54 protein-coding genes (1 of these 54 only partly in view) are annotated in these 56,960 nt (G+C 72.7%); 35 read left to right on the top strand and 19 right to left on the bottom strand.

All coding sequences use genetic code 11. From position 1 onward, the window contains the following. Window positions 1-56: 56 nt before the first annotated feature. The gene (locus CHB94_RS13275; protein ID WP_254920624.1) at window positions 57-1,265 is read left to right on the top strand and encodes an ATP-binding protein; all 1,209 of its coding nucleotides are present in this window, start codon (window positions 57-59) and stop codon (window positions 1,263-1,265) included. A 2-nt stretch (window positions 1,266-1,267) separates the two neighbouring features. After that, window positions 1,268-1,933, top strand: a complete 666-nt coding sequence (locus tag CHB94_RS13270; protein WP_089337036.1) for a response regulator — start codon at window positions 1,268-1,270, stop codon at window positions 1,931-1,933. Window positions 1,934-2,011: 78 nt separating this feature from the next. Here CHB94_RS13270 and CHB94_RS13265 read toward each other — a convergent pair whose 3' ends face one another. Both CHB94_RS13265 and CHB94_RS13260 read right to left on the bottom strand, forming a co-directional pair. After that, window positions 2,012-2,746 carry a PIG-L deacetylase family protein gene (locus CHB94_RS13265; protein WP_089337035.1) on the bottom strand — a complete coding sequence of 245 codons (735 nt, stop codon included), beginning with the start codon at window positions 2,744-2,746 and terminating at the stop codon, window positions 2,012-2,014. Next, window positions 2,743-2,928, bottom strand: coding sequence for a hypothetical protein (locus tag CHB94_RS13260; RefSeq protein ID WP_141137492.1), 186 nt, complete (start codon window positions 2,926-2,928; stop codon window positions 2,743-2,745). Before CHB94_RS13260 ends, CHB94_RS13265 begins: the two co-directional genes overlap by 4 nt. A gap of 127 nt (window positions 2,929-3,055) precedes the next feature. Between CHB94_RS13260 and CHB94_RS13255 the strand changes: the two genes are divergently transcribed. Beyond that, complete coding sequence (locus tag CHB94_RS13255) at window positions 3,056-3,349, top strand: hypothetical protein (RefSeq protein ID WP_089337033.1); 294 nt, start codon at window positions 3,056-3,058, stop codon at window positions 3,347-3,349. Window positions 3,350-3,409: 60 nt separating this feature from the next. Here CHB94_RS13255 and CHB94_RS13250 read toward each other — a convergent pair whose 3' ends face one another. Both CHB94_RS13250 and CHB94_RS13245 read right to left on the bottom strand, forming a co-directional pair. Further along, window positions 3,410-3,694 (bottom strand): chorismate mutase, encoded by a 285-nt coding sequence (locus CHB94_RS13250; protein WP_089337032.1) that lies wholly within the window; start codon window positions 3,692-3,694, stop codon window positions 3,410-3,412. Between the two features lie 208 nt (window positions 3,695-3,902). Further along, window positions 3,903-5,129, bottom strand: a complete 1,227-nt coding sequence (locus tag CHB94_RS13245; RefSeq protein WP_176445548.1) for an acyltransferase family protein — start codon at window positions 5,127-5,129, stop codon at window positions 3,903-3,905. 268 nt (window positions 5,130-5,397) lie between these two features. Here CHB94_RS13245 and pcrA point away from each other — a divergent pair, with 268 nt between their 5' ends. Beyond that, window positions 5,398-7,707, top strand: a complete 2,310-nt coding sequence (gene pcrA, locus CHB94_RS13240) for a DNA helicase PcrA (RefSeq protein WP_089337030.1) — start codon at window positions 5,398-5,400, stop codon at window positions 7,705-7,707. A 220-nt stretch (window positions 7,708-7,927) separates the two neighbouring features. On the opposite strand, the gene CHB94_RS13235 is transcribed toward pcrA, so the two are convergent. Both CHB94_RS13235 and CHB94_RS13230 read right to left on the bottom strand, forming a co-directional pair. After that, window positions 7,928-8,701: a M23 family metallopeptidase gene (locus CHB94_RS13235; RefSeq protein ID WP_089337029.1), complete on the bottom strand. Its 774-nt coding sequence runs from the start codon at window positions 8,699-8,701 to the stop codon at window positions 7,928-7,930. A 268-nt stretch (window positions 8,702-8,969) separates the two neighbouring features. Next, window positions 8,970-9,869 carry an esterase/lipase family protein gene (locus CHB94_RS13230; protein ID WP_089337028.1) on the bottom strand — a complete coding sequence of 300 codons (900 nt, stop codon included), beginning with the start codon at window positions 9,867-9,869 and terminating at the stop codon, window positions 8,970-8,972. Between the two features lie 410 nt (window positions 9,870-10,279). Between CHB94_RS13230 and CHB94_RS13225 the strand changes: the two genes are divergently transcribed. Further along, window positions 10,280-11,152 (top strand): hypothetical protein, encoded by an 873-nt coding sequence (locus tag CHB94_RS13225; protein ID WP_254920623.1) that lies wholly within the window; start codon window positions 10,280-10,282, stop codon window positions 11,150-11,152. A 55-nt stretch (window positions 11,153-11,207) separates the two neighbouring features. Then, entirely contained in the window at window positions 11,208-11,615 is a 408-nt protein-coding gene (gene icmB, locus CHB94_RS13220) for a coenzyme B12-dependent isobutyryl CoA mutase small subunit (protein WP_089337026.1), read from the top strand. Window positions 11,616-11,678: 63 nt separating this feature from the next. On the opposite strand, the gene CHB94_RS13215 is transcribed toward icmB, so the two are convergent. Beyond that, window positions 11,679-13,532: a CocE/NonD family hydrolase gene (locus CHB94_RS13215; protein ID WP_089337025.1), complete on the bottom strand. Its 1,854-nt coding sequence runs from the start codon at window positions 13,530-13,532 to the stop codon at window positions 11,679-11,681. A gap of 179 nt (window positions 13,533-13,711) precedes the next feature. Between CHB94_RS13215 and sucC the strand changes: the two genes are divergently transcribed. From sucC to CHB94_RS13180, 7 genes are all read left to right on the top strand, one after another. Next, window positions 13,712-14,875 carry an ADP-forming succinate--CoA ligase subunit beta gene (gene sucC, locus CHB94_RS13210; protein ID WP_089337024.1) on the top strand — a complete coding sequence of 388 codons (1,164 nt, stop codon included), beginning with the start codon at window positions 13,712-13,714 and terminating at the stop codon, window positions 14,873-14,875. Window positions 14,876-14,963: 88 nt separating this feature from the next. Next, window positions 14,964-15,842, top strand: a complete 879-nt coding sequence (gene sucD, locus CHB94_RS13205) for a succinate--CoA ligase subunit alpha (RefSeq protein ID WP_089337023.1) — start codon at window positions 14,964-14,966, stop codon at window positions 15,840-15,842. A 277-nt stretch (window positions 15,843-16,119) separates the two neighbouring features. Further along, complete coding sequence (locus CHB94_RS25740) at window positions 16,120-17,277, top strand: hypothetical protein (RefSeq protein ID WP_217899296.1); 1,158 nt, start codon at window positions 16,120-16,122, stop codon at window positions 17,275-17,277. A gap of 85 nt (window positions 17,278-17,362) precedes the next feature. Then, window positions 17,363-18,538 carry a cell division protein PerM gene (locus CHB94_RS13195; RefSeq protein ID WP_089337022.1) on the top strand — a complete coding sequence of 392 codons (1,176 nt, stop codon included), beginning with the start codon at window positions 17,363-17,365 and terminating at the stop codon, window positions 18,536-18,538. Window positions 18,539-18,641: 103 nt separating this feature from the next. Further along, the gene (purN, locus tag CHB94_RS13190; protein ID WP_089337021.1) at window positions 18,642-19,265 is read left to right on the top strand and encodes a phosphoribosylglycinamide formyltransferase; all 624 of its coding nucleotides are present in this window, start codon (window positions 18,642-18,644) and stop codon (window positions 19,263-19,265) included. Then, on the top strand, window positions 19,265-20,815 hold the full coding sequence (gene purH, locus CHB94_RS13185; RefSeq protein ID WP_089337020.1) for a bifunctional phosphoribosylaminoimidazolecarboxamide formyltransferase/IMP cyclohydrolase: 1,551 nt from the start codon (window positions 19,265-19,267) through the stop codon (window positions 20,813-20,815). The genes purN and purH overlap by 1 nt, the downstream gene beginning before the upstream one ends. Then, window positions 20,812-21,468 (top strand): pentapeptide repeat-containing protein, encoded by a 657-nt coding sequence (locus tag CHB94_RS13180; RefSeq protein ID WP_089337019.1) that lies wholly within the window; start codon window positions 20,812-20,814, stop codon window positions 21,466-21,468. Before purH ends, CHB94_RS13180 begins: the two co-directional genes overlap by 4 nt. Here CHB94_RS13180 and CHB94_RS13175 read toward each other — a convergent pair. Beyond that, complete coding sequence (locus CHB94_RS13175; RefSeq protein WP_254920622.1) at window positions 21,465-22,025, bottom strand: hypothetical protein; 561 nt, start codon at window positions 22,023-22,025, stop codon at window positions 21,465-21,467. The genes CHB94_RS13180 and CHB94_RS13175 overlap by 4 nt on opposite strands. Window positions 22,026-22,139: 114 nt before the next feature. On the opposite strand from CHB94_RS13175, the gene CHB94_RS13170 reads away from it, so the two are divergent. The 4 genes from CHB94_RS13170 to CHB94_RS13155 are packed head-to-tail and all read left to right on the top strand — an operon-like array spanning window position 22,140 to window position 25,558. Then, window positions 22,140-23,009, top strand: a complete 870-nt coding sequence (locus tag CHB94_RS13170) for a bifunctional methylenetetrahydrofolate dehydrogenase/methenyltetrahydrofolate cyclohydrolase (protein ID WP_089337018.1) — start codon at window positions 22,140-22,142, stop codon at window positions 23,007-23,009. Further along, a complete protein-coding gene (locus CHB94_RS13165; protein ID WP_254920621.1) occupies window positions 23,006-23,311 on the top strand; it encodes a DUF3017 domain-containing protein in 306 nt (101 codons plus the stop codon). The genes CHB94_RS13170 and CHB94_RS13165 overlap by 4 nt, the downstream gene beginning before the upstream one ends. Window positions 23,312-23,354: 43 nt before the next feature. Next, window positions 23,355-24,308, top strand: a complete 954-nt coding sequence (gene mdh, locus CHB94_RS13160) for a malate dehydrogenase (RefSeq protein WP_089337017.1) — start codon at window positions 23,355-23,357, stop codon at window positions 24,306-24,308. A 35-nt stretch (window positions 24,309-24,343) separates the two neighbouring features. Next, on the top strand, window positions 24,344-25,558 hold the full coding sequence (locus CHB94_RS13155) for an NADP-dependent isocitrate dehydrogenase (RefSeq protein WP_089337016.1): 1,215 nt from the start codon (window positions 24,344-24,346) through the stop codon (window positions 25,556-25,558). Window positions 25,559-25,871: 313 nt separating this feature from the next. Here the strand turns inward: CHB94_RS13155 and CHB94_RS26580 are convergent, their stop codons facing one another. Then, complete coding sequence (locus tag CHB94_RS26580; RefSeq protein WP_303395986.1) at window positions 25,872-26,942, bottom strand: CAP domain-containing protein; 1,071 nt, start codon at window positions 26,940-26,942, stop codon at window positions 25,872-25,874. 243 nt (window positions 26,943-27,185) lie between these two features. On the opposite strand from CHB94_RS26580, the gene CHB94_RS13145 reads away from it, so the two are divergent. Further along, window positions 27,186-28,511 (top strand): hemolysin family protein, encoded by a 1,326-nt coding sequence (locus CHB94_RS13145; RefSeq protein WP_089337015.1) that lies wholly within the window; start codon window positions 27,186-27,188, stop codon window positions 28,509-28,511. A gap of 58 nt (window positions 28,512-28,569) precedes the next feature. Here the strand turns inward: CHB94_RS13145 and galE are convergent, their stop codons facing one another. Further along, window positions 28,570-29,517, bottom strand: coding sequence for a UDP-glucose 4-epimerase GalE (gene galE, locus CHB94_RS13140; protein WP_089337014.1), 948 nt, complete (start codon window positions 29,515-29,517; stop codon window positions 28,570-28,572). Between the two features lie 45 nt (window positions 29,518-29,562). On the opposite strand from galE, the gene hisC reads away from it, so the two are divergent. The 4 genes from hisC to CHB94_RS13120 all read left to right on the top strand — a co-directional run bounded on the left by hisC (window position 29,563) and on the right by CHB94_RS13120 (window position 33,412). Next, window positions 29,563-30,672 carry a histidinol-phosphate transaminase gene (hisC, locus tag CHB94_RS13135; protein WP_254920620.1) on the top strand — a complete coding sequence of 370 codons (1,110 nt, stop codon included), beginning with the start codon at window positions 29,563-29,565 and terminating at the stop codon, window positions 30,670-30,672. Window positions 30,673-30,721: 49 nt separating this feature from the next. Continuing rightward, a complete protein-coding gene (gene trpS, locus CHB94_RS13130) occupies window positions 30,722-31,747 on the top strand; it encodes a tryptophan--tRNA ligase (RefSeq protein WP_089337012.1) in 1,026 nt (341 codons plus the stop codon). Next, complete coding sequence (locus tag CHB94_RS13125; RefSeq protein ID WP_089337011.1) at window positions 31,744-32,301, top strand: 2'-5' RNA ligase family protein; 558 nt, start codon at window positions 31,744-31,746, stop codon at window positions 32,299-32,301. Before trpS ends, CHB94_RS13125 begins: the two co-directional genes overlap by 4 nt. 139 nt (window positions 32,302-32,440) lie before the next feature. Continuing rightward, window positions 32,441-33,412, top strand: a complete 972-nt coding sequence (locus tag CHB94_RS13120; RefSeq protein WP_254920619.1) for a YihY/virulence factor BrkB family protein — start codon at window positions 32,441-32,443, stop codon at window positions 33,410-33,412. Here CHB94_RS13120 and CHB94_RS13115 read toward each other — a convergent pair. Next, window positions 33,333-34,670 carry a D-alanyl-D-alanine carboxypeptidase family protein gene (locus CHB94_RS13115; RefSeq protein WP_089337010.1) on the bottom strand — a complete coding sequence of 446 codons (1,338 nt, stop codon included), beginning with the start codon at window positions 34,668-34,670 and terminating at the stop codon, window positions 33,333-33,335. The two genes, CHB94_RS13120 and CHB94_RS13115, sit on opposite strands and share 80 nt — an antisense overlap. 243 nt (window positions 34,671-34,913) lie before the next feature. On the opposite strand from CHB94_RS13115, the gene CHB94_RS13110 reads away from it, so the two are divergent. The 10 genes from CHB94_RS13110 (at window position 34,914) to CHB94_RS13065 (ending at window position 46,748) form a co-directional block, all read left to right on the top strand. After that, the gene (locus CHB94_RS13110) at window positions 34,914-35,972 is read left to right on the top strand and encodes a BMP family lipoprotein (RefSeq protein ID WP_254920618.1); all 1,059 of its coding nucleotides are present in this window, start codon (window positions 34,914-34,916) and stop codon (window positions 35,970-35,972) included. 250 nt (window positions 35,973-36,222) lie between these two features. After that, complete coding sequence (locus CHB94_RS13105; protein ID WP_089337008.1) at window positions 36,223-37,815, top strand: ABC transporter ATP-binding protein; 1,593 nt, start codon at window positions 36,223-36,225, stop codon at window positions 37,813-37,815. After that, a complete protein-coding gene (locus CHB94_RS13100) occupies window positions 37,812-39,029 on the top strand; it encodes an ABC transporter permease (protein ID WP_089337007.1) in 1,218 nt (405 codons plus the stop codon). Before CHB94_RS13105 ends, CHB94_RS13100 begins: the two co-directional genes overlap by 4 nt. After that, window positions 39,026-40,303 (top strand): ABC transporter permease, encoded by a 1,278-nt coding sequence (locus tag CHB94_RS13095; protein ID WP_089337006.1) that lies wholly within the window; start codon window positions 39,026-39,028, stop codon window positions 40,301-40,303. Before CHB94_RS13100 ends, CHB94_RS13095 begins: the two co-directional genes overlap by 4 nt. Beyond that, on the top strand, window positions 40,303-40,713 hold the full coding sequence (locus CHB94_RS13090; protein WP_089337005.1) for a cytidine deaminase: 411 nt from the start codon (window positions 40,303-40,305) through the stop codon (window positions 40,711-40,713). Before CHB94_RS13095 ends, CHB94_RS13090 begins: the two co-directional genes overlap by 1 nt. After that, window positions 40,713-41,984 carry a thymidine phosphorylase gene (locus CHB94_RS13085; RefSeq protein WP_089337004.1) on the top strand — a complete coding sequence of 424 codons (1,272 nt, stop codon included), beginning with the start codon at window positions 40,713-40,715 and terminating at the stop codon, window positions 41,982-41,984. The genes CHB94_RS13090 and CHB94_RS13085 overlap by 1 nt, the downstream gene beginning before the upstream one ends. 64 nt (window positions 41,985-42,048) lie before the next feature. Further along, window positions 42,049-42,960, top strand: coding sequence for an ABC transporter ATP-binding protein (locus CHB94_RS13080; protein WP_217899295.1), 912 nt, complete (start codon window positions 42,049-42,051; stop codon window positions 42,958-42,960). Next, window positions 42,957-43,778 carry an ABC transporter permease gene (locus CHB94_RS13075; protein ID WP_089337002.1) on the top strand — a complete coding sequence of 274 codons (822 nt, stop codon included), beginning with the start codon at window positions 42,957-42,959 and terminating at the stop codon, window positions 43,776-43,778. Before CHB94_RS13080 ends, CHB94_RS13075 begins: the two co-directional genes overlap by 4 nt. Before the next feature lie 124 nt (window positions 43,779-43,902). Further along, the gene (locus tag CHB94_RS13070; protein ID WP_089337001.1) at window positions 43,903-44,979 is read left to right on the top strand and encodes an adenosine deaminase; all 1,077 of its coding nucleotides are present in this window, start codon (window positions 43,903-43,905) and stop codon (window positions 44,977-44,979) included. A gap of 242 nt (window positions 44,980-45,221) precedes the next feature. Then, the gene (locus CHB94_RS13065; protein WP_089337000.1) at window positions 45,222-46,748 is read left to right on the top strand and encodes a DEAD/DEAH box helicase; all 1,527 of its coding nucleotides are present in this window, start codon (window positions 45,222-45,224) and stop codon (window positions 46,746-46,748) included. Between the two features lie 107 nt (window positions 46,749-46,855). Here CHB94_RS13065 and CHB94_RS13060 read toward each other — a convergent pair whose 3' ends face one another. From CHB94_RS13060 to deoC, 4 genes are all read right to left on the bottom strand, one after another. Then, window positions 46,856-48,223 carry a SatS C-terminal domain-containing protein gene (locus CHB94_RS13060; RefSeq protein WP_089337060.1) on the bottom strand — a complete coding sequence of 456 codons (1,368 nt, stop codon included), beginning with the start codon at window positions 48,221-48,223 and terminating at the stop codon, window positions 46,856-46,858. A gap of 276 nt (window positions 48,224-48,499) precedes the next feature. Further along, entirely contained in the window at window positions 48,500-49,366 is an 867-nt protein-coding gene (locus tag CHB94_RS13055; RefSeq protein ID WP_089336999.1) for an aldehyde dehydrogenase family protein, read from the bottom strand. Window positions 49,367-49,439: 73 nt separating this feature from the next. After that, the gene (locus tag CHB94_RS13050) at window positions 49,440-50,888 is read right to left on the bottom strand and encodes an aldehyde dehydrogenase family protein (RefSeq protein WP_217899294.1); all 1,449 of its coding nucleotides are present in this window, start codon (window positions 50,886-50,888) and stop codon (window positions 49,440-49,442) included. A 7-nt stretch (window positions 50,889-50,895) separates the two neighbouring features. Further along, window positions 50,896-51,909 (bottom strand): deoxyribose-phosphate aldolase, encoded by a 1,014-nt coding sequence (gene deoC / locus CHB94_RS13045; RefSeq protein WP_217899293.1) that lies wholly within the window; start codon window positions 51,907-51,909, stop codon window positions 50,896-50,898. 241 nt (window positions 51,910-52,150) lie between these two features. Here deoC and upp point away from each other — a divergent pair, with 241 nt between their 5' ends. Together upp and CHB94_RS13035 are read left to right on the top strand one after the other, a co-directional pair. Further along, window positions 52,151-52,774 carry a uracil phosphoribosyltransferase gene (gene upp, locus CHB94_RS13040; RefSeq protein WP_089337057.1) on the top strand — a complete coding sequence of 208 codons (624 nt, stop codon included), beginning with the start codon at window positions 52,151-52,153 and terminating at the stop codon, window positions 52,772-52,774. 2 nt (window positions 52,775-52,776) lie between these two features. Beyond that, window positions 52,777-53,667, top strand: coding sequence for a Gfo/Idh/MocA family protein (locus CHB94_RS13035; RefSeq protein ID WP_089336998.1), 891 nt, complete (start codon window positions 52,777-52,779; stop codon window positions 53,665-53,667). A gap of 26 nt (window positions 53,668-53,693) precedes the next feature. Here the strand turns inward: CHB94_RS13035 and CHB94_RS13030 are convergent, their stop codons facing one another. From CHB94_RS13030 to CHB94_RS13020, 3 genes are all read right to left on the bottom strand, one after another. Continuing rightward, window positions 53,694-54,107 (bottom strand): GtrA family protein, encoded by a 414-nt coding sequence (locus tag CHB94_RS13030; protein ID WP_089336997.1) that lies wholly within the window; start codon window positions 54,105-54,107, stop codon window positions 53,694-53,696. Between the two features lie 99 nt (window positions 54,108-54,206). After that, the gene (locus tag CHB94_RS26745) at window positions 54,207-54,401 is read right to left on the bottom strand and encodes a hypothetical protein (RefSeq protein WP_368073861.1); all 195 of its coding nucleotides are present in this window, start codon (window positions 54,399-54,401) and stop codon (window positions 54,207-54,209) included. 350 nt (window positions 54,402-54,751) lie between these two features. Continuing rightward, window positions 54,752-55,222: a MarR family winged helix-turn-helix transcriptional regulator gene (locus CHB94_RS13020; protein ID WP_176445547.1), complete on the bottom strand. Its 471-nt coding sequence runs from the start codon at window positions 55,220-55,222 to the stop codon at window positions 54,752-54,754. A 59-nt stretch (window positions 55,223-55,281) separates the two neighbouring features. Between CHB94_RS13020 and CHB94_RS13015 the strand changes: the two genes are divergently transcribed. Continuing rightward, on the top strand, window positions 55,282-55,788 hold the full coding sequence (locus CHB94_RS13015) for a YflT domain-containing protein (RefSeq protein WP_176445546.1): 507 nt from the start codon (window positions 55,282-55,284) through the stop codon (window positions 55,786-55,788). Window positions 55,789-55,914: 126 nt separating this feature from the next. Here CHB94_RS13015 and CHB94_RS13010 read toward each other — a convergent pair whose 3' ends face one another. After that, window positions 55,915-56,960, bottom strand: the 3' portion of a protein-coding gene (locus CHB94_RS13010; RefSeq protein WP_217899292.1) for a gluconokinase. It continues 457 nt past the right edge of the window; the window shows 1,046 of its 1,503 coding nt (coding positions 458-1,503); the start codon falls outside the window, past its right edge; the stop codon is at window positions 55,915-55,917.

Raw genomic sequence — 56,960 nt, 5'->3', positions numbered from 1 at the left:
CTTCCAGGGTGATCACCGGTGTCGGAGGCGGGGGGCCCGGTGCGACGATCGAGTACGTGAGCACCACTGCGACCGGGGCGTCGCTCCGCCCGGCGACCGACCGGCCGCCCCTGGCGCGCCCACGGTCCGGGCGGCTGCTCGCGGGCGTCGCGGCCGGGACGGCCGCGCACCTGCGGCAGGACCCGATGGTCGTGCGGGTGGCCTTCGTCGTCCTGGCGACCACCGGCATCGGCGTCGTCATGTACGCGCTGCTCTGGCTGACCATGCCGGTGGCCGCTCCCGGCACCGAGGAGCCGGCCCCCGGCGCCTTCACCCTCGGGGCACCCACCGGGAAGCGGCAGCTGCTCGTCCTGGCGGTCCTCGGGTTCGCCGCGGTCGTCCTCGTGGGCCAGGTCGCCCGGCTCAGCAACGGCGCGCTGGTGCTCCCCCTCGTTCTCGTCGCGGTCGGGCTGGCCGTCATCTGGCGGCAGCTGGACACCGACCGCACGCTCTCGCTCCCCGGCGTCCGGTGGGCCCTGGCCGGTGGAGCTGCCCTGGCGGCGGGAGGCGTGATCCTGCTGCTGGCCACCACCGGCCAGCTCGCCAACGCCCGCAACGGTTTCGCCGCGACGCTGGTCATCCTCACCGGGGTCGTCCTGGCGACGGCGCCGATCTGGCGACGGCTGCTGGACTCCCGCGCGCAGGAACGGACGGCGCGGATCCGCTCGGAGGAGCGGGCTGCCGTCGCCGCGCACCTGCACGACTCGGTGCTGCAGACGCTCGCCCTGATCCAGCGGCATGCCGACGACCAGCAGGCGGTCAGCCGGCTGGCCCGCAGCCAGGAACGGGAGCTCCGTGCATGGCTGTACGACCCCGAGGTCGTCCGCGAGGGCGGCACCTGGGCCGGCCTGGTCGCCGGCATGGTCGCCGACGTGGAGGGCGACCACGCGCTCCTCGTGGATCCCGTGGTCGTGGGCGACGCCCCGGTCGACGAGGCGCTCGCCGCCCTCGGCGCGGCCACCCGTGAGGCACTGGTCAACGCCGCCAAGCACTCCGGCGCCACCGCCGCCGACCTCTACACCGAGGTCACGCCCGACCGGGTGTCGGTGTACGTCCGCGACCGGGGGAAGGGGTTCGATCCGGCGACGGTGCCCGACGACCGGCGCGGCCTGCGCGACTCGGTCAGCGGTCGCCTGACACGCATGGGCGGGACGGCGGCCGTCCGGTCGGCGCCGGGAGAGGGGACCGAGGTGGAGCTGGTGCTCCCCCGGGTGACGGCCGCGTGACCATGTCGACCGGACAGCCCCGGGTGTTCGTGGTCGACGACCACGCGATGGTCCGCGCAGGGGTTCGTGCCGAGCTCGGCGACGACGTCACGTTCGTCGGCGAGGGTGCCGACGTCGCCTCCGCGGTCGAGGGCATCCGGGCCACGCGGCCGGACGTCGTCCTGCTCGACGTGCACATGCCCGGCGGGGGTGGCCGCACGGTGCTGGAGACCCTGCGCGCGGAACTGCCCGAGGTGAAGTGGCTCGCGCTGTCGGTGTCCGACGCGGCGGAGGACGTCATCGCCGTCATCCGGGCCGGTGCCCGCGGGTACGTCACCAAGACGATCTCCGGTTCCGATCTGCTCGACGCCGTCCGGAGGGTCGCCGAGGGCGACGTCGTCTTCAGCCCGCGGCTGGCCGGGTTCGTGCTCGACGCGTTCGCCGCCGGAGGTTCGGCCGTCCCGGAGCGCGCCGAGGAGGCGACCGACCCGGGGCTGGACCTGCTCAGCTCCCGCGAGCGGGAGGTCATGCAGCTGCTGGCCCGCGGCTACACCTACCGGGAGATCGGCTCGCGGCTGTTCATCTCGGTGAAGACGGTCGAGTCGCACGCGTCCAACGTGCTGCGCAAGCTGCAGCTGTCCAACCGCAACGAGCTCACCCGCTGGGCGGCCACCAACCGCCTGCTCTGACACCTCGGCTGTGCCTCGACGGCGGGCCTCGGCGACCAACGGGTCCACCCGGCCGGACCGTGCAGAGGATCCGATGGATCAGGCGGTGTGGACGACGTGGAAGGCCTCCGCGAGCCGGCCGCCGGGCAGGCCGAAGCGCTGCGCGGTCTGGGCCATCCAATCGGTCACGAGGCCGTCCAGATCGGGCATGTGACCGACCTGGGTCACGTGGGAGCGCAGCGCGGCCAGCTTGCGGTCGAGCATGTCGGTGACGTCGACGGTGTGGTCCGCCCGTGGGCTGGCAGCCAGCCAGACCTCGGACACCGTCCAGGCCTCCAGGCCCTCGTCGGTCAGTAGTTCCGGGAAGGCGAAGGGGTTGCGAGCGTCGGGGTAGACCGCCCGCAGGGTCGCCTCTCCCGTGGTCATGTGGTCGGGGTGGCTGGCGCCGATCCGGTCCCAGAAGCGCTCCGGCGAGGTGGTGAGGACCCGCTGCGGCCGCACCTGGCGGATGACCCGGCTGATGTCCCGCCGCAGGTCCAGCGTCAGCTCCAGCCGTCCGTCGGGGTAGCCGAGGAACCGGACGTCGCTGACGCCGACGGCCGATGCGGCGGCCTGTTGCTCGGCCCGCCGCAGGATCGGCATCTGCTCGCGTGGCGTCTCGTCGAATCCGCCGGCGTCCCCGTCGGTCAGGATGCAGTAGGTGACCTCCGTCCCGCCGGTGGTCCAGGTCGCGACCGTGCCCGCGGAGCCGAAATCGACGTCGTCGGGGTGGGCGAGGACGCAGAGGACCCGCTCGACGTGCTCGGCGGGGATGCGGGTGAGGGGTGGGGTCACCCGCGCGAGCCTAGAAGAAGGACCCTCCTGCCCTCCGCCGCTCGCAGGCTCGCGGCGGGCCCTGCACGAGGGTGCGCCATGGCGGCGACCGGGTCGGGCATCACGCCATAGGTCCGGCGCGCGTACCGCTCGGCGAGGCGGTAGAGCGGGCTGCGGGGCGGGTCGAGCGGGATGCGCGTCATGTCGGTGTCCTCCATCGATGTGTGGCCGGGTGGTCGGCCATGCGATGAAGACGAGACAGCGGTCGCGGATGTGACATGCGGGCGGCGCTCCGGATGCGGCACGGATCGGGCCGGGCAGACTGCCGCGGTGGACACCTTCACCCTCTTCGTCGCGCTACGACCGGAACAGCCGCTGGACGACGACGCCGTCGACGCGATCGGTGCCCTCGTGCGGCCCGGGGACGACGACCTGCGGATCTGGCGCGAGGCCGGACGGGGGCTGCTCCGGGTGTCGACCGAGTGCCCCGCCGAGAACCTCGAGGCGGCGCTGGAGCTCGGTCATGCGCTGGGCGCCGAGGCGCAGACCGCGTGCCCCGGATCGCTTCTGGAGGTGTCGGCCCTGGGCGATGAGGACTCGCTGGTGTGGCGTTCCGTGCCTTGAGGCCTCACTGCAGGGTCTGGCCGCGAGCTTGCGAGCGGTGGGGGGCAGTGAGGTCCTCTTTCAGAGGCGGCCGCGGCCCTGGCGGAGCAGCATCATGCCGAGCGCGGCGCCGTCCGGGCCGAGGGCGTCACGGAAGCGGGCGAGCACCTGCTGCTCGCGGGAGAGGGAGAGCCGGGTGCCGCCGCTCGCGGCACGCAGCGCGCCGATCTCCTGCGAGATCGTGAGGCGGCGCCGTACGAGCTCGATGATCTCGGCGTCGCACGCGTCGATCGCGCTGCGCAGCTCGCCGATCCGTTCCACGTCGTTCCCGGTGACGGCGGCGGGGGAGGCGATCAGGGTGTTCATCGGGTGTCCTTCGGGTGCTGGTGGCCGTCGGACCCCGGAAACGGAAAACGCCCCGGGGCCTTCGGACCCGGGGCGTCTGTTGCGGCGTGTGCTCAGCCAGCGGTGACGGACACCGGATCCCGGTGGCCGTAGTAAAAGCTGACCGTGGCGAGCACGAGCAGGAGTCTGCCACACGCGTCGGGTGGAGGGAAACGACGCACGGCCGGGGTCAGCGGCCGACAGCCACCGGCGCCTCGGCCCCGGCCGCCGCGCACACGGCCGACCCGGGACCCGTGGCCGGGGCGGTGGGCCGCGGAGCGCGCAGCCGCAGTCGTGCCGGCTCCTCCACGAAGCGCCACAGCGCCCACGCCGCCGGGAGCGGCAGCAGCGGCAGCGCCAGTTGCAGGGTCACGGCCGGCACCGAGCCGCCCTGCAGCGAGGGGGCGATGTCCATGAGCGTCCAGACCGCTTCGAAGACGCCCATGTGGACGAGGTACAGCGCGAAGGAGATGCGGCCGCCCAGGACCATCGCAGGCGTCGACAGCGGCCGGGCCAGCCCTCCGTCGGTCAGGGCGAGCGAGGCGACAAGCACGGGGAACAGAAGGACGGCGACCCCGGCATGGTCCCGGCCGATCGCGTCGGCCCACCAGACGACAGCCAGGACCAGGACGGAGGACACCACCGTCAGCCGGGTCGCCGCCCGGGTCGCTCCGGGCCTGAGCGGGACGCGGGCGACGCACAACGCGACCAGCGCGCCGGCGAGGAAGCAGCCGGCCAGCCGCAGCAGCCAGCTCCACCGCCAGTCGTGCGCGCCCATCGCCAGGCAGCCGTACGCGAACGGGGTGACGGCCACCAGGGCGAGTGCTCCGAGGACGACGGGGCGCAAGCGGCGCAGCCGGTGGAGGACCAGCACGAGTGCCGGGAAGACCACGTAGGCCAGCCACTCGGCGCTCAGCGACCACCCGGGGCCGACGGGGCCGGTGGCGGCGTAGTCGGGCCGGTCCCACACCTGCACCAGGAACACCTGCCGGAGCATGGTGACGGCGTCGAGACGGGTCTCCGTGGACTCCATCCCCACGGCGAGCTGCTTGACGACCAGACCGGCGGTGGCGGCGGTGAGGACCACCATCCACGTCGGCCAGATGCGGCTGAGCCGGGCCCGGTAGAACCCGGCGGTCGCGCGCGCGGTCGCACGGCTGCCCATCACCGACACGTAGTTGTGCGTCAGCACGAAGCCGCTCAGCACGAAGAACAGGTCCACGCCGAGCCAGCCCGCCTCCAGCAGCGGCCACAACGGCTGGAGCGGGCGCAGCCACGGGGACTCGGGCGAGAAGAGCCAGAAGTGGTGCGCGACGACCCAGAGCGCGGCGACCGCCCGCAAGCCGGTCAGCCCCCGGATGTCGCCGCCCGACGGCCGCTGCGGCTCGGCCACCCACTGCCCCCGTCGTCCGATCACCGTGCGTGCTCCGCTCGTCACGTTAACCGGCGGATCGCGGGCCGGAGGGCCGCCGCGGAGCGGTGTCGGACTTCCGAACCCCGTCCGTCACACAGGGCTCGTCCGTGCCCGGCCGGGCGGACGACGGCGGGAGACGCTGCCGTGGGACGGGTGTGGCGCAGGTGGACGGCGCGGGGAGTGTCCCCCGACCGGCTTACAGTGATGTGGTCATGAACCCACCCCTCGAAAACGCTCCGCTGGCGCTCCACGTTTCCGCGGGGACCCCGGGATGAGCGTCCAGGAAGCCCTGCCGGGGGCCCAGCCTCTTCCCGGGACCGAAGCCCTCCAGCGCACCGCCAAGGGATCCGTCGGGCGTGAGCTCGAGCGGATGCTCGCCGGTCTCAACGGCCCGCAGCGGCAGGCCGTCGTCCACGAGGGCGGTCCGCTGCTCATCGTGGCCGGAGCCGGCTCGGGCAAGACCAGGGTGCTGGCGCACCGGATCGCCTACCTGCTGGGTGCCCGGCACACCCAGCCCGGTGAGATCCTCGCGATCACGTTCACCAACAAGGCCGCCGGCGAGATGAAGGAGCGAGTGGCCCAGCTCGTCGGGCCGCGCGCCCGCGCCATGTGGGTCTCGACGTTCCACTCGATGTGCGTCCGCATCCTGCGCGCCGAGGCGGCCAAGCTGGGCCTGAAGTCGTCCTTCACGATCTACGACCAGGGCGACTCCGTCCGGCTCATGACGATGGTGGCGCGCGACCTGGACCTCGACGCCAAGCGCTACCCGGGCCGCAGCCTCGCGGCACAGGTGTCGAACCTGAAGAACGAGCTCGTCGACGAGGAGGGCTACGTCCCGCAGACGGCGCCGGAGAAGGTGCTCGCGGAGGCCTACAAGCTGTACCAGCAGCGGCTCCGTCAGGCGCACGCGATGGACTTCGACGACCTGATCATGAACACCGTGCACCTGCTGCAGGCGTTCCCCGACGTCGCCGAGCACTACCGTCGTCGGTTCCGGCACGTGCTGGTCGACGAGTACCAGGACACCAACCACGCCCAGTACGTCCTCGTCCGTGAGCTGGTGGGCACCGGCGAGGGCCCCGTCCCGCCCGCCGAGCTGTGCGTCGTCGGCGACGCCGACCAGTCGATCTACGCCTTCCGCGGCGCGACCATCCGCAACATCGACGAGTTCGAGCGCGACTACCCGCAGGCCACCACGATCCTGCTGGAGCAGAACTACCGCTCCACCCAGCGAATCCTCAAGGCCGCCAACCAGGTCATCTCGCGCAACACCGGCCGGCGTCCCAAGAACCTGTGGACCGACTCCGGCGACGGCGAGCTCATCGAGGGCTACGTCGCCGACAACGAGCACGACGAGGCGGCCTGGGTCGCCGAGCAGATCGACGCGCTGGTCGACGAGGGCGTGGTCCAGCCGAAGGACATCGCGGTCTTCTACCGGACCAACAACGCCTCCCGTGTCTTCGAAGAGGTCTTCATCCGGGTCGGCATGCCCTACAAGGTCGTCGGCGGCGTGCGCTTCTACGAGCGCAAGGAGGTGCGCGACGCCCTGGCCTACCTGAAGGTCGTGGCCAACCCGGCCGACGTCGTCAGCCTGCGCCGGATCATCAACACCCCGAAGCGGGGGATCGGCGAGCGGGCCGAGTCCTGCGTCGAGTCCTTCGCCGACCGCGAGCGGATCGCGTTCGCCTCGGCGGTGCGGCGCTGCGCGGAGGTGCCCGACCTCGCCACCCGGTCGCTGAAGGCACTGCAGGAGTTCGTGGCGCTGCTGGAGGAGTTCGAGCAGCTGGTGGAGACCGGTTCGGGTCCGGCGGCGCTGCTGGAGAGCATTCTCGACCGCACCGGCTACCTCGCGGAGCTGCAGGCGAGCACCGACCCGCAGGACGAGGGTCGCGTCGACAACCTCAACGAGCTGATCTCGGTCGCCGCGGAGTTCGAGGCGGCCAGTCCCGGCGGGACGGTCACCGACTTCCTCGAGCAGGTCTCGCTGGTCGCCGACGCCGACCAGATCCCGGTGACCGGGGACGACGCCGGCGTGGTCACGATGATGACGCTGCACACGGCCAAGGGCCTGGAGTTCCCGGTCGTCTTCCTGACCGGCCTGGAGGACGGGGTCTTCCCGCACCTGCGCGCGCTGGGCGACCCGCGCGAGCTGGAGGAGGAGCGGCGGCTGGCCTACGTGGGCATCACCCGTGCGCAGAAGCGGCTGTTCCTGTCCCGGGCGACGGTGCGCACCAGCTGGGGCCAGCCGTCCTACAACCCGCCCTCCCGGTTCCTCGACGAGTTGCCCGCCGACACCGTGCACTGGTCGCGGCTGGAGCCGGCTCCGGCGTCCACGGGGTACTCGTCCGCGCAGTCCCGGGTGGCCGCGACCGGGCTGTCCACCGGCGGCCTGCGCGGTGGGGCCGGCAACCGTGCGGTCATCTCCGTGGACGTCGGCGACCGCGTCAGCCACGACGCGTTCGGTCTCGGCACCGTCGTCGAGGTCACCGGTGCCGGGGACAAGGCCCAGGCGACGGTCGACTTCGGCTCCGGCGGCACCAAGCGCCTCGTCCTGCGCTACGCCCCCCTCGTGAAGCTCTGACCTCCCGAGCGGGGCCCGAAGGGCCCCCGAGGGAGGTCAGAGTGCCGCCCAGCCAAGCCGGGGATGGGTGGGAGTCGCGGAACTCGACGCAGGACGCCCCGCGAGGTGCCCCGAGGAGTGGGGCCCGAAGGGTCCCCGACGAGGGAGCAACAAGGGCTCAACGCAGCGTGGGGACGGCACGTGGCCGCGGTGTCGGCCGGAGGCCGACGAATGGCACAGCTCAGATCTCCACGCCGCGCTCGGCGAGCCATTTCTCCGGGTCCAGGGGGCGGCCGTGCATGTCGCCGCGGTGGATCTCGTAGTGCAGGTGGGGGCCGGTGGAGTAGCCCTCGTTGCCCACCTTCGCGATCTGGTCCCCGGCGTGCACGATGTCGCCGGCAGCCACGTCGTAGTACCGCATGTGCCCGTAGATGTGGACGTTGCCGTCGGCGTCCTGGATGTAGACCGCGTTGCCGAACCCGGAGACGCGTCCGGCCTTGAGCACGACGCCGTCGGCGGCGGAGTAGATCGGTGTGCCCAGCGGAGCCGCGAGATCGAGGCCGTAGTGCATCTTGCCCCAGCGCGTGCAGTAGCAGGTGGTGAGCCGCCCCTGGGTCGGCAGCACGGTCTTGGGGGCACGGGCGGCACGGGAGGCGGCCAGCTCGCCGAGCCGGGCCTGCGCCTCGGCCTCGGTGATGCTCCGTCGTGCGCCGGCGTCGCCACTCAGTGCCAGGTCGGCGGCGACGCCGAGGCCGTAGTCGGAGGCCGTGCCGGTCATGTCGGCCGGCGTGCCGGTCAGGCCGGGCGCGGCAGCGAGGACGGCGCCCGCGACCAGAGCGGCCAACCACAGATGGGCACGGCGACCAGGGGGCTGCGGGACGCGCCGGCGCCGGGAGGGCGCCGGGGACGGGTGCGGCGGTGCCGCTTGGACGATCTCCGCGATGCCGGTTCCGGTGAGGGGCCTGCGCTCCGTGCCCGGCCGGTCGAGGACCTGCGCTGCACTGCTGACAGACAAGGCGCGCCTTCCGGGACGAGCACCTCCCCGCCGAACCGCTCGAGGGCGGCCCCGTCGGGGGAGCGACGGCGGCTCAGGACGACCGGGGGGTGGTGTCCGCCGATGGTCACCGGCGCCGTGATCGGACCGTAACGATGTGTCAGGGCAGGACAAAGCACCGCACAGCTCGTGTTGTGACTCGTGCGGTCGGTGGGGAATGTGTGGCTGCTCGCCCGCACCTTCGCAGGGAGGTCTGACAGAACCGGCAGGCCGGGCAGAGGGGAAGGACTCAGGCGACGGCGCTGGTGTCCCCGACAGGCAGGCAGGGCGCGCTGCGGTGACCGGCCAGCGTCGCGGCGACCTCGTCGACGACGGCCCGGTGCCGCGGCAGGCTGAGGTGCCCGACTCCGCGGACCAGGACGTTCCGGGCGTCGAGATCGGGATGGTCGCAGCGTCCGGAGCGGGTCGGGAGCACCATCTGGTCGAGGTCGCTGTAGATCGCGGTGATCGGAGTCCGGCAGTCCGGCGCCGGCTCCGTCAGCTCCTGCAGCCGGGCCGACCCGGGACGCAGTTGGCGGATGAGGGGAGCGGGCACGACGTGGGCGAGCACCGAGCCCTGGTGCGGCGTCCCCACGGTCACCAGGGAGGCCACGTGGCGGTCACCACCCTGCCGCTGCACGTGGTAGCGGGCGATGAGCCCGCCGAGGCTGTGCCCGACGACGTGCACGCTGTCGTAGCCGGTCTGCTGGCAGATGCGCTCGATGTGCCTTCCGAGGTCGTCCGCGCCGCGGGCGACGTCGGTCAGGAGCGGGCTGTAGTTCCACGTGCAGACGTGGGCGAACCCGCGGCGGCGCAGGCTGCGCTGCATCACCGTGAAGACCGACCGGTTGTCGACCAGGCCGTGCACCAGCAGGACCGGGATGCGGGCGGCGAGGGGATCGGCGGCGAAGAGGGCACGGGCCGCGGCGGACTGCTGTCCCGGCCGGCGCCGCGGGTCGAGGTGCAGTGCCGCGCTCCACGTGCCCAGAGGGTAGGTGAGGACGTGCGCGCCCACCCAGGCCAGCTCGGTGAGTCCACCGGTCAGCGTGGCCGGGCTGCACAGGGCGCGCAGACCGCCGAGGGGCGTGGCCGTGCTCGAGGAGCCCGTGTGCGACGCTGGAGAGGCGTCCGGACGACTCGTCTCGCGCATGGACCGATACCTCTCCGACAGTGCTCACACCGGCAGTGGCGCGGGTTCGGCCTACGCAGGTAAACGGCTATGTGTCCGTTCACCCGACGGTAATGCGCACGTGTGGTCGGCGTCACACATGGCAGGGCGGCCGTGAGCCGATCGAGTCCGGTTCGTGACCGGATCGCAGCCATCCGTGCCCACGCGACCGCCGACCGCGGCCGCAGACTGGGGGCTACGCCCAGGCGAACGAAGGGGGAACCGTGTCCCGCGACGCCCGTTCCGGGCCGATCAGCGGCCGTGTGACACCGACGGCTCGTCGGGCGGCCGCGACCCGGCCGGCGCCGTCGATACGCCGCACCGCGCGGCCCGCACCGGCGCCGTCCCCGGGGGAGGGCCTCGTCGTGGGCGCCGTCCCTGCGATTGCGCGCGTGGCCGGCGCCCTGCTCGTGCTGGCCGCGCTCGCCGGAGCGGCTGCAGCCTTCCCGGTCTACCTCGTCGTCGGCGGGCAGGAGCTGCGGTCGGCCGACGGCTTCGGCAGCGCCTTGGTCGCCCTGCTCGTGCCCGCGATCCACCTGGTCGTCGGCGGCGTGCTCCTCCGCGGCGTCGTCCCGAAGTTCGGCCTCGCCTACGCGGGGGTGGCCGGGACACTGGCGCTCGGTCACCTGATGATCGAGATCTACCGCGGCCGCACCTCCACGGCCCGCCCGGGCGTCGAGATCCTCGCCGGGGAACGTGTGCTGACCAGCGGTATCGAGGCCGGTCCTGGGTGGGTCCTCGGCGTGATCGCGCTCGGTCTCACGGTCCTCGCCGGAGCCGTCGCCATCGCGGCGTGGGGGCGGACCGTCATGGAGGACGGCGGCAGGCTGGACCCGCTGCGGTCGGGACTGGCCGGCGCCGCGATCCTGCTGGGCGTCACCACCGTGCTGTCGCTGGCGCTGCCCGCGGTCGACGTGCCCGATCAGCTGGTCACCGATCCCGCGACCGGACTGGAGATGGTCGTGACGCAGGAGGGCCCGCAGGCGCTCCTGGAACGGCCCGGGCTCGCGCTGATGGGCGGGCTGCTGCTCGCCGGCGCCATCGTGCTCTGCTCGGTGATCGCCCCTTCCCTCCGGCCGCGGCTGGCCGCCGTCGGCGGGCTGCTCGCCGTGACCGTGGCCGTGTTGGCCACCGCCCTGACGGCGGTGCGGGACGCCGCCGCCTCCGACGAGCTCGAGTGGACCCTGCCCGGTGCCGGCCTGCTGGCCACCGGGGTGGGGTACGCCCTGCTCACGATCCTGGCCTGGCGGCTGCGCCGCGCGTGACCCGGTCGGGCGAGGTCGGTGCCTGGGCTGCCCCGTTCTGCTTAAGCTGCGCGTCGTGGACGAACGCATCCGGGTGGTCATCGCCAAGCCGGGCCTCGACGGGCACGACCGCGGCGCCAAGATCGTCGCGCGGGCCCTGCGCGACGCCGGCATGGAGGTCGTCTACACCGGCCTGCACCAGACGCCGGAGCAGATCGTCGAGACCGTCATCCAGGAGGATGCCGACGCCGTGGGGCTGTCGGTGCTCTCCGGGGCGCACATGACGCTGTTCGCGCGGCTCGCCGAGCTCATGGACGAGCGCGGGATCGACGACGTCGTCGTCTTCGGGGGCGGGATCATCCCCGAGGAGGACATCCCGGAGCTCGAGCGGCTTGGTGTGGGCCGCATCTTCACGCCGGGGGCGACCACGACCGAGATCGTGGACTGGGTGCAGCAGCACGTCGGCGCGGCCGCGGGCGCCTGAAAGAGGACCCTCCTGCCCCCCACCGCTCGCGAGCTCGCGGCGGGACCCTGCAGGAGGGCCGACTCAGCCGACCACGGGCAGGGTAAGCTGCTGGACGATCCCCTCGCCGGTGGTCAGGCTCACGGCCTGCCGCAGGTCGGTCCCGCGGTAGGCCATGTCGCCGCCCGCGAGCACGACGGCGAGCCGATGTCCAGCCTCGAAGCGGTGCACGATCCCCGGCAGCTCGATCGTGACCGGCCGGCTGACGTCGCCGATCCGCACGGGGGAGACCAGCCGGTGCGGCAGCTCGACGGGCGCTCCGTCCGGGCCGATGTCGTAGAGCTTCGCGAACGCCACGAGCTGCCCGTCGGGCCCGAGCGCCTCGGTGAGTTCGGCGCTGGAGTCCAGGGTCACCGTCAGCCGGGGGGACCCCACGACGTCGACCGGTGCGGCCAGTGGTCCCGTCGCGAACTGGATCGCGCTGCCGGGCGGGTCGAAGACCGGCTGCGACTGGTCGAGCGCAGCGGTCTCGGTGTAGTTCGGCCCGACCGGTGCCGTGCTGGCGTAGGTGCTGGTCCCCGCCGCGACGGCGCCGGGATCGGTGACCAGCGCGCCGCCCGAGGCGTCCTCGCTGGAGAGCAGCAGCGTCTGCTCGGTGCCCACGGGGAAGGCCGGCGCCGAGCTGTAGGCCTGCTCGATGTCCCCCGTGGCCTCGAAGACCCAGTCCCGGTAGTAGGAGAAGGTCGACTCGGGCGCCGGGCCCTTGCCGCGGACGTAGTGCTCGAACCAGGCCAGCGCCTGGCGCCCCTGGTGGGACTCCGCGGGGTGGCGCAGGTCCAGCTCACCCTTCGCCGGCGTCGAGTTGCTGTGTCCCCAGGACTGCCAGACCAGTGACACCGGCGTCCCCTGAGCCTTGAGCGAGGTGTAGGTGGCGACCGATTCCTGCAGGTTGAAGAGGGTGTCCGCCTGGCCCTGCCCGATGAGCGTCGGGACGCGGATGTCGGCCATGTAGGAGGCCACGGAGTTGGACCGGAGGAAGTCGATGGTCGCCTGGCTCGGGTGGCCCTGGAGGCCGACCTCGAGCAGCGCGGTGCACACCGGGCGGTCGAAGTTCGCGCAACCGTCGAGCACGAAGGTCTCCCATGCGGCCCGGTCCTCCGGTGAGGGGACGTCCGCCGCACCGTTGGCCACGCCGAGCCCGCTGAAGAGCGCGGCCCACTGGTACTTGAAGACGCCGGTCTGGCCCGAGCTCACCGAGCCGCTGCGGGCCGTCCCACCGGGCAGGTCGCTGTTCTCCGGGGCGAGGGAGTAGGCCAGGTCGTTCCAGGTGATCAGGGGGATGATCGCGTCGAGCCGGTCGGTGCCCGCGGCATGCTCCACCGCCGCGGCCGCGAACTGGATCTGACCGCCGTAGGAGCCGCCCGTCATGCCGACGGCCGGGTCGTGCTTCGTGCCGGTCGCGCGGTCCTCGCGGATCACCTGGTCGACGACGACCCGCCGGCCCGTGGCGTCGTCGACGGCGACGATCGACCGGTCGCCGCCGAGGAAGCGGATCAGCTGGCTCGCCGCGGCCCCGTCGTGCTCCCGGTCGTCGAGGGTGATCGGGCAGGGGTCGCCGTCGACGAACCCGATACCGGTGTAGGAGAGGGTGACGTAGCCGTGTTCACCGAAGCCCTGCGCGAGGGCGGCCTGGTCGTCCTTGGTCCCCCCGAAACCGTTGGTGGCCAGCAGGGCGGGCGCGGGGTGCCGGCGGGACACGCCCGCCGGCACGTACAGGTCCGCGTCGATCGTGCAGGTGCGGTTCTCCGGACCGAGACCGGTCACGGTGATCGTCAGGTCGCGCGGAACGATCTCGGTGGCCGCGGCGGGTGGGGCCAGCGCGGCCATACCTCCGGCGGTCAGCATCGTCGTGACCAGGACGGTCGTGGCTCGGCGCACGCGGGGCTCCTCGTCGGCGGTGATCGGGGTCGTGCGGGGCCGGCGTGTGGCAGCACTCCGGAACGAGGCTCCGGAGTGCTGCGAAAGGGTGACGCACCGTGTGATGCGCCCCACGCCTTCCCGTTCCCTTCAACGCCCGAGGGGGCGACGTGGTTACGGGCGGGCTACGGTGCCTGTTCGTGGATCTTTTCGAGTACCAGGCCCGTGATCTGTTGGCCTCGCACGGCGTTCCCGTGCTCCCGGGTGGCGTCGCCGAGACCCCCGAGCAGGCGGAGGCGATCGCGCGCGAGATCGCCGCGCCCGTCGTCGTCAAGGCGCAGGTGAAGACCGGCGGCCGCGGCAAGGCCGGTGGCGTCAAGCTCGCCGACGACGCCGACGAGGCCAAGGCGCGCGCCCAGGACATCCTGGGGCTGGACATCAAGGGGCACATCACCCAGAAGGTGATGGTGGCCCAGGCCAGCGACATCGCCGAGGAGTACTACTTCTCCTACCTGCTCGACCGGTCCAACCGCACCTTCCTGGCGATGGCCTCGAAGGAGGGCGGCATGGACATCGAGCAGCTCGCGGTCGAGCGGCCCGAGGCGCTGGCCCGCATCCCGGTCGACGCGAGCAAGGGTGTCGACGAGGCCAAGGCCGCCGAGATCGTCGACGCGGCCGGGTTCCCCGGCGAGGTGCGCGACCAGGTCATCGCGATCGCCGTCCAGCTGTGGGACGTCTTCTCGAAGGAGGACGCCACCCTGGTCGAGGTCAACCCGCTGGCCAAGGCCCCGGACGGCACCGTGCTCGCGCTCGACGCGAAGGTGACCCTCGACGAGAACGCCTCCTTCCGGCAGCCCGAGCACGCCGCGCTCGAGGACGCCGCCTCCGCCGACCCGCTCGAGGCCGCGGCCAAGGAGAAGGACCTCAACTACGTGAAGCTCGACGGCGAGGTCGGGATCATCGGCAACGGTGCCGGCCTGGTCATGAGCACCCTGGACGTCGTCGCCTACGCCGGTGAGGAGTTCGGCGGCGTCAAGCCGGCCAACTTCCTCGACATCGGCGGTGGCGCCTCGGCCGAGGTCATGGCCAACGGGCTGCACATCATCCTGGGCGACCCGGCCGTGAAGAGCGTCTTCGTCAACGTCTTCGGCGGGATCACCGCCTGCGACGCCGTGGCGAACGGCATCGTCAGCGCCCTGGGGATCCTGGGCGACGAGGCGACCAAGCCGCTGGTCGTCCGGCTCGACGGCAACAACGTCGAGGAGGGCCGGCGGATCCTGGCCGAGGCCAACCACCCCCTGGTGACCGTGGTCGACACGATGGACGGCGCCGCACGCCGGGCCGCCGAACTCGCCGCCGCCTAATCGCCCCGCAGCCTCGTCCACAGGCTCCCCCCGAGCGTGCGAGGGGTGAGGAGGACGGGGTCCTTCTTCCGAGACAGGACCAAGAGAGATGTCGATCTTCCTCAACGAGAACAGCAAGGTCATCGTCCAGGGCATGACCGGGTCCGAGGGGCGCAAGCACACCCAGCGCATGCTCGCCTCCGGCACCGCCATCGTCGGCGGCGTGAACCCGCGCAAGGCCGGTGAGAGCGTCGACTTCGACGGCACCAGCGTCCCCGTCTTCGGTGGCGTCGCCGAGGCGATGAAGGAGACCGGCGCCGACGTCAGCGTCATCTTCGTGCCGCCGCCGTACGCCAAGGCCGCCGTCATCGAGGCCGTCGACGCCCAGATCGGGCTCGCCGTCGTCATCACCGAGGGCATTCCGGTGCACGACTCGACCTACTTCTGGGCGCATGCCCAGGGCAGCTCGACCCGGATCATCGGCCCCAACTGCCCTGGCCTCATCAGCCCCGGGCGCTCCAACGCGGGCATCATCCCGGCCAACATCACCCAGGCCGGGAAGATCGGGCTGGTCAGCAAGTCCGGCACCCTGACCTACCAGATGATGTACGAGCTCCGGGACATCGGTTTCTCCACCGCCGTCGGCATCGGTGGGGACCCGGTCATCGGCACCACGCACATCGACTGCCTCCAGGCCTTCCAGAACGACCCGGAGACCGAGGCCATCGTGATGATCGGTGAGATCGGTGGCGACGCCGAGGAGCGGGCCGCCGACTTCATCAAGGCCAACGTCACCAAGCCCGTCGTCGGCTACGTCGCCGGCTTCACCGCGCCCGAGGGCAAGACGATGGGCCACGCCGGCGCGATCGTCTCCGGCTCCGCGGGCACCGCGCAGGCCAAGCAGGAGGCCCTCGAGGCCGCCGGCGTGCGGGTGGGCAAGACCCCGTCGGAGACCGCGCGCCTCATGCGGGAGATCGTCAGCAGCTGAACGAAGGCCCCCTCCTCGCCACCCCTCGTAGAAGGACCCCGCCCTCCTCACCGCTCGCACGCTCGCGGCGAGCCTCTGGGCGGGCCGCCCCGGAGGGGGCCAGCACCTTCACCCCGCTGCCCGGTGATCTCCTGTGAGGTCGCCGGGCAGCGGTGTCTCCGCACTCCGACCGATCATCACGGACCGGCGACGAGGCGCCTGTCGCGGTTGCGGCGGGGTGCTCCGGGCGATGACGATCGGCTGGCACACCCCGACGCTCTGCAAGGAGAGCCCTGCGATGACGGCCAGCCAGCCTCCCGAGCCGCCTCCGGGCCGGCAGCCGGAGCACGGGCATCAGCAGCCTCCGGAGGGTCCGCCGTCGGGGTACGGGCAGCCCGGGCAGCAGCCCCCGCCGGGGTACGCGCCGCCCCCGGGACACGGCTCGCCGCCCGCCCATGGCCAGCACCCGGCCCCGGGGTACGGCCCTCCGCCCGGATACGGCCCTCCGCCCGGGTACGGCCCTCCGCCGGGGTACGGCCCTCCGCCGGGGTACGGCCCTCCGCCCGGGTACGGCCCTCCGCCCGGGTACGGCGCTCCGCTCGGGTACGGCCCTCCGCCGGGGTACCAGCCCGGTTACGGCCCGCCCGGCCAGGGCCGGTACGGGCAGCGTCCCCGCCCCGAGGTCTCCGTCGACCTCACGCGGCTGAGGCTCGCCGACTACGTCATCGCCGTCGGCACATTGCTCTTCTTCCTCCTGGCGTTCTTCCCCTGGTTCACCTTCGGGGACGACTTCTTCGGGTTCAGCCTCAGCGGTTTCGACTCGGGGACCGTGACGTCGGCATTCGTGCTGTTCTTCCTGGCCACGACGTGGGCGGTCCTTCCGGCCTTCGTCGACCTGAAGCTCGGCTTCCCGCACTCGTGGGTCACCGTCGGTCTGGCGGCGCTCGCCTGGCTGCTCACCCTGCTCGCCTGGATCGAGAGCTTCGACGGTGATTTCTCCGTCTGGGCGCTGCTGGGTTTTCTGACGGCGACCACGATCCTGGCGTTCGCCGGGCTCGCACTGGTGCCGGAGTTGCACCACCGGCCGGCGCCGCCTGGTGGACCGGCCGATGCCGCGCACGGGGCTGCTCAGCCGGCCACTGCCTCCGGCCAGCATCAGGGGTATCCCCAGCAGTCCTACGGGCAGGGCGGCCACCCATGGGGTGCCCACGGGTCGGGTGCCCACGGGTCGGGTGCCTACGGGTCGGGTGCCTACGGGCCGGGTGCGTACGGGTCTGGTCCGTACGGGCCGGGCGGATACGGGCCCCCGGCGCAGCCGCACGGCCAGCCGTCACAACAGCAGCAACAGCACTCCCCGCCGCCTCTCGGGCCCGGAACCGTGCCGCCGTCGGGTGGCTCGACCGCATCGGGTGAGGGGTCGAGCACGCCGGGTTCCGGCGAGCGGTCGACCGCCTGACCGACCGCCCGCGGACGGCGGATATCCCGGGCGGCCCCGGCGCGTGCGGCCGCGCCCGGCGGGGCGCTCTTGCGACAGTGGGGGGGTGGTCTCCCTGCTCGCCCGATTGCCCGGGCGGACCCGCGCGGGCGCACTCCCGCTCGTCGGTCTCGCCGGGGCTGCCTCCGTGGCGGTCAGCGCGGTCGGCCTGGCCGGTCTGGCTCTCGCGCTCGTCGTCGTCCAGACGCTCGACCCGGTCGGCGGTCGTTCCGTCGGGGACTCGGTGGTGCTGGCCGGGCGCCTGTGGCTGCTCGCCCAAGGCGGCGAGCTGCGGATCGCCTCGGGCCCCCTCGTGCTCGCCCCGCTGCTGCTCACCCTCGGTCTCTGCTGGGGGCTGGCCCAGGCAGGTCGTGGGATCGTCCGGCTCCGCACGCCGGTCGCCCGCGCGGACGCGATACGCATCTCCGGCGTCGTCGCCGGAGTCCACGTTCTCGTCACGGTGCTGCTGGCGCTCCTGCTCGACGCCCCAGAGGCCCGCGTCGGACTGCTCCGGACAACGGTCGGCGCCGCGGTCCTGGCCACGGTCGCCGGCTGCTGGGGAGTGGGCCGCGAGTCCGGCCTGTTCGACGACGCGCTCGACCGCGGCCCCGCCCGCGCCGTGCTGCGTGGCGTGCTGGCCGGGCTGCTGACCGCTCTGGGGCTGTGCACCGCGGTCGTGGCGGTCGCCGTGGTCGCCGACGCCCGCGGCTACGCCGCGCTGTCCGGGTCCCTGGGCGGCGCGGGCGCCGGTGCGGTCGGCCTCGCGGGGCTGGCCCTGCTCCTGTTGCCCAACGCGGCCGCCGCGGTGCTCGGGCTGGCCGCCGGCCCCGGATTCCACGTCGGCTCGGGAACGCTGGTCTCGGTGCACGGGGTCACCCTCGACGCGGTCCCGGCGCTGCCGCTGCTGGCGGCGCTGCCGGACACGCAGGCGGTGCCCCTGATCGCATTCGTCTCACAGGTGATCCCGGTCCTTGCCGGGCTGGTCGCCGGGATGACGGTGGGTCGCTGGTTCGGGGACGCCGACGGCGGCTCGCTGACCGCGGGTCTCGCCGGCATCGGCACCGGGGTGCTCCTCGGCGTCGCCGGCGGCGTGCTGGTGTGGCTGGCCGGGGGCTCGCTCGGCGACGGCGCCATGGCCCAGGTGGGCGCCCCGCCGCTGGCCACCGGGGTCGCGATCGCGCTCCAGAGCGGGATCGCCGCAGCCGTGGCCGCGGCCGTCAGCCGCTGGCGCGCCCTCGGCTGAAAGAGGACCCCCTCGCCCCCCACAGCTCGCAGGCTCGCTGCGGGCCCCTGCGAGGGGGCCGGGGGGACGGGGGCCTTCAGGGGGTCCTTATAGGGTCGGAGACGTGCCCGCACCCGTCCTCACCCCGCGGGCCCGGGTCGCCGTGCTGCTGTCGGGGACCGGCTCGCTGTGCGCGGCGCTGCTCGCCGCGACGGAGGACCCCGGCTACCCGGCCGAGGTGGTCGTCGTCGGCAGCGACCGGACCGCCGACGGCCTGGAGCACGCCCGCCGCCGGGGCATTCCGACCTTCACCTGCGCCCTCGCCGACCACCCCGACCGGTCCGCCTGGGACCGCGCGCTGGCCGAGGCCCTCGCCGGGTACGAGCCGGATCTCGTCGTGTCCGCCGGCTTCATGAAGCTGGTCGGCCCCGCGGTCCTGGCGGCCTTCGGCGGACGGCTGGTGAACACCCACCCGGCCCTGCTGCCGGCCTTTCCCGGCGCACACGCGGTCCGTGATGCGTTGGCGGCGGGAGCGACGGTGACCGGCGCGACGGTGCACCTGATCGATGCCGGCCTCGACACCGGCCCGATCATCGCCCAGCGTGAGGTCGCCGTCCGGCCCGACGACGACGAGACGCGCCTGCACGAGCGGATCAAGGAAGTGGAGCGCGAGCTCCTGGTGGAGACGGTGGCGCGCCTCAGCGCGCCCGGTTCGATGTCACGGCAAGCGACGAGGAAGAACCCCTGATGAGTGACCGCACCCCGATTCGCCGCGCCCTGCTGGGGGTCTACGACAAGACCGGCGTGGAGGAGCTGGCCGCCGGCCTGGCCGCCGCCGGAGTGGAGCTGGTGAGCACCGGTGCGACCGCCCGCCGCATCGCCGACGCCGGCATCCCGGTCACGCCGGTCGAGCAGGTCACCGGCTTCCCGGAGTGCCTGGACGGGCGGGTCAAGACGCTGCACCCCGCCGTCCACGCGGGAATCCTGGCCGACCGGCGCAAGCCCGAGCACGTGGCGCAGCTCGACGATCTGGGCGTCACCCCGTTCGACCTGGTCGTGGTGAACCTGTACCCGTTCACCGAGACGGTGACCTCGGGCGCGACGCCGGACGAGTGCGTCGAGCAGATCGACATCGGTGGGCCGGCCATGGTGCGGGCCGCGGCCAAGAACCACCCGTCGGTCGCCGTCGTCGTCGACCCCGCCCGCTACGGCGACGTCCTGGCCGCGGTGGCCGCGGGCGGCTTCACCCTGGCCGAGCGGCGGACCCTGGCCGCCGCCGCGTTCCGGCACACCGCGGGCTACGACATCGCCGTCGCCTCGTGGATGGGCAACGTCCTGGCGCCGGACGACGAGAGCGGCTTCCCCGCCTGGGTCGGCGCGAGCTGGGAGCGCGCCGACGTCCTGCGCTACGGCGAGAACCCGCACCAGAGCGCCGCGCTCTACCGCAGCTGGCAGCCCGGCCTGGCGCACGCCGAGCAGCTGCACGGCAAGGAGATGTCCTACAACAACTACGTCGACACCGACGCCGCCTGGCGGGCCGCGCACGACCACGACGATCCCTGCGTCGCCATCATCAAGCACGCCAACCCGTGCGGCATCGCCGTCGGCACCGACATCGCCTCGGCGCACCGCAAGGCCCACGCCTGCGACCCCCTCTCGGCCTTCGGCGGCGTGATCGCGGCCAACCGGGAGATCGACCTGACGATGGCCGAGCAGGTCGCGGAGGTGTTCACCGAGGTGGTCGTCGCGCCGTCGTTCACCGACGACGCGGTGCGGGTGCTGACCGGCAAGAAGAACATCCGGCTGCTCCGGCTGCCGCACCTGCCGGCGCCCGGCACCGAGATGCGGCCGATCAGCGGCGGCCTGCTGCTGCAGGTCAAGGACCGGCTCGACGCCCCGGGGGACGACCCCACGACCTGGACGCTCGCGACCGGCGAGCCGCTGGACGCCGCCGGCCTGGACGACCTGGTCTTCGCCTGGCGAGCGGTCCGCGCGGTCAAGAGCAACGCGATCCTGCTCGCGCACGACCGGGCGACCGTCGGCGTCGGCATGGGGCAGGTCAACCGGGTGGACTCCGCCCGGCTGGCCGTGACGCGTGCGGGGGAGCGGGCGGCGGGATCGGTCGCGGCCTCCGATGCCTTCTTCCCGTTCGCCGATGGGCTGCAGGTCCTCCTGGACGGCGGGGTGCGCGCCGTCGTCCAGCCGGGTGGCTCCGTCCGGGACGAGGAGGTCGTCGCCGCCGCGGCCGCGGCCGGTGTGCCGCTGTACCTCACCGGCACCCGTCACTTCGCCCATTGAGCCTCCGGACGGGGCCGACCGGGACGGGGCCACGGCCGCACGTCGGGCCGCCCGAGGCGGGTGCGGAGGTCGAGGGCGAGGACTTCGCCCGGGTCGACTGGTGGGGCGCGGAGCTGGACGGGGTCACCTTCACCCTCTGCCGGTTCGACGACGCCGGGCTGGAGGAGCTGGTCACCCGGCGCTGCGTGTTCGACCAGTGCGTCCTCACGGGGGTGCGGATGGGCGGGTCGCGGCACCTGGGGACGGCGTTCCTCTCGTGCCGGTTCGACCGGGCGAGGCTCTTCGGCGCGACCTGGGAGGGCTGCAAGCTCACCGGCTCGCAGTTCCCCGGCGCGCAGCTGCGGCCGATGACCTCGACCGAGTGCGACTGGAGCTACGCGTCGCTGCGTGGTGCGGACCTCTCGGGACTCGATCTCTCCGGTCAGCGGTTCCGGGAGGCCGACTTCACCGACGCCGACCTGCGGGAGTGCGACCTCACCGGTGCCGACCTGGACCGGGCGCGGCTGCAGTCGACCAAGCTCCGCGGCGCCGACCTGCGCGGCGCGTCGATGGAGGAGGTCAACTGGCGGGCCTTCGACGTCACCGGGGTCCGGCTGGACCTCGTGCACGCCGTGCGGTTCGCGCGCGCCCACGGCGCTCTCGTGGCGGGCTAACCGGCGTACTTCGGGCCGGTGAGCAGCGCCTTGAGGCTGCCGAGCAGGCCGAGGGCGGCGACGGCGATCCCGCACCAGAACCCGGGCCCGAAGACGTCGAGGTTCCAGCCCTCGTCGATGAGCGGGACCAGCACGCCCGCCGTCGCGGCAAGGCTCACCACCAGGGCCAGGACGCCGAAGAAGCGATGAGTGCGCATCGGCAGCCACATGAGCAGCCCCAGCACGAACAGGACACCGCCGCCCAGGACGATCGCCAGTGGCTGCCAGAGCCCGTTGGAGAAGGCGCCCCCGACGTCGGCCAGCCCGTCCTGCACGAGGTCCAGGCCGGTCGTCTCGGCGTCGGCCAGCCAGTCCAGCAGCAGGCTGATCCCGCCCGCGACCCCGGCGAGGATCAGCAGCAGGCCACCCAGGCTCTCCGGGCCGCGGAACGCCACCGGGCGGCCGGAGTACCGCGGCGCCGTGTGACCGGCGGAGGACTCCGTGGACGCGGGGTAGGCGGTCGCGCCCTGGGGCGGGCCCGGGGGCGTGCCGGGTCGGACGGGTTCGCGCTCGGTCATGTGCGTACCTCCGGCGGTCGGCAGGCGAGGGACAGGGGTGGGCGGGCGGACCCCACTGCCGGGAGCCTAGGACCGCGCACCCGCCCGTGGGGCCCCTCGGGCAGACTGTCCGACATGCCCGCGACGACCCTCGACGGCAAGGCGACGGCCGCGGCGATCCGCGGCGAGCTCACCGACCGGGTGGCGGCCCTGACCGCCGCCGGTCACCGTCCGGGCCTGGGCACCCTGCTGGTCGGTGACGACCCCGGCAGCCGGTGGTACGTCAACGCCAAGCACTCCGACTGCGCCCAGGTCGGGATCGCGAGCATCCAGCGCGAGCTGCCGGCGACCGCCACCGAGGCCGACGTGCTCGCCGTCGTCGAGGAACTCAACGCCGATCCCGGCTGCACGGGCTACATCGTCCAGCTGCCGCTGCCCACGGGCATCGAGGAGAGCACGGTCCTCGAGGCGATGGACCCGGACAAGGACGCCGACGGTCTGCATCCGGTCAACCTCGGTCGCCTGGTGCTCAACGTGCCGGGTCCGCTGCCGTGCACGCCGGTCGGCATCGTGGAGCTGCTCCGCCGCTACGAGGTCCCGATCGCCGGCGCTGAGGTGGTCGTGATCGGCCGCGGCATCACGGTGGGCCGGCCGCTCGGCCTGCTCCTGACCCGGCGCACCGAGAACGCGACCGTGACGCTGTGCCACACCGGCACGCGGGACGTCGCCGCGCACGTCCGGTCCGCCGACATCGTCGTGGCCGCCGCCGGCGTCCCTGGCCTGATCACCGCCGACATGGTCAAGCCGGGCGCCGCCGTCCTGGACGTCGGCGTGAGCCGGGTGGACGGGAAGATCGCGGGGGACGTCGCCCTCGACGTGGCCGGGGTGGCCGGTCACGTGGCCCCGAACCCCGGCGGGGTGGGACCCATGACCCGGGCCATGCTCCTGCAGAACGTGGTCCTGGCCGCCGAGCGAGCCGCGGCGCTGGAGGCGCTCTCCGCGTGAGCGTGTCCCGGTCGCCGCTCTACGTCCGCCGTCCCGTCCTGGCCGGCCTTCTCCGGCAGCTACCGCTGCTGGCGGTGCTGGTCATGGTCGGCACGGGGCTGCTGCTGGTCACCTTCGACCACTGGCGCCGCGGACTGGTCGTCATCGGCCTCAGCCTGATCATCGCCGGCCTGCTGCGGCTGCTGCTGCCGGTGCGGCGGGTCGGCTTCCTCGCCGTCCGCAGCCGGCCCACGGACGTCGTCCTGCTGGCCGTGGCGGGTCTCGTCCTCGCCGTGACCGCGTTGACGATCCCGGCCGCGTGACCCGCGCGGGCGGTTTCCCCGACTCAGCGATAGGTTCCTGGCCATGGCAGAGAAGTCGCGGAAGGGCAAGGTCACCGTCGTCGGTGCCGGTTTCTACGGCTCGACCACTGCACTCCGGCTCGCCGAGTACGACATCCTCGAGACCGTCGTGCTCACCGACATCGTCGAGGGCAAGCCCGAGGGCCTCGCGCTGGACATGAACCAGTCGCGGCCCATCGAGGGCTTCGAGACCAAGGTCGTCGGCGTGGGCGGAGGGTCCTACGAGGGCACCGAGGGATCGGACGTCGTCGTCATCACCGCGGGTCTCCCGCGCAAGCCCGGCATGAGCCGGATGGACCTCATCGAGACCAACGCGAAGATCGTGCGGCAGGTCGCGGAGAACATCGCCCGGACCTCGCCCGAGGCGGTGATCATCGTCGTCTCCAACCCGCTGGACGAGATGACGGCGCTGGCGCAGCTGGCCACCCAGTTCCCGAAGAACCGGGTGATGGGGCAGGCCGGCATGCTCGACACCGCGCGCTTCAGCAACAACGTGGCCGAGGAGCTCGGCGTCCCGGTGTCCTCGGTGCGGACCCTGACGTTGGGCTCGCACGGCGACACGATGGTCCCGGTCCCGTCCCGGTGCACCGTCGACGGCAAGCCGCTGTCCGAGGTGATGGCCGCCGACCGCATCGAGCACCTGGTCGACCGCACCCGCAACGGTGGCGCCGAGGTCGTGGCGCTGCTCAAGACCGGCTCGGCGTACTACGCGCCGTCGGCAGCCGCCGCTCGGATGGCCCGCGCGGTCATGGAGGATTCGGGCGCGGTCATGCCGGTGTGCGCCTGGGTCGACGGGGAGTACGGGATCAACGGCGTCTACCTGGGCGTCGAGGCCGAGATCGGCCGCGAGGGTGTGCGGAAGGTCGTCGAGGGCGACCTGTCCGAGAGCGAGCTGGGCGGCCTGCGTGAAGCGGCCGAGGCCGTGCGCGCCAAGCAGGCTGATGTAGCCGACCTCTGACCATCTCGGTCAGAGCTGTAGAGAGGGACTCGCACGTGGCAAAGATCAAGGTCGAGGGCACCGTCGTCGAACTCGACGGCGACGAGATGACCCGGATCATCTGGCAGTTCATCAAGGACCAGCTGATCCTCCCGTACCTCGACGTCAACCTGGAGTACTACGACCTGGGCATCGAGTCGCGCGACGCGACCGACGACCAGATCACCGTCGACTCGGCCAACGCCATCAAGAAGCACGGCGTCGGCGTCAAGTGCGCCACCATCACCCCCGACGAGGCGCGGGTCGAGGAGTTCGGCCTGAAGAAGATGTGGCGCTCCCCGAACGGGACGATCCGCAACATCCTCGGCGGCGTGATCTTCCGCGAGCCGATCATCATGCAGAACGTGCCGCGGCTGGTGCCGGGCTGGACCAAGCCGATCGTCGTCGGCCGTCACGCGTTCGGTGACCAGTACCGCGCCACGGACTTCAGGTTCCCCGGCGAGGGCACGCTGACCATCACCTTCCAGCCCAAGGACGGCGGCGAGCCGATCCAGCACGAGGTCTTCCAGTCGCCCGGCGGTGGCGTCGCGATGGCGATGTACAACCTCGACGACTCGATCCGTGACTTCGCCCGGGCCTCCATGAACTACGGGCTCAACCGCGAGTACCCGGTCTACCTGTCGACCAAGAACACGATCCTCAAGGCCTACGACGGCCGCTTCAAGGACCTGTTCGAGGAGGTCTTCCAGGCCGAGTTCAAGGACAAGTTCGAGGCCGCCGGCATCACCTACGAGCACCGGCTGATCGACGACATGGTGGCCGCGTCCCTCAAGTGGGAGGGCGGCTACGTCTGGGCCTGCAAGAACTACGACGGTGACGTGCAGTCCGACACCGTGGCCCAGGGCTTCGGCTCGCTCGGCCTCATGACCTCGGTGCTGATGAGCCCCGATGGCCGCACCGTCGAGGCCGAGGCAGCCCACGGCACGGTGACCCGTCACTTCCGCCAGCACCAGCAGGGCAAGGAGACGTCGACCAACCCGATCGCGTCGATCTTCGCCTGGACCCGGGGCCTGGCCCACCGCGGCAAGCTGGACAACACCCCCGAGGTGACCCGCTTCGCGGAGACGCTGGAGAAGGTCTGCATCGACACCGTCGAGGGCGGTCAGATGACCAAGGACCTCGCGCTGCTGATCTCCAAGGACCAGCCGTGGCTGACCACCCAGGACTTCCTGGCGGCCATCGACACCAACCTCCAGAAGGCCATGGCCTGAGGTAGGAATTCGTGATGGCCGACCGGCCATCGACACACGTCAGTGGCCCTCTCGATCTCTTCGAGGGGGCCGCTGACGTGTTCTCGTCCTGTGGACAACCCTCGAAGCGCCGTCATCACGCTGCCGGGTTGCTGCCGTGGCCCGAACAGCACGCCGTCCACCCGCGCTCCGTGGCCGCGTCTTCCGCGGGTCCTCCGTGGTCGCGCAGGCTCACGCCCGAGCAGTTGCGCAGTTCTGAAGACACGCTGAGCGCCCTGACGAGCGGGCCGTCAGGGCGCTCAGCGTGTGTTGATTTCAGCAGGTCGCGCAGGGCTCAGGCGAAGAGCTGGGTCCACCAGGGGCCGCCGCTGCCTTCGGCAACGCCGACGCCCAGCCGGGTCAGTCCGCAGTTCAGGATGTTCGCCCGGTGCCCGGAGCTGTTCATCCAGGCATCCATGACGGCGGCGGCGTCCTCCTGTCCGCGAGCGATGTTCTCCGCCCGGGCACTGATGCCGGCCCGCTCGGCCCGCTGGAACGGGCTCAGGTCATCGGGGTTGGTGTGGCTGAAGAACCCACGGTCCCGCATGTCCTGGCTGTGCGCGCGGGCCACGGCGGCCAGGGCCGGGTCGGCGACCAGCGCCCTGCAGCCTGCGGCGGCCCGCTCGGCGTTGACGAGGGTGAGAACCTGCGCCTCCGCTTCGGAGGCGCCCGCGGGCTGGGCCGTCTGGGGCGAGGCCGCGGGCGGCGTCGGTGCCGTCGGTGCGGTCGTCCTGGGGGCGGGGCTCGGCGCGGGCATCACCGGGACGACGGCGGGGGCCGACGGCGGCTTCGGCGCGGCCGGGGCCTCGGCGACCGGCGGGGCCTGGACGGGCGGGGCCTGGGCCGGCGGGGTCTGGACCGGTGACTCCTGGGCCGGCGGGGTCTGGACCGGCGGGGTCTGGACCGGCGGCGCCTCCGCCGGTGCCGCAGACGGAGCGCCGGGGGTGGTCACGACGACGTCGGCAGGGGCGCCCCTCCGCTCGGGCTTCCGGTCCGGGGCATCGGTCCTCGGCCCGGCGACATGGATCCTCGACGTCACGCGGGTGGAGGACGACCCCGCCCGGCCGTCCGCGCCGCTGCGCCCCTGCGCTTCCCGAGTGGTGGACGGGCGGGGAGAGGACGAGCCGGCGGAGGAGGAGAAGGTGAACCACGACGAGGACGACGGATCGAGCGAGGCCGAGGCCGTCCCTGCGGTGCCGGCGCCGGGTGAAGCCAGGACCAGAGCAGTGAGGATCGCGCCGGCGAGGGCACCCAGTGCGAGGCGCCCGCTGCGGCGCCGGACAGGGCGGCCGAGGAGTCGGATCGAGCGGGTCAGTGCGCCGGTGACGCGGGTGACGAGCGAAGGACCGGCGGGAAGGTGGTGCACAGAAGACCTCTCGGCTGATGATCACGAATTGTTACCGGAGGAAGACTAACCGTGCCCGCAAAGTGACCGTGAGTTGCCGAGATCGACGCCACCCGACGCGCCGGGCGACACTCCGGCGGGTCGTTCCGTGGACCCGCGCGGCGGACGCGAGATCGACGACCAGGCACCATGGGACGACCAGGCACCATGGAACTGCCCGCCCCCACGTCCGCCCCATCCGAGCACCCGAGGAGCACGCCGCCGGTGAGCGACGTCTGGCCCAGCATCGTCATGGTCGTGGTCTTCGTCCTGATCGGCGGAGCCTTCTCCGGTGCCGAGATCGCCCTGGTCTCGCTCCGCGAATCGCAGGTCCGCGGGCTGGCCGAGAGCGGCCGGCGCGGGCAGGCCGTCCAGCGCCTGCTCAGCGACCCGAACCGGTTCCTCGCAGCGGTGCAGGTCGGCGTCACCTTGGCCGGCTTCTTCTCCGCCGCCTTCGGTGCCAGCGCCCTCTCCGCGCCGTTCGCTCGGTGGCTCGTGGCCCGCGGTGTGTCCGAGGGGATCTCCGACACCCTGGCCCTCGTCCTCGTCACGATCGCGATCAGCTACCTGTCGCTGGTGGTCGGGGAGCTGACGCCGAAACGCCTCGCGCTCCAGCGCGCCGAGGGCTTCTCGCTGGTCGTGGCCTCGCCGCTCAACGCGATCGCCACGCTCTTCCGCCCGATCATCTGGCTGCTGTCGAAGTCCACCGACGTGCTGGTCCGGCTCTTCGGCGGTGATCCCAAGCAGAGCGGGGAGTCGATCAGTCAGGAAGAGCTCCGCGACCTGGTGGCCGCGCACGAGTCGCTCAGCAGCGACGAGCGCCGGCTGATCGACGAGGTGTTCCGCGCCGGCGAGCGCGAGGTCCGCGAGGTCATGACGCCCCGCACCGAGGTCGCCTTCCTCGAGGGCTCGATGACGGCCAGCCGCGCGGCCAAGCAGGTGGCCGACTCCAACTGGTCACGTTTCCCCGTGGCCGGCCGCGACCAGGACGACATCGTCGGGTTCGTGCACGTCCGTGACCTGTTCCTGCCCAACCATCCGGCCGGCCGGGCCGCGACCGTCGGCGACCTGGCCCGCGAGGTGAAGCGGCTGCCGGGCACCGCCGGCGTGCTGACGGCCCTCAGCGAGATGCGGCGGGAGAACCACCACCTCGCGATCGTCGTCGACGAGTACGGCGGCACCGACGGGATCGTCACGCTCGAGGACCTCATCGAGGAGGTCATCGGTGAGATCTACGACGAGTACGACGAGGAGGTCGCTCCCGACGGCAAGCAGCCGCCCGGCGGCCCCCGGGAGGTCGACGGCCTGCTCAACCTCGATGACTTCACCGAGGCCACCGGCCTCCAGTTGCCCGACGGGCCCTACGAGACCGCTGCCGGCTACGTCCTCGCCGAGCTCGGCCGGCTGCCCGAGATCGGCGACACCGTCGAGGTCGAGGGCCGCAGCCTGTCGGTGGTGGAGCTCGACGGCCGACGCATCGCGCGGATCCTGGTGAGCCCCCCGCCGGTCCCCGCCGACGACGAGACGACCGCGGGGGAGTCCGCCGGCTGAGGCCCCTCTGCAGGGGCCCGCCGCGAGTGTGCGGGCGGTGGGGGGCAGAGGGGTCCTCTTACTGCGCCACGTCCCACGCGTCGCGGACGATGCCGGCGAGGTCGGTGTGCTTCGGCTTCCAGCCCAGGTCGTCCCGGATGCGGTCGCTGGAGGCCACCAGCTGCGCCGGGTCGCCCGGCCGGCGGTCCCCGACGACGACGGGGACGGCGTGCCCGGTGACCTCGCGGACGGCGTCGACGACCTCCTGCACCGAGAAGCCCGTGCCGTTGCCCAGGTTGTAGATCCGGTGCTCGCCCGGCGCCGGGGCAGGCAACGCCAGCAGGTGCGCGTCGGCGAGGTCTTCGACGTGCACGTAGTCGCGGATGCAGGTGCCGTCGGGGGTCGGGTAGTCCTGGCCGTACACGGTGAGCGACTCCCGCTGCCCCGCCGCGACCTGCAGCGCCAGCGGGATGAGATGGGTCTCCGTGGCATGCCGCTCGCCCAGGCCGTAGGCCGCGCCGGCGACGTTGAAGTACCGCAGGCTGACCGCCGCGAAGCCGTGGGCGACCGCGTAGGAGGTCAGCATGTGGTCGACGGCGAGCTTGCTGGCCCCGTAGGTGTTGGTCGGCCGGGTGGGGGCGTCCTCGCGGATCGGTACGGACTCCGGCTCGCCGTAGGTCGCCGCGGTGGAGGAGAAGACGATGCGGCGGCAGTCGGCCGCGCGCATCGCCTCCAGCAGCGCCAGGGAGCCGCCCACGTTGGTGTGCCAGTAGTCCTCGGGCTGCTGCTGCGAGACGCCGACGAGGCTCCGGGCCGCGAAGTGCAGCACCGCCTCGGGCCGGACATCGGCCAGCACGGGCGCCGAATCGTGCAGGGACACCGCTGCCAGCGTCGCCCCCGAGGGGACGGCGTCCTCGTGGCCGGTGGACAGGTCGTCGAGCACCGTCACGTCGTGGCCGTCGGCCAGCAGGGCCGCCGTCACTACGCTGCCGATGTAGCCGGCTCCACCGGCGACGAGTACACGCATGGCGTCACCCTATGAGGGGCGCCGGTGGGAGGTAGTCATTCCGTGGTGAGTCCACGCCCCGTCGTCCAGGCCCTGCCGGCCTACCGGCCCGGTCGCAACCCGGCCGACCTGGCCCGTGAGATCGGCGTCGCCCGCGCGGTGAAGCTGGCCAGCAACGAGGTCGCCTTCCCGCCCCTGCCCGCGGTCGTGGAGGCAGTCACGGCCGCGGCGGGGCAGACCAACCGCTACCCCGACAACGGCGCCGTCGTCCTCACGCAGGCGCTGGCCGACCGCTACGGGGTCGACCCGGCGCAGGTGGCCACCGGCTGCGGTGCGGTCACGCTGTGCCAGGAACTGGCCCAGGCCTACAACGACCCGGGGACTAGCATCGCCTTCGCCTGGCGCTCCTTCGAGATGTACCCGCTGCTCGCGCAGGTCGCCGGGGCCCGGGCCATCCAGGTGCCCCTGGTCGCCGGCCGCCCCGGGGGGCCGGCCGACACCCACGACCTCCAGGGGCTGTGTGCCGCCCTCGACGACAGCACCCGTCTGGTGTTCGTGTGCAACCCGAACAACCCCACGGGGACGGCGGTCCGGCGGGCGGAGCTCGAGCAGTTCCTGGACGCCGTCCCGCAGCAGACCCTCGTCGTCCTCGACGAGGCCTACCGCGAGTTCGTGACCGACCCCGCCGTCCCGGACGGGATCGAGTTGATGCGCGGCCGGCCCAACGTCGCCGTGCTGCGCACCTTCTCGAAGGCCTGGGGGCTCGCGGGGCTGCGGGTCGGCTACCTGGTCGCCGAGGACCCCGCCGTGGCCGAGGCGGTGCGCAGGACCCACGTGCCGTTCAGCGTGTCGATGCTCGCGCAGGCGGCCGCGGTCGCGGCGCTGGCCAGCGAAGAGGTGGTGCGCGCCCGCTGCGCCGCCGTCGTGGCCGAGCGGGACCGGCTCACCGCGGCCCTGCGCGACCGCGGCTTCGACGTCGCGGACAGCCAGGCCAACTTCGTGTGGCTGCCCGTGGGGGAGGAGGCGGCAGGTCTGGCCGCGGCGCTCGAGGCCCGCGCCGTCATCACCCGGCCCTTCGCCGGGGAGGGCGTCCGGGTCACCGTCGGCACCCCGGAGGAGGACGACGTCTTCCTCGCCGCGCTGGACGACGTGCGGAGCGCGACGACCGTCCGCTGAGTCATCGGAACGGGGGAGGTCAGAACGTGGGGGCCGGCCGGCTGGTTTGATGGCCGACGTGCGTCTTCCCCGGGTCCTCTCAGGCATCCAGCCGACGGCGGGTTCCTTCCACCTCGGCAACTACCTCGGCGCCCTACGCCAGTGGGTGAAGCTGCAGGACTCGGCGGAGGCCTTCTACTGCGTCGTCGACCTGCACGCCATCACGATGGACTGGGACCCCGAGGAGCTGCGGCGCAACACCCTGACGTCGGCGGCCCAGCTGCTGGCTCTCGGCGTCGACCCGGAGCGCAGCACGCTGTTCGTCCAGAGCCACGTGCCGGAGCACCTGCAGCTGTCCTGGGTGCTGGAGTGCATCGCGCGGTTCGGCGAGGCGAGCCGGATGACGCAGTTCAAGGACAAGAGCCAGCGGGAGGGAACCGACGGCTCCTCGGTCGGCCTGTTCACCTACCCCGTGCTCATGGCGGCCGACATCCTGGTCTACCAGGCCGACCAGGTCCCGGTGGGTGACGACCAGCGCCAGCACCTGGAGCTCACCCGCGACGTCGCCACCCGGTTCAACAACCGTTTCGGGCAGACGTTCACGGTCCCCGCCGGGTTCGTCCCCGAGGCCGGCGCGCGGGTCATGGACCTGCAGTCGCCGGACAAGAAGATGAGCAAGAGCCTGCCCCCGGCCGGTTGCGTGTTCCTGCTCGACGACCCGAAGGTGACGGCGAAGAAGATCCGCTCGGCGGTCACCGACACCGGTCGCGAGGTCGTCGCGGACGCGGCGAACAAGCCCGGCGTCACCAACCTGCTGACCATCCACAGCGCGCTCTCGGGCCGCACCGTCGCCGAGCTGGAGGAGCACTTCGCCGGCCGTGGCTACGGCGACCTGAAGAAGGAGCTGGCGGAGGTCGTCACCGACTTCGTCGCCCCCGTGCGGGCGCGCACGCAGGAGCTGCTGGACGACCCGGCCGAGCTGGAGCGGATCCTCGCCGTCGGGGCGGAGCGTGCCCGCGAGGTCGCCGGTCCCACCGTGGCCGACGTCTACGAGCGGACCGGCTTCCTCGCACCGGCGGCAGGGGCCCGGCGGTGAACGACGACACCTTCGTGACGCGACGTCCGTCGCCGCCGGACACCACCGTCCTCGGCATCGTCGTCCCCATCCCCGAGCCGTGGGCCCAGCTGCTGGTGGACTGGCGGTCCAAGGTGGGCGACCCACAGGCCGCCCTGGTGCCCCCGCACGTCACGCTGCTCCCGCCCACCGAGGTCGCCGTCGCCGACCGGGCGCTGATCACCGCGCACCTCGCCGAGGTGGCCCGCTGTCATCCGCCGTTCGACATGCACCTCTCCGGGACGGGCACCTTCAAGCCGGTGTCCGACGTCGTCTTCATCGCCGTCGCCCGGGGGATCGGCAACTGCGAGCTGCTCTCCAACGACGTCCGCCGCGGCCCGCTCGCGCGATCGCTGTCCTTCCCGTACCACCCGCACGTCACCGTTGCCCACGACGTTCCCGAGGACATGCTCGAGCTGGCCTACAGCGGGCTGTCCGACCTGTCGGCCGAGTTCCGGGTCACGGCCTTCACCGAGTTCGAGCAGACCACGGGTGGGGCGTGGGCGGTCGCTCGCGAGTACCCGCTCACCGGCTGACGGCCCCCGGCCCCGCCCGGAGGCTCGCCAGGAGCGTGCGAGGGGTGAGAGGGACGGGGTCCTTCTGCAGGCTCGGAGCGGTGCCCTGGACGGGGGGGGCCGTAGCGCGCGGAGGCCGGACAGGACCGAGACTCGGGTCGTGAGTTCCGTCGCCCCCGAGAAGCCACGCCCGGCCGCTGACCGGGAGCCGGTCTGGAACCGCGCCCACGCGTGGGCCGAGGGGGTCATCGCGGCCCTGCGCCGCCGGCTCTCCTGGTTCGACCACCTCGCCCGTGCAGGGGGCCGCTACCAGCGCACGCAGGGCGACCTCATGGCCGCCGGCGTCACGTACTTCGCATTCTTGGGCCTGTTCCCCGTCCTGCTGGTGGTCGCCTCGGTGGTCGGGCTGGTCCTGGCGGGCAACACGCTCCTGCAGCAGGAGCTCTACGCCGCCATACGCGACGCCTTCCCCGGTTCGACCGGGAGGCAGATCGTGGCCGAGCTGCGCGGAGCGGTCGGCTCTGCCGGGTTCGTCGGGATCATCGGTGTGGTCGGTTTCCTGTACGCCGGCCTGCGCACCATGGACAAGCTGCGCATCGGCATGGAACGGATCTGGAAGGGGCGTGCCGACGAGCCGGAGTTCCTCCGGGACAACGTCCAGGACCTCTTGGCGCTGATCCTGCTGGGGGCCGTCGGCCTGCTCAGCCTCGGACTGACCGGCGTCACGACCCGCGCGAGCGCCTGGCTGCTGGACCTGCTGGGGCTCGGGGACGTCCCCGGGATGCACCTGATCACCACGGTCCTCGGGATCGTCCTGGCGTTGTGCACCGACGTCGTCGTCTTCCTGTGGTTGCTGCGGGTCGTGCCCTCGACGTCGCATCCGTTGCGCCTCCTGCTGCCCGGGGCGTTGTTCGGCGCGGCCGGGTTCGAGGCGCTGAAGATGATCGGCAGCCTCTACCTGTCGTGGATCTCCGGCAGCGTGACCGCGTCGGCCTTCGGGGGAGCGGTCGGCATCCTGGTGTGGATCAACATCGTGTTCCGGTTCGCCTTCTTCACCGCCGCGTGGACGACGACGCTCCGGCGGATCGAGGCGGTGAGCCCTCCCCGGCGGGACGGTCCGGTGGGGGGCTGAGCACCGGCACCACCCGGACGGGCACCGGGACCACCCGGACGGCGCGGCGGCGACCCACGACCGTCGCGGCGACGATCGTCAGCGCGCCCACGCCGAGCGCCACGGGCACCCACGGCGATGACGGGCGACCTGCGGCGACCTCGGCGACCTCGGTCCCGTCCGGGGCGTCCCGCTCGAGGGACGGCTCACTCCGCCGCGGGGTCGGCGCGGGAGCCGGGGTCGCGTGGGCGGCCGCATCGCCTGGCTCGATCAGCCGGCCGACGCCCTTCATGCCGGCCGGGACGGTGAAGCCCCAGTCGAGCAGGAGCGCCGCCTGGTCCGCCGCCCGCAGCGGGACGTTCTCGGTGTCCATCACGCTGACCACCAGCCGGCGGCCGTTCCGCTCGGCAGCGGTGACGAAGGTGTGGCGGGCGGCGTCGGTGAAGCCGGTCTTGCCCCCCAGGTTGCCCGGGGTGCCGGCCAGCGGATTCTGGTTCTGGATCTGGAAGCCGGGGGAGCGCCCCTCGACCGCGGGGATGTCGGCGACAGGGCTGGTCAGCACCGCGGCGGTGGCCGGGGCGGCCAGCAGCGCACGGAAGATGAGCGCGAGGTCGTAGGGCGAGGACGACTGGCCCGCGACGTCGAGACCGGACGGCGTCCCCGCCACGGTGTCGTAGGCGCCGAGGGCCTCGGCGGTCTCGTTCATCGCAGCCACGGTGACCCCCACGCCGCCCGCCGTCCGGGCGAGTGCCTGGGCCGCGTCGTTGCCCGACTGCAGGATCAGCGCCTGCAACAGCAAGGACACCGGGTACCGGCCGCCCTGCACCAGACCGACCCGGCTGCCCTCGATGTTCTCGTCCTCGACCGTCCCCTCGACCACGGTGGCCGGGTCCAGCAGCGGGGCCAGCGTCAGCAGGGTCAGGGTCTTCAGGGTGCTGGCCGGGTAGTAGCGGCCGTGGGGATCCCGGGCGGCCAGGACGTCGCCGGTGCCGGCGTCGGCGACGAGCCAGCCGTTCGCGGCCACGCCCTCGGGCAGCGCCGGGGCGTCGTCGGCGACGACGAGGCCGCGGGTGTCGAGCTCCTCACCGCCCACCGTCCGGCCGTCAGGGGCCGAGCCCTGGGGTGGGCGGCCGGCATAGGGTGCGGTGGGCGTCGGGGCGGTCGGGTCGATCGTCGGCCGCGCGTCCTCGGCCTGGGCCGGGGTGGCCCCGGGGAGGGCGATGAACGCCGCGAGCAGGGCAGCCGCCGGCCACCGCGGGCCGTACCGGCGTCGCTCCATGGGCAGGCACCGTATGCGGTCAGGCATCGGAGAGGCGTGCGCGTTGGTGCCCCGGCCGTGCGGTTGGCAACGATGTGATCTCAGTCCGTCCCCGGCTTGGGGCGGCGGCGGGGTGCGCGGTTAGCGTGCCCTCGTCTTGTGTTCTCGCGTTCCACCTATGACGGGCGGGCGCCGCAGGATCGAAGAAACCCACCGGGACGCCCCCCGACACGACCGGTGCGTCCCCCCAGAGAGGAGATCGTCTTGCGCCGAGCGCGGATGACGAAGGCCGCGGCACTGCTGCTGGCCGGCAGCCTGGCCCTCGCGGCCTGTGCCAGCGACGAGGAGGGCGGCGACACCGCCACCGGGAACGGCGGCGCCAGCGGGGACCTCAAGATCGGCCTCGCGTACGACGAGGCCGGGCGTGGCGACAAGTCCTTCAACGACTCGGCCTACGCCGGGGCCGAGGCCGCCATCGACGAGTTCGGTGGCGAGGTGCAGGAGGTCAGCCCCAACGAGGACGGCTCCAACCGCGCCGAGCTGCTCTCCAACCTGGCCGAGCAGGGCTACAACCCGGTCATCGCCGTCGGCTTCGCCTACGACGAGGTCCTGGGTGAGGTGGCCCCGCAGTTCCCGGACACCGTCTTCGCCCAGGTCGACGGTTCGAACGCCGACGGCGCCAAGGGTGACAACGTCACCGGTCTCGTCTTCGCCGAGGAGGAGGGTTCCTTCCTCGCCGGTGTGGCCGCTGCCCTCAAGAGCGAGACCGGCCAGGTCGGCTTCGTCGGGGGCGTCGAGAGCCCGCTGATCGAGAAGTTCCAGGCCGGCTTCGAGGCCGGGGCACGCGCGGCCAAGCCCGACATCGTCATCAACAGCCAGTACATCTCCCCGGCGGGTGACTTCTCCGGGTTCAGCGACCCGGCGAAGGGCCAGATCGTCGCGCAGAGCATGTTCGACGCCGGCGCGGACATCGTCTACCACGCGGCCGGCGGCTCGGGCACGGGTGTCTTCCAGGCCGCTGCTGCCTCCGGCGGCCGCGCGATCGGTGTCGACTCCGACCAGTACCAGACGGTCGAGGACCCGGCCCTGCAGGCCGTGATCATGACCTCGATGCTCAAGCGGGTCGACAACGCCGTGCAGGCGTTCATCAGCGACTACGTCGACGGCAACGTCGAGGGGGCGACCGACGTGCTCAACGACCTGTCGACCGAGGGCGTCGGCCTGTCCGACTCGGGTGGGTTCATCACCGACATCAAGGGCGACCTCGACCAGTACCGGCAGCAGATCGTCGACGGCGAGATCGAGGTTCCGACGTCCCTGTGACGGGAGCCGACTGAGAGCACCTTCCCCGCGGCGGCGGGTCCGGGCATCCACGCCCGGGCCCGCCGCCGCGGCCGTCGGCCCCCGGAGCGCCCCGGTCGTCAGCAGCCCGGCCGTCGTGCGAGATCATGCGGCGCGCCGGTCGGAGACAGGGCGGACGATGAACCGGCGGGACGGTCGATCCCGGGCCGCCGGTCGGACAGAGTGGACGCACCCCGCACACCCGCCGGGGCGCAGCAAGGGAGAGGCCACCATGGCGACATCAGCCCCATCGGCCGGCGGACCGGGCCAGGGCTCGTCCGCCGGTGCGAGCGCCGCAGGCGTTGCGCCGCCGGCAGTCGAGCTGCGCGGCATCACCAAGCGGTTCCCCGGCGTCGTCGCCAACCGTGACATCGAACTGCGGGTGCGCCGCGGTGAGGTGCACGCCATCGTCGGCGAGAACGGAGCCGGCAAGTCGACCCTCATGAAGACGCTGTACGGGATGCACCGTCCCGACGAGGGGCAGATCCTGCTCGACGGGCGCGAGGTCCACTTCCGCAGTCCGGCAGACGCCATCGCGGCCGGCATCGGGATGGTCCACCAGCACTTCATGCTGGCCGACAACTTCACCGTCCTCGAGAACATCATCCTCGGCAGCGAGCCGACGAAGGGCGGCCGGCTGGACCGCGCCGGCGCCCGCCGCCGGATCGGCGAGCTCTCGGACAAGTACGCCCTGGGCCTGGAGCCCGACGTCCTCGTCGAGGACCTCGGCGTGGGCGACCGCCAGCGGGTCGAGATCGCCAAGGTCCTCTACCGCGGCGCGACGACGCTCATCCTGGACGAGCCGACCGCCGTCCTGGTGCCCCAGGAGGTCGACGAGCTGTTCGGCAACCTCAACGAGCTCAAGCGGGAGGGGCTGACCGTCATCTTCATCTCGCACAAGCTCGACGAGGTGCGCCGGGTGGCCGACTCCATCACCGTGATCCGCCGGGGCACCACGGTGGGCCAGGCCGATCCCCGGACGACGTCGGTCAAGCAACTGGCCGAGATGATGGTGGGCTCGGAGCTGCCCACGCCGGAGACGCGTACGTCCACCGTCCGCGACGCCGTCGTCCTCCAGCTCACGGACGTGACGGTGGCCGATCCGGTCGGTCGCCCGCTCGTGAACGACGTCGACCTCACCGTCCGCGAGGGCGAGGTCGTCGGGATCGCCGGCGTCGAGGGCAACGGCCAGGCCGAGCTCGTCGACGCCATCATGGGGCTGCGGCCCCTCGCTGCGGGCCGGATCACCCTGGGGGACGAGGACATCACCTGCGCGACCACGCGTGCCCGGCGGGAGGCCGGCATCGGCTTCATCCCCGAGGACCGTCACCGGCAGGGCATGCTGCTGGACGCGCCGCTCTGGGAGAACCGCGTCCTCGGCCACCAGACGCGGCCACCGGCGGCCAAGGGCTGGTTCATCGACCGGCGCGGCGCCCGGACCGACACCGAGCGGATCATGCGGCAGTACGACGTCCGCGCCCCGGGTCCGGACACCCTCGCCGTCGCCCTCTCCGGCGGCAACCAGCAGAAGCTGATCGTCGGCCGCGAGATGAGCGCCGGCCCCCGGCTGCTGATCGCCGCGCACCCGACCCGAGGCGTCGACGTCGGCGCCCAGGCGGTCATCTGGGAGCTGCTCAAGGACGCCCGCGCCGAGGGGATGGGCATCGTGCTCGTCTCCGCGGACCTCGACGAGCTGATCGGCCTCTCCGACACCCTGCACGTCATGCTGCGCGGCGGGTTGGTGGCCACCGTCGATCCCCGACGCGTCACCCCCGAGGAACTCGGCGGCTACATGACCGGCGCGCACACCGTGGGTGCGGCATGAGCCCGATCCTGCGCCGCACGGGGCTCGCGCTCCTGGGGCCGGTGCTCGCCATCGTCGTCGCCCTGGTCATCTCCGCGGGCGTGATCGCCCTGATCGGGGAGAACCCGCTGACGGCTCTCGAGGTGATGCTCGACCTCGGCGACACCCCGTCGCAGCAGACGCAGTCGATCGTGGTGATCCTCAACCGGGCGGTCCCGCTGTTCCTCGCCGGGCTCGCGGTGTCCATCGCCTTCCGGATGGGCCTGTTCAACATCGGCGTGGAGGGCCAGTACCGCCTCGCCGCCATCCTCGCCGCGGCCGTCGGAGGCGCTGTCGCGCTGCCCGGCCCGCTGCACGTCCTCGTGATCGTGGCCGTGGCGGTGGTCGTCGGCGCGGTGTGGGCCGGCATCGTCGGAGTGCTCAAGGTGACCCGCGGGGTCAGCGAGGTCATCAGCTCGATCATGCTGAACTTCATCGCCCTCGGGCTGGCGTCGTACCTGCTCACCGGGCCGCTCCGGGGCAGCGAGGAGGGCGCCTCCATCGTCACGACGACGCCGATCCCGGAGTCCGGCTGGTTCCCCGGCCTCAACGGACTGCTCACCGGGCTGGGTCTGGCGGAGCCGCGCAGCCAGCTCTACGGGTTCCTGCTCGTGGCCGTGGTCGTCGGGATCGCGGTGGCCGTCCTGCTCAAGCGCACGCGCTTCGGGTTCGACCTGCGGGCCAGCGGACTGTCCCCGTCGGCTGCGTCGGCCAGCGGGGTCGACGCCCGCAGGATGGTTCTCAAGACGATGCTGCTGTCCGGGGCCGTGGCCGGGTTGATCGGCATGCCGGACCTCCTCGGGAGCACCCACGTCTACGGCACCCAGTTCACCGGTGGGCTGGGCTTCCTCGGCATCGCGGTGGCGCTGCTGGGCCGCAACAGTCCGGTCGGCATCGCCCTGGCGGCGCTGCTGTTCGCCTTCCTCGACCGCGCGGCTCTGCCGCTGCAGTTCGCCGACATCCCCTCCTCGGTGGTGACGATCATCCAAGGCACGATCGTGCTCGCCGTCGTCATCGCCAACGAGGTGGCCCGTCGGCTGACCCTCCGTTCGGCCGAGCGCGCCGGAGCGCGCCCGGTGGCACCTGGAGGCGGCAGCGCGGGCGCGACGGGTCGGGGGAACCCCCCACCCTCGGATGACGGGCCTCCGGACACCACCGGCGACCGGACCGGCGTGCGCCAGGAGGTCCAGCGATGAGCAGCGTGGTCACGGCCCCTGGGACGAGGCCCAGCCGCGGCCCGATCACCGACCTGCTGACCGGGGGCGGGCGCGCCCGGAGGATCACCTGGTTCGTGGTCGGCCTGCTCGTCCTGTTCTCCCTCGTCCGGGTGATCTCCGGCGAGAACGAGCTGACCTCGTCCGCGATCTTCTCGACGGCCCTGCTGCTCGCGGTGCCCATCGGTCTCGCCGCACTCGGCGGCCTGTTCTCCGAGCGCGCGGGTGTGGTCAACATCGGCCTCGAGGGCATGATGATCCTGGGCACCTGGGGAGCCGGCTGGGCCGGATACCAGTGGGGCTGGACCGCCGCCGTGGTCGGCGGGGTGGCGTTCGGGGTCGTCGGTGGCCTGCTGCACGCCATCGCGACGGTGACCTTCGGCGTCGACCACGTCGTCTCCGGTGTCGCCATCAACATCCTGGCCGGCGGCGTGGTGCGCTTCCTCTCCGAGCTGCTCTACGTCGAGGGCACCGGCGGGGGGCCGACGCAGTCACCACCGATGTCCAGCGACCCGCCCTCGCTGTCCCTGCCGGTGCTGTCCTCGGGGCCGGATCTGCTCGGCGACCTGGAGTCCCGGCACTGGTTCCTCGTCAGCGACCTGGCCGGGGTGCTCCGCGGGCTGACCAGCGGCGTCGGGGTGCTCACCCTGCTCGCCGTGCTGCTGATCCCGGCGTCCTACCTCATGCTGTGGCGGACGGCGTTCGGCCTCCGGCTGCGCTCCTGCGGGGAGAACCCCTGGGCCGCGGACTCCCTGGGCATCCCGGTCAACCGGCTGAAGTACGTCGCCGTGCTGATCTCCGGCGGCCTTGCCGGCCTCGGCGGGGTGGTCCTCGTCGTCTTCGCCGACATCTACAAGGAGGGCCAGACCGGTGGCCGAGGCTTCATCGGTCTGGCGGCCCTCATCTTCGGCAACTGGCGGCCGGGCGGCCTCGCCGCGGGCGCCGGGCTCTTCGGCTTCGCCGACGCCCTCCAGCTGCGCAGCAAGCCGGCGGTCGTGGCCCTGCTGCTGCTGATCGCCGTCCTGCTCGCCGCCGTGGCCGTCTACCAGGCGGTGCAGCGCGAGCTGGTGCGCGCCGTCGTCGCGGCGGTGTTCGCGGTCGCGGCCCTGGTGGGCTTCCTGACCATCGACGTGCTGCCGCAGGGCATCGTGTCCTTCACCCCCCACCTGATCACGCTGCTGGTCCTGTCGCTGGCCTCCCAACGACTACGGATGCCCAAGGCCGACGGCGTGGTCTTCCGACGAGGAGAGCACTAGTGACGCCGGACTGGGACGCCCTCCGGGCGGCCGCCAGGGAAGCCATGACGCACGCCTACGCGCCGTACTCGAGGTTCCCCGTGGGCGTGGCCGGGCTGGTCGACGACGGCCGGATCGTGACCGGTTGCAACGTCGAGAACGCCTCGTACGGCCTGGGCTTGTGCGCGGAGTGCGGCCTGGTCAGCGACCTCGCCCGCTCCGGGGGCGGCCGGCTGGTCGCCGTCGCCTGCGTCGGTGGCGACGGACAGCCGCTCATGCCGTGCGGCCGTTGCCGGCAGCTCCTCTGGGAGCACGGTGGGGCCGACATGCTCATCGAGACGGTCTCCCTCGGCATCGTGCCGATGCGGGAGGTCCTGCCGGACGCCTTCGGTCCCGAGGACCTGGTGGCAGCCGCCGAGCGGAACGCCTGATGGACGCGATCGACGTCCTCCGCACCAAGCGGGACGGCGGGCAGCTGTCGCCCGAGCAGATCCGCTGGATCATCGGCGCGTACACCGACGGGACCGTTCCCGACGAGCAGATGAGCGCGCTGCTCATGGCGGTGTTCTTCCGGGGCATGTCCCCGGACGAGCTGGCCGTCTGGACGCAGGCGATGATCGACTCCGGCGAGCGCAAGGACCTCTCGTCGCTGGGCCGGCCCACCGCGGACAAGCACTCCACCGGTGGGGTGGGCGACAAGATCACGCTGCCCCTGGCGCCCCTGGTGGCCGCCTGCGGTGTGGCGGTGCCGCAGCTGTCGGGCCGGGGCCTCGGGCACACCGGCGGCACGCTGGACAAGCTGGAGGCCATCCCCGGCTGGCGGGCCGACGTCCACGAGGACGCCTACCTGCGCCAGCTGCGCGAGGTCGGCGCGGTCATCTGCGCGGCCGGTCACGACCTGGCGCCGGCGGACAAGAAGCTCTACGCGCTCCGCGACGTCACCGGCACCGTGGAGTCGATCCCGCTGATCGCCAGCTCGATCATGAGCAAGAAGATCGCCGAGGGCGCCGACGCGCTGGTACTGGACGTGAAGACCGGCTCGGGGGCGTTCATGCGCGACCCCGACGACGCCCGCACGCTGGCCCGCACGATGGTCGGACTGGGTGAGGCGGCCGGGGTCCGCACGGTGGCCCTGGTGACGGCGATGGACCGTCCGCTGGGCCGCGCCGCGGGCAACGCCGTCGAGGTGGCCGAGTCGGTCGAGGTCCTGGCCGGTGGTGGTCCGGCCGACGTCGTGGAGCTCACCCTCGCACTGGCCCGGGAGATGCTCGCCGGCGTCGGCCGGGACGACGTCGACCCCGCCGATGCGCTGGCCGACGGCCGGGCGATGGACGTCTGGCGGGCGATGATCGCCGCGCAGGACGGTGACCCCGACGCGGCGCTGCCGAAGCCGGCCGAGACCCACGTGGTGACCGCGCCGGCGACCGGCACGCTCACCCGACTGGACGCGTTCTCCCTCGGTGTCGCAGCCTGGCGTCTCGGCGCCGGTCGGGCCCGCAAGGAGGACCCGGTGTCGGCCGCGGCCGGCGTCGTCTGGACCGCCGGGGTGGGGGAGCACGTGACCGCCGGGCAGCCGCTGCTCGAGCTGCAGACCGACGAGGCGACCCGGATCCCCCGGGCACTGGAGGCGCTGGAGGGCGCCATCGGCATCGACACCGGCGAGCAATCGCTGCCGCTGATCCTGGACCGCATCACAGCATGACGTGGGAGCTCCCGCGGCCACCTGGCCGCGGGATCTCCAGGCCGAAGGGGGACACTGTCTCCTCGTGCAGAAGGACTCCCTCCTCCCCACCTCTCGCAAGCTCGCGGCGGGACCCGGGAGGGAGCCGGTGGACCGCGCCGCGGCGATCTCCATCCGTGGCCTGGTCAAGCGGTACGGCGACTTCGTCGCCGTCGACGGGCTGGACCTCGACATCCGCCGCGGCGAGATCTTCGCCCTGCTCGGACCGAACGGTGCCGGCAAGACGACGACCGTCGAGATCTGCGAGGGCTACCGCTCGCGGGACGCCGGCGAGGTCCGGGTGCTGGGGGAGGACCCCGCCGACGGCGCCCGCTCCTGGAAGGCGCAGCTCGGCATCGTGCTGCAGTCCGGCGCCGGCGACAGCCAGCTGACCGTGCGGGAGCTGCTGACCGCCCAGGCCTCCTACTACGCCGACCCGCGGGATCCCGACGAGGTGCTCGAGCTCGTCGGTCTGACCGAGAAGTCGGGCGTCCGGGGCAAGGCGCTCTCCGGCGGTCAGCGGCGCCGGCTCGACGTCGCCCTCGGCATCGTCGGCCGGCCCACCCTGCTGTTCCTCGACGAGCCGACCACCGGCTTCGACCCCGAGGCCCGGCGGCAGTTCTGGTCGCTGATCCGTTCCCTGCGGGAGCTGGGCACGACGATGCTGCTCACCACGCACTACCTGGACGAGGCCGAGGCGCTCGCCGACCGGGTCGGGGTGATCACGCGCGGGCGGCTGGTGGAGGTCGCGGTCCCGTCCCTGCTCGGTGGCCGGGAGACGGCCCCCGCCGTCGTCAGCTGGACCGAGGACGGCGCCCGCCGCACGGAGGCCACGGCGACGCCCACCGCCCTCCTGCACGAGCTCGCCACGCGCTTCCCCGGCGAGATCCCCGACCTGACGGTGGCGCGACCCACCCTCGAGGACGTCTACCTGCAGATGATCGGTGAGGCCCGATGACCACGACGTCCCCGGTGACCGCGCGGCCGCTGCCCTCCCTGCCGAGCGTCTACCGCTCGCGCGCCTCGGTGGAGCTCAAGGAGTTCTTCCGGCAGCGCGAGTCCGTGGTCTTCACGCTGATGCTGCCGGTCCTGCTGCTCGTCGTTTTCGGGGCGGTGCTGGACTACGACCTGGGCAACGGCGTCACGTTCACCCAGTACTTCATGGCCGGGATCATCGCGGCCGGCATCCTCGGTGCGAGCCTGCAGAACATGGCGATCAGCATCGCGACCGAGCGCTCGGACGGGACGCTGAAGAGCCTCGCCGGCACCCCGATGCCCCGCAGCGCCTACTTCGTCGGCAAGGTGGTGCAGGTCCTCGCCGTCACGCTGGCGATCATCGTCGTCCTGCTGCTCATCGGCGTCGTCTTCTACGGCATCGAGCTGCCGTCGGGCACCGACTGGCTGACGTTCGCCTGGGTTGCGGTGCTGGGGGCGGCCGCCTGCACGCTGCTCGGGATCGCCCTGTCGAGCCTGGCCAAGAACGGCCGGTCGGCGTCGGCGACGGTGACCCCTTTCGCCCTGCTGCTGCAGTTCATCTCCGGGGTGTTCTTCCAGTTCAGCGAGATCCCGACCTGGATGCAGACGGTCGCGGCCTTCTTCCCGCTCAAGTGGATGGCGCAGGGGCTGCGCTCGGTCTTCCTGCCCGACGTGATGGCCGCCTCCGAGCCGGCCGGGAGCTGGGAGCTGGGCCGGACGGCGCTGGTCCTGGGCGTCTGGTGCATCGCCGGGCTGCTGCTCTGCGTGGCCACCTTCCGCTGGCAGGACCGCGAGCGATGACATCGTCGTCCTACCGGACGACACCGCGGCCAACGGCCGTCCCCCAGCGGCGCTGAGTAGCCGTTGCGTCGCGCCTGCGCGAACCCCTCCGGGGGCCACTCGGCCCGACAGGTAACTTGCGCTAGTGCCTGCCCCACTGACTGCCGAGACGATCGCCCGGGCTCCCAAGGTCCTCCTGCATGACCACCTGGACGGCGGCCTGCGCCCGCAGACGGTGCTCGAGCTGGCCGACGAGCACGGCTACCGGAATCTGCCCGCCTCCGACCCGGAGGGCCTGGCCGCCTGGTTCCGGCGGGCGGCCGACTCCGGCTCGCTGGTGCAGTACCTGGAGACCTTCGCGCACACGGTCGGCGTCATGCAGCAGCCCGAGGCCATCCACCGGGTCGCCCGGGAGTGCGCGCTGGACCTGGCTGCCGACGGCGTGGTCTACGCCGAGGTGCGCTTCGCCCCCGAGTTGTCGACGGCCCAGGGGCTGCCGATCGAGGCCGTCGTCGAGGCGATGGTGGACGGCTTCGCCCTGGGCAGCCGGGAGGCCACCGAGGCCGGCACCCCGATCAGGGTGGGCGCCCTGCTCTGCGCCATGCGGCAGGCCGACCGCTGGGACGAGGTCGCCGGCCTCGTCGTCCGCTACCGGCATGCCGGCGTCGTCGGCTTCGATCTCGCCGGTCCCGAGATCGGCTTCCCGCCGGACCGGATTCCCTCGGCCATCGGCGTCCTCGACGGCGCCCACGCCCACCGCACCATCCACGCCGGGGAGGCGGCCGGCACCGACAGCATCCGTGCCGCCCTGGACGGCGCGCACGCCGAGCGGCTGGGCCACGGGGTCCGGATCGCCGACGAGGTGGCGGCCGACGGGACCCTGGGGCCGCTGGCCGAGCGGGTGCGTGAGGAGCAGGTGCCGCTGGAGGTCGCGCCGTCGTCCAACGTGCAGACCGGCGCCTACCCGTCCCTGGCCGACCACCCGGTGGACCGGCTGCACCGGCTCGGCTTCGCCGTCACGCTGAACACCGACAACCGCCTGATGAGCGGGGTCTCGGCCAGCAGTGAGATCGCCGACGTCGCAGCCACGTTCGGGTGGTGCTGGGAGGACGTCCAGACGGTCACCGAACGGGCGCTGGCGGGCGCCTTCATCGACGACGCGGAGAAGAAGCGGCTGCTCGAGGGCGTCGTCCAGCCGGGGTACGCGGCTCTCCGGGCCTGACGGAGGGTGACCGCAGCCACCCCCATGTCGGGAATCACCCGCGCATCCGCGCTGCTACGGTAGGTGCACCGGCACAAGGCCGGTCATCCTCCCGGACGGAACGTCTGGGCATGAGCGCATCCGTGCAGATCCCGCGTTCCATCCTTGGGCGCAGACGATCGCCAAGTGAGGACGCCGGTACCTGACGGCGCTCCTCCTCTTTCACGGGACGCGCTCCGAGCAGTATCGGAGCCCCACCCCGCATGACTTTGGTCCACCCTGTCTCGTTCGAGTCGAACACGAGCGAGAACGCTGTTCAGAACACCACGGAGAACACCACCGTCGCGACCCCGGCGGAGCCCGCCGGCCCGACGTTCGGTCAGCTGGGCCTGCCCCAGCAGCTCGTGACCGCCCTCGAGCGGCGCGGCATCCGCCACCCGTTCGCCATCCAGACCTCGGCCCTCCCGGACGCGCTCGCCGGGCGCGACGTGCTCGGGAAGGCGGCCACCGGATCGGGCAAGACGCTGGCCTTCGGCCTGCCGCTGCTCGCCCGCATCGGCGCCGAGGTCCGCAACGGCCGCCGGGCTCCGCGCGGTCTGGTCCTCGTGCCGACCCGTGAGCTCGCCCAGCAGGTGCACGACAACCTGGCGCCCCTCGGTCAGGCCATCGGCGTCCAGCTGGCGACCGTCTACGGCGGCGCGCCCATGTACCGCCAGATCCAGCAGCTGCGTCGCGGGGTCGACGTCATCATCGCGACCCCGGGCCGGCTGCAGGACCTGATCAGCCAGGGCGAGGCCACCCTCGCGGAGGTCGTCGTCACCGTGCTGGACGAGGCCGACTTCATGGCCGACCTGGGCTTCCTCCCGGTCGTCAAGGAGCTGCTCGACCAGACCGCCCGTGACGCCCAGCGGCTGCTGTTCTCGGCCACGCTGGACGGTGAGGTCGACGCGCTGGTCCGCCGCTACCTCAAGGACCCGGCGCGGCACGAGGTCAAGCGCGCCGGCGACGACGCCCCGCCGGCTGAGCACCTGGCCTTCAGCCTCGCGTTCCGTGACAAGCTGCACGTGGCGACCGAGCTCGCCGGCCGCCCCGGACGGACGATCGTCTTCGCCCGCACCCAGCTGGGCGTGGATCGGCTGGCCGAGAACCTGAAGGCCGCCGGGATCAAGGCCGAGGCCATCCACGGTGGTCTGCCCCAGTCCGCCCGCAAGCGGGCGCTGGAGGAGTTCACCGACGCGCGCTCGCCGGTCCTGGTGGCCACCGACGTCGCCGCCCGTGGCATCCACGTGGACGACGTCTCGCTGGTCCTGCACTACGACCCGCCGACGGACGCCAAGACCTACCTGCACCGGTCGGGCCGCACCGCCCGCGCCGGCGCCGCCGGTGTCGTCGTCTCACTCCTGCTGCCCGACCAGGTGGGCCAGGCCAAGCGCCGGTTCCGCACGGCGAAGGTCGACCCGGCCGTCGACCGGATCCGTCCGGGCGACGCCGCGATCCTGGACCTGGTCGCCAAGGGCGTCCCGGTGGAGCCCAAGGAGCGCACCCAGCGCGACATGCGTCGTGGCGGCGGTGGCCCCGGTGGGCGTCCGCGCCGCGACGGCGACCGTCCCACGGGCGGTCACCGCGGTGGCCCGCGTCGGTCCTTCGGCGACCGGCCCCGACCGGCCGGCGAGCGGTCGGGCGGGGAGCGCTCGTACGGCGAGCGGTCGTCGTCCGGTGAGCGCTCGTACGGCGACCGCGGTCCGCGGTCCGGCGGACGGCCCAGCCGCCCGTCGCGCTACGGCAACTGAACAAGGACCCCGTCCCCCTCGCCGTCCACACGTTCGCGGCGAGGGGGACGGGGCCGTATGACGAGCGCGGCCGGTCCCGGTTCTCCCGGGGCCGGCCGCTTTGCGGGTCAGTCGCGGAAGACCAGCGCTCCGCTGACCTGGGTGACGACCTCGTCCCACTGCCCGCGAAGCGTGGCGGCGTCCTCCTGGCGGAGCGGTGCCTGCGGGTCGGTCTCTCCGCGGGCCACCGCACGGCCCAGTGCCGACGTCGGTGCGAGCAGCTCCGTCACGCGGACCAGCCCGGCGTACTCGGTGAGGTCGCGCACGCCCTCCACGGGCTGGGCGAAGGCCCGGTGGTCCACCAGACCGGCGGCGCCGTCGGCCACCTCGGAGAGCACCTCCGACAGCTCCGTGAGGTCGTAGCGGTCCTGGTCGGCCGGCAGGGGCGGGACGTCGGTGTCGGCCACCTCGGGCCACGACGCGATCTCCATCAGGTCGTGGTTCTCGGTGCCCCGGCAGAAACGCGCCAGGTCGGCCGGGGTGGCGAAGAGGAAGACCTCGCCGTCGCGGCCGAGGAAGCGGGCGACGTCCTCTACGTAGCAGCGCAGGGTCACCCCGGCGCCCCCGGGGACGACGATCTCGACGGGCAGGATGCCCACCGACTCCCAGAAAGCGCCGGCGGCCGCGACCTCGTCCGGTGACGCGCTGATCCGGCCGCCGCGGGCGATCGTGCGCACCGGTGCGGCGGTGGAGCCGGCCGGCTCGTCGTCGCCCACGGGGACCTCGTGATCGGTCGGGCCGTCGGGGAGGTCGTCGGCGTCGGCGTCCTCTGTCTCCGAGGCCGGGGGGTAGTCCTCGAGGGTGGCCGAGCCGGCACCGGTCCAGTCGAAGTGCTCGTTGAGCTCCTCGACGACGTCCTCCCAGAGGTCGTCGAGCACGCTACCCACGCCGAGCCAGGCGTCCTCGCCGGAGCGGCCGACGAAGGCGTCCACACCGAGGCCGAGGGAGCCGATCTCGGGCTTCGCGGCCAGCTCGGCGACCGCCTCGAACTGGCTCCCGTCGTCGTCCTCGTCGTCCTCGTCGACGCCGCTGGTGTCGAGGCACTCGGCGAGGCGGGTGACGATGTCGATGGTGGCGGCGAGCTCCTCGACCGCCCAGCGGTCGGGGTCCTCCGCCGCGATGTCGTAGACGCCGTCGAGGTCGAAGCGGTGGTCGTCGTCGGGCGTCAGGTCCTCGGCGCCCAGCCCGACCACGACCGGCCAGACCGGGTGGTCGGCGAGGTCGTGGTCGGTGCTGGTGCGGCAGAACACCGCGAGCGCCGCGGGGGTCGGGAAGAGATGGACCTTCGCCGTGCTCCCGGCTTCGGCGTCGTCCTCGGTGGTCCCGAGGAACGCCTGCCACTCCTCGCCGTCCTCCTCCCACGGAGGCGCCCACAGCGTGTAGCCGGTGCGGTCGTCGAGGGTGAGTGCGATCGGGACGATGCTGGGCCTGGCCACGGTGACACCCTGCCAGATGACGGACACCCGTCCTTCGCCCCTTCGGGGAAAGGACCCCCTGCCCCCCGCCACTCGCAAGCTCGCGGCGGGCCCTGCAGGGGCCGGCGTCTGCAGGGGGCCGGTCGCGGGACGAGGCCGTTCACAGCCCGATCGGATGCCAGGAGAAGGACCTCCAGAAGGACCCCGGCCACCCCACCACTCGCAGGCTCGCGGCGGTGCCCTGGCCGGAGCCGTCCCGACCCCTCGCAGGCTCAGGATGGGACCCGGGACGGGGCCTCACACGCCTATCGGATGCCAGACGGTCTTGGTCTCGAGGAACGGCGTCATCCGGGACAGGCCCGGGTCCGCCGTCCAGTCCGGCTCCGCAGCAGTCGGGCGCACCACGCGCTTGACCGTGCCGGCCGCCTCGCGCTCGAACTCCATGGCCCGGCCGGCGGGGGCGCCGGTGAGGTCGATGGCGTCCACGTCGGCGTGCTCGGCGAGCCACGTGCCCAGCTCCTCGGCGTCACCGGTCAGCAGGTTCACCGTGCCCCCCGGGACGTCGCTGGTCGCGAGCACCTCGGCCAGCGTGACCGCCGGCAGCGGGCGTTCCCGGGAGGTGACGACGACGGCGGTGTTGCCACCGGCGAGCACCGGGGCGAGCACGCTGACCAGGCCGAGCAGCGAGGACTGCTGCGGGGCCAGGACGGCGACGACGCCGGTCGGCTCGGGCATCGAGAAGTCGAAGTAGGGGCCGGCGACGGGGTTGGCCCCGCCCAGGACGGCGGCCAGCTTGTCGGTCCAGCCGGCGTACCAGACCCAGCGGTCGATGGCGGCGTCGACGGCGGCGCGTGCCTTCGACGTCGACAGGCCCTCGCCGGCGGCCACCTCCTCGCAGAACTGGGCGTGACGGCCCTCCATCACCTCGGCCACCCGGTAGAGCACCTGGCCGCGGTTGTAGGCGGTCATGGCCGACCACTTCGGGAAGGCGGCGCGGGCGGCGACGACGGCGTCCCGGGCGTCCTTGCGCGAGGCCCGGGCGGCGTTGGCGAGGAAGTGCCCCCGCGTGTCCGTGACCTCGTACGTGCGGCCGGACTCCGAGCGGGGGAAGGCGCCGTTGACGTAGAGCTTGTAGGTCTTGCGAACGGCCAGACGGTCACTCACTTGGCCTCCTCGCTGGCGCTCGTCGTCCGCGTTCGCGGGACTGCTGTGTTCCTGCCTGAACTCGCACGCTCGTTCATGAGTGGGTCGCACCCTTCAGGTATCCCGTCAGCCCGTGCCGGCCGCCCTCGCGGCCGTAGCCGGACTGCTTGTAGCCGCCGAAGGGCGACGTCGGGTCGAACTTGTTGAACGTGTTGGCCCAGACGACGCCGGCCCGCAGCTGGTTCGCGATCTTGAGGATCCGCGACCCCTTCTCCGTCCAGATGCCGGCCGACAGTCCGTAGGTGCTGTTGTTCGCCTTCGCGACGGCTTCGTCAGGGGTGCGGAAGGTGAGGACGCTCAGCACGGGCCCGAAGACCTCCTCGCGGGCGATCCGGTGCGCGGGGGAGACGTCGGTGAAGACCGTCGGCGGGTACCAGAACCCGCGGTCGGGCAGGTCGCAGGCGGGCTGCCAGCGCTGCGCGCCCTCTGCCTCGCCGACGTCGGACAGCTCGCGGATGCGGGCCAGCTGCTCGGCGGAGTTGATGGCGCCGATGTCGGTGTTCTTGTCCAGCGGATCGCCCACACGGAGGGTGCCGATCCGGCGTTGGAGCGACGCGATGGCCTCGTCGTGCACCGACTCCTGCACCAGGAGCCGGGAGCCCGCGCAGCAGACGTGCCCCTGGTTGAAGAAGATGCCCTGGACGATGCCCTCGACGGCCTGGTCGATGGGGGCGTCGTCGAAGACGATGTTGGCCGCCTTGCCGCCGAGTTCCAACGTCAGCGACTTGCGGGTGCCGGCGACGGCCCGGGCGATCGACTTGCCGACCTCCGTGGAGCCGGTGAACGCCACCTTGTCGACGTCGCCGTGCTCGACGACGGCCCGGCCGGTGTCACCGGCGCCGGTCACGATGTTCACCACGCCCGGCGGGAGGTCGGCCTGCTGGCAGACCTCGGCGAACAGCAGGGCGGTGAGCGGGGTGGTCTCGGCGGGCTTGAGGACGACGGTGTTGCCGGTGGCCAGCGCCGGGGCGACCTTCCACGCCAGCATCAGCAGCGGGAAGTTCCACGGGATGACCTGACCGGCTACGCCGAGCGGTCGTGGGCCCGGGCCGAGGCCCGCGTGGTCGAGCTTGTCGGCCCAGCCCGCGTGGTAGAAGAAGTGCGCTGCGGCCAGGGGGACGTCCACGTCGCGGGACTCCCGGATCGGCTTGCCGTTGTCCAGCGACTCCAGGACGGCGAACTCGCGGGCCCGCTCCTGCAGCAGCCGGGCGATGCGGAAGAGGTACTTGCCGCGGTCGGCCGGGCGCATCGGGCCCCAGACGCGGGTGAACGCCCGACGAGCGGCGGCCACGGCGCGGTCGACGTCGGCCCCGCTGCCTGCGGAGACCTCGGTGAGGACCTCCTCGGTTGCCGGGTTGACGCTCTTGAAGGACTCCCCGGTGCCGTCGACGAACTCACCGTCGATGAACAGGCCGTAGGACGGCGCGATGTCGACGATCGACCGCGACTCGGGTGCCGGGGCGTACTCGAACAGGCTGGTCATGGGGGAGTCAGTCCACCGTCACGTAGTCGGGGCCGGAGTAGTGGCCGGTGCGCAGCTTCTGGCGCTGCAGGAGGAGGTCGTTGAGCAGGCTGGAGGCGCCGAAGCGGAACCAGTCGGGGTCCAGCCAGTCCGGGCCGACGGTCTCGTTGATCAGCACCAGGTGCTTGATCGCGTCCTTGGTCGTCCGGATGCCGCCGGCGGGCTTGAAGCCGATCTGGCGGCCGGTGGCGGCGCGGAAGTCGCGGACCGCCTCGAGCATCACGAGCGAGACCGGCAGGGTCGCCGCCGGGGAGACCTTGCCGGTGGAGGTCTTGATGAAGTCGCCGCCGGCGAGCATCGCGATCCACGAGGCGCGGCGGACGTTGTCGAGGGTGACCAGCTCGCCGGTCTCCAGGATGACCTTGAGGTGCGCGGGGGCTCGCCCCCCTGGACGCGCACACGCCTCCTTGACGGCGACGATCTCCTCGTAGACGTCGAGGTAACGGCCGGCGAGGAACGCGCCGCGGTCGATGACCATGTCGATCTCGTCGGCGCCGTTGGCCACGGCGTCCTTCACGTCGGCGATCTTGACCGCGCGGCTGGCCCGCCCACTGGGGAAGGCGGTGGCCACGGCGGCCACGTGGATGCCGCTGTCGCCCAGCGCCTCGCGGGCCACGCCGGCGAGGTCGCCGTAGACGCAGACGGCAGCGACCTGCGGGCAGGTCGGGTCGCCGGGGTCGGGACGGCGGGCCTTGGCGGCCAGGGAGCGGACCTTGCCAGGCGTGTCGGCGCCCTCGAGGGTGGTGAGGTCGACCATCGAGATCGCCGTGTCGATCGCCCAGGCCTTGGCCGTGGTCTTGATGGACCGGGTGCCGAGCATCGCGACGCGGGCCTCGGCGCCGACCTGGTCGACGCCCGGGAGGCCGTGGAGGAAGGCCCGGAAGGCCGAGTCGGAGCGCGTGACGTCGTCGTACGGCGGCAGCGGCGCCATCAACGCGCGCGCGTCATCGGGCAGCGCGTCGGGGTCGAGCACGTGGGTCATGCCGATCATTGTCCCCCGCCCCGCCAGTGACCCCGTCCCGCCTCACCCGACACGAGCAGGACGACGGAGGGAGGCGGCGGAGGCCGGTGTGCGAGGGCGCCTGTGGCGTTCTCGATGGCGCACCTACCGCCCGGACGACACCGAGATCCTTCGCCCCTCCACTCCTGATCTGAGCAGCGTCGACCGTGATCCGAGGTCGCTCCCGGTCAGGCGACGACGGCGGGCCGATACGGTGTCGCGCGTGCAGCTCACCGTCGTCGACCACCCGTTGGCCCGCGCCCGTCTGACCAGGATGCGTGACGAACGGACGGACAACGCCATGTTCCGGGCCGCCCTCCGCGAGCTCACCCAGATGCTGGTCTACGAGGCCACCCGCGACCTGGCGATCGCCGAGGAGCCGATCCGGACCCCGGTCACCGACACCACAGGGTACCGGCTGGCCGCCCCGCCGCTGATCGTGCCCGTGCTGCGCGCGGGTCTCGGGATGGCCGACACCGCCCACGGCATGCTGCCCGAGTCGCAGATGGGCTTCGTCGGCCTGGCCCGCAACGAGGAGACCTTCCAGCCGGAGGCGTACATGGCCTCGCTGCCGGAGTCGCTGGTCGACCGCCAGGTGTTCGTGCTCGACCCGATGCTGGCCACCGGCGGCTCCCTGGTGCACTGCTGCGGGCTGCTCACCGCCCGCGGCGCCACGTCGATCACCGTGCTCTGCGCGCTGGCCGCCCCGGAGGGCATCGAGCGGCTGGAGGAGAGCGGGCTGCCGCTGCGGGTCTTCACCGCTAGCGTCGACGAGGGACTCAACGACAAGGCCTACATCGTCCCCGGGCTGGGCGACGCCGGCGACCGCCAGTTCGGCGCCGTCTGACCATGCGCTTCGGCGTCCTGGGCACGGGCACCTGGGCGAAGGACGTCCACGCGTCCGCGCTGGCGGCGCACCCCTCCGCCGAGCTCGTCGGGGTCTGGGGGCGGAACGTCGCGAAGGCGAAGGCGGTCGGCGCGGAGTTCGACGTCCCGGGCTTCGCTGACGTCGGCGAGCTGCTGGACCTGGTGGACGCCGTGGCGATCGCGCTGCCACCCCACGTGCAGGCGCCCTTGGCCGAGCGGGCCGCCGCGGCGGGCAAGCACCTCCTGCTGGAGAAGCCGATCGCCTTCGACGTCGCTGCCGCCGACCGCGTGCTGGCCACCGTCCGGAACGCCGGCGTCGCATCGGTCGTGTTCTTCACCTTCCGGTTCCAGGCGGCGACGTCGACCTGGCTGGCCCAGTCGGCGCGGACCCAGCTGGCCGGGGGTGCCGGGTCGTGGCTGTCGTCGCTGGCCGGGACGCCGTTCGCCGCCTCTCCCTGGCGACAGGAACGCGGCGCGCTCTGGGACATCGGCCCGCACGCGCTGTCCGTGCTGGTGCCCGCGCTCGGCCCGGTCGTCTCCGTGCAGGCCGGCGCCGGGCTCCGCGACACGGTGCACCTGGTGCTCACGCACGAGTCCGGGGTCGCGTCCACGGTGACTCTGTCGCACACGGTGGCGCCGATGTCGGAGGGCATCGAGTTCTTCGTGCACGGGGACGCCGGCCGGCTCGTCCTCCTGCCCGACACCGGGTCGCCGGTCGAGGCGTTCGGCACGGCCGTCGACGAGCTCACCGCTGCGGCCCTGACCGGTGGCGTGCACCCGTGCGACGTCGCCTTCGGGCGGGACGTCGTCGCCGTGTTGGCGACGGCCGTGCGGGCCCTGGATTCCGGCTGCCGGGAGCGGGTCGCCGGCTGAGCTCTGGCCCGGCACTCGGCCGGCGGTCACGTACGGAAGACGACCAGGCGCAGCATCACAAAATTGCAGAGGGTCCCGAACCCCTGCGACAGTGCCCAGGCCAACGTCACCGTCCACCAGTGGTGAGGGAGTACGGCGAGGGCGACGGTGTTCACCCCCATGATCACGAGGAACGTCGTGCCGTAGAGCAGCACGAAACCCGCCGCCCGGCGGGCGCTGCCCTCCACACGGAAGGCCCACCTGCGGTTGAGGACGTATGCCGTGCCCGTGCCGCAGATGAAGCTGAGCGCCCGTGCTGCGTAGAACGCGAGCCCCAGATGGAGCGCCAGCAAGTACGTGCTGAGATCCACGGCCGCGCCGACGACACCTACGGCGGCGAACCGGAGGATCTGCTGCAGGAGGTCCCGTCGACCTCCCCTTCGCCCCTCGACAGGGACCACGGACGACCTCCAGGTGACGACTAAGGCCCGCCCACCCTAAGCAGAGGTCATGGGGGCCTGACGGAGGACGGATCGATCGCGCCGGAGCGTCCCGGTCGATCAGGATCGCGATGGTTCGCCTCCAGGTCCGCCACCGTCGATGTCGCCAGGTATGACGTGGCCGTCCGCGGGGCGCTCGTGGCGGAGCAGGACGACGCCGTTGCCGAACGTGCGGGTCTCGACCAGCCGGAGTTCCCGCTGGGTGTCCGCGGGGCCGAAGAGCGGCTGCCCGCGGCCGAGCAGGACCGGGTGGATGTAGAGCCGGTACTCGTGGATCGAGTCGAGCCGCCGGAGTGACCCGGCGAGTTCGAGTGAACTCCTTCGTCGGCCCGGTGCTGTCGGCGTCCCGGTCGGTCGTGGGCCTGAACTCGGCCATCAGCTCGTAGGTGGTCCGGCCCTTGAGGAACGCGCTCATCGATGCCAGTTACTCGTTGTCGTGGCCGTGCAGTTCGTCGTCGACCAGGTGCGGTCGAGCTCCCGGTCCGGGCCCCTCGAAGAAGCCGTCAAGCGACACCGACGTGTGCACGACGACCTGCCGCCTCGCGTGCTCCTCTCCACGTCGGGACGGGCCGCCCCGTCAGGATGACCGACCAGGGCCGCCGAAGTCATCGGCGCTGCAGCGGCCGCCCCGTGCTGTCGGCCAGACGGGTGAGCAGGCGGGCGAGCTCCTGCCGGTCGGCGGGGTCCCACTCGGCGAGCAGTGCGTCGAGGACCTTCGCACCGTTGCTGGTGACAGCGGCGTGGAGCCGCCACCCTTCCTCTGTGGCCCGCACCAGGGCCGCGCGTCCGTCGGCCGGGTCGGTCTCGCGGGCGACGAGGCCACGGGCCGAGAGGCGGCGCAGCTGCGCGGTCATCGTGGATTTGTCGACCCCCTGCCACGCGGCGATGTCACTGGCGCGCAGCGGACCGTGCCGGGTGATGCCGTCGAGCAGCCACAGGTCGGTGGGGGAGAGGCCGACGGCGGACGGGCCGGCGAGCGCCGTGCTCACCGCCGGGCGGCTTGCCCATCGAAGGATCCGGTTGAGCGCGATCTGAAGGCTCTCCCCGACGTGGGGAACATCCCCGGTCCCGGTCACGTTAGTTAGAGTAGACCAACCAACCGGGTTGGCTGAGTACATCTGTGGAAGGAGTCGCCATGACCACCGCTGAATCCGCCACGAGCGCCGCCACCCCCAGCACGCCCGCCACCCCCACCGCCCAGAGGCGCCTGCTCACCCTCGCCCGCTTCCCGAGCTACGCGGGGGCGCAGCACCTCGTCGACCGGCTCGCGGACGCCAAGTTCCCCGTGGAGCGGATGCGGATCGTCGGCAACGGGATCCGCACCGTCGAGACGGTGACCGGGAGGATGACCAAGGGGCGCGCTGCTCTCTACGGCGCGGGCAGCGGTGCGTGGTTCGGCCTCTTCGTCGGCCTGCTGTTCGGCCTCTTCGCCGTCGGACCTGCCTGGATCGGCGTCGTCCTGACCACCGTCCTGCTCGGCGCCGCCTTCGGTGCGGTCGCCGGCTTCATCGCGCACTGGGCCACCCGCGGGGTGCGTGACTTCTCCAGCGTCAGCGGCCTGGAGGCCGACGAGTACGAGGTCCAGGTCGATGCCGGCCTCTACGAGGACGCCCTCCGCCTGGTCCCGACGCTGGCCATGTGACCTCGTCCCCGGCTCCCGGGGTGTTGTGCGTGCTGGCGGAGTCCGGCACGGACAACACCCCGATGTGCGTCCGGGGACCGCTACGGTCCCCGGACGCCGACATCTCCGCGCAGCCGGTCCGCGGGACTATCCCCTCGACGGCCAGGCGCCGGCGAGCGCCTCGACGAGCACCGGAATCCGGTGCCGCATCTCGGCGTACGTGGCGACGACCCCCGGGTCGGCCGGCTCGATCGGCTGCTCGCCCAGAGGATCGATCAGCAGGTCCCCTGCGTCCTCGAGCCGGTCCGCCTGACCGAGGGCGTAGAGGCCCAGTGCTGCGGCGCCGAGCGCCGAGCCCTCCGCGGCGCTCCCGACGACCATCGGGCGGTTCAGCACCGCGGCGAGGGTCGTGCGCCACAGCGGGGCGCCGAGCGCGCCGCCGGTCGCGCGGATGCAGGTCACGGGTGCCAACCGGTCCAGCCGGTCGACGATGCCGGCCAACTGCAGGCACACGCCCTCGACGGCGGCGCGGACGAGGTGACCACGGGAGTGCTCCCGGCGCAGGCCCAGATAGGCGCCGCTCAGGTGGGGGCTCCACAGCGGCACGCGCTCCGGTAGCAGGAAGGGCAGCATCACCAGTCCGTCGCTGCCGGCCGGCACGTCCCCGGCCAGCGCCAGCAGCGCCTCGTCCGACCAGGGTCGTGCGTCCAGCGTGGTGCCGGCCCAACGCACGACCGAAGCCCCGTTGCTCACCGCCCCGCCGACCACCCAGTGGTCAGCGGTCAGCGCGTAGCAGAAGAGCCCGGTCTCGGGATCGGGAGCGGGCCGCGGCACGACGGTGCGCACGGCACCGCTCGTGCCGAGGGAGAGGCCGACCGTGCCGACCGCCATCGCCCCCGTCCCGAGGTTGCCGAGCGGGCCGTCGGCTGCCCCGGTGACGACCGGCGTCCCCAGCGGCAAGCCCATCGTTCTGGCGACCTCATCGGTCAGGCCGAGGACGGCGGTCGTCGGTAGCACGTCCGGCAGTTGCGAGCGGCGGATGCCGGCGAACTCGACGATGCCGGGATGCCAGTCCCCCGTGGCCAGGTCCAGGAGGCCGGTGGCGGAGGCGGACGACAGCTCGGTCGCGAGTGTGCCGGTGAGACGCAGGAGGAGGTAGTCCTTCAGGCCGGCCCACCACCGGACGGCGGCGC

Origin of the sequence: Blastococcus mobilis, from assembly GCF_900188025.1 — a bacterium.
GTDB lineage: Bacteria > Actinomycetota > Actinomycetes > Mycobacteriales > Geodermatophilaceae > Blastococcus_B > Blastococcus_B mobilis.
Note: the sequence above shows the minus strand (reverse complement) of the source record. Positions and strands in the feature narration are given on the sequence as shown.

Coding starts and splice junctions, on each gene's coding strand:
- CHB94_RS13270 (WP_089337036.1), top strand. CDS start 1,268: ATGTCGACCGGACAGCCCCGGGTGTTCGTGGTCGACGACCACGCGATG.
- CHB94_RS13260 (WP_141137492.1), bottom strand. CDS start 2,928: ATGACGCGCATCCCGCTCGACCCGCCCCGCAGCCCGCTCTACCGCCTC.
- CHB94_RS13250 (WP_089337032.1), bottom strand. CDS start 3,694: ATGAACACCCTGATCGCCTCCCCCGCCGCCGTCACCGGGAACGACGTG.
- pcrA (WP_089337030.1), top strand. CDS start 5,398: ATGAGCGTCCAGGAAGCCCTGCCGGGGGCCCAGCCTCTTCCCGGGACC.
- CHB94_RS13230 (WP_089337028.1), bottom strand. CDS start 9,869: ATGCGCGAGACGAGTCGTCCGGACGCCTCTCCAGCGTCGCACACGGGC.
- sucD (WP_089337023.1), top strand. CDS start 14,964: ATGTCGATCTTCCTCAACGAGAACAGCAAGGTCATCGTCCAGGGCATG.
- CHB94_RS25740 (WP_217899296.1), top strand. CDS start 16,120: ATGACGGCCAGCCAGCCTCCCGAGCCGCCTCCGGGCCGGCAGCCGGAG.
- purH (WP_089337020.1), top strand. CDS start 19,265: ATGAGTGACCGCACCCCGATTCGCCGCGCCCTGCTGGGGGTCTACGAC.
- CHB94_RS13175 (WP_254920622.1), bottom strand. CDS start 22,025: ATGACCGAGCGCGAACCCGTCCGACCCGGCACGCCCCCGGGCCCGCCC.
- CHB94_RS13170 (WP_089337018.1), top strand. CDS start 22,140: ATGCCCGCGACGACCCTCGACGGCAAGGCGACGGCCGCGGCGATCCGC.
- mdh (WP_089337017.1), top strand. CDS start 23,355: ATGGCAGAGAAGTCGCGGAAGGGCAAGGTCACCGTCGTCGGTGCCGGT.
- galE (WP_089337014.1), bottom strand. CDS start 29,517: ATGCGTGTACTCGTCGCCGGTGGAGCCGGCTACATCGGCAGCGTAGTG.
- trpS (WP_089337012.1), top strand. CDS start 30,722: ATGGCCGACGTGCGTCTTCCCCGGGTCCTCTCAGGCATCCAGCCGACG.
- CHB94_RS13115 (WP_089337010.1), bottom strand. CDS start 34,670: ATGGAGCGACGCCGGTACGGCCCGCGGTGGCCGGCGGCTGCCCTGCTC.
- CHB94_RS13105 (WP_089337008.1), top strand. CDS start 36,223: ATGGCGACATCAGCCCCATCGGCCGGCGGACCGGGCCAGGGCTCGTCC.
- CHB94_RS13100 (WP_089337007.1), top strand. CDS start 37,812: ATGAGCCCGATCCTGCGCCGCACGGGGCTCGCGCTCCTGGGGCCGGTG.
- CHB94_RS13095 (WP_089337006.1), top strand. CDS start 39,026: ATGAGCAGCGTGGTCACGGCCCCTGGGACGAGGCCCAGCCGCGGCCCG.
- CHB94_RS13085 (WP_089337004.1), top strand. CDS start 40,713: ATGGACGCGATCGACGTCCTCCGCACCAAGCGGGACGGCGGGCAGCTG.
- CHB94_RS13075 (WP_089337002.1), top strand. CDS start 42,957: ATGACCACGACGTCCCCGGTGACCGCGCGGCCGCTGCCCTCCCTGCCG.
- CHB94_RS13065 (WP_089337000.1), top strand. CDS start 45,222: ATGACTTTGGTCCACCCTGTCTCGTTCGAGTCGAACACGAGCGAGAAC.
- CHB94_RS13050 (WP_217899294.1), bottom strand. CDS start 50,888: ATGACCAGCCTGTTCGAGTACGCCCCGGCACCCGAGTCGCGGTCGATC.
- deoC (WP_217899293.1), bottom strand. CDS start 51,909: ATGACCCACGTGCTCGACCCCGACGCGCTGCCCGATGACGCGCGCGCG.
- CHB94_RS13035 (WP_089336998.1), top strand. CDS start 52,777: ATGCGCTTCGGCGTCCTGGGCACGGGCACCTGGGCGAAGGACGTCCAC.
- CHB94_RS13015 (WP_176445546.1), top strand. CDS start 55,282: ATGACCACCGCTGAATCCGCCACGAGCGCCGCCACCCCCAGCACGCCC.